The sequence below is a fragment of the Scytonema sp. UIC 10036 genome, assembly GCF_009725235.1.
Map to the genome: position 1 here is coordinate 57672 of NZ_WJFC01000021.1, position 44217 is coordinate 101888.

Genomic DNA, 44217 nt, shown 5'->3' on the forward strand with positions numbered 1-44217 from the left:
CCCCGTCCGCCAACTTGTGAGGTGTCTTGGGGAAATGCACCGCCAAATTCTGATTTTCCCTTTGTAGGCGTTGTCAGTAGTTTGACACAGAAATTCACCCTGTTTCGACGTGATGGCAAGCCTGTACGAGCAGAGTTGAATGTGGTGTTTCTAGAATTGCTAGATGCAGAAGCAGATCAACGTCAAACCGATCCTGAAATGACTACTCGTGTCGTGCAATTGGGAGATACACTTGCTAGCATTGCGGCTGAAGTCTACCAAGATCCAACCAACTGGCGCAAGATTGCCGAAGCAAATGGTTTAGACAATCCCCGCGATCTCACAATTGGCACTTCATTGAGTATCCCATCATTACGCTAGGAGGATGGGTTATGGTTTTACCCGATTTGAGTCAGCCTATTGTACCAAGTTTTGACATTTTCATTAACGGTCAACCGTTATCAAATCTGTCCTTCGATGCTTTTACCCATATTGTTCGGATCGTTGTGGATGATGACACAGAATTACCAAGTATGTTCGCGTTGGAATTGACTAGCGCTGAAGACTCAGACAATCTTTGGCTAGATGATGACGAATTATTTGCTATTGGTGCTGAAGTCAAAATTCAATTTGGTTATAGTCACAATCTTGAAACAGTCATTAACGGTGAAATTACAGGTTTAGAACCACGGTTTTCCATCTCTGACCCACTCAGCTTAATTGTACGCGGTTACGATCGCCGTCATCGGTTGCAAAGAGGACGCAAAACCCGCTCGTTTATCGAACAAAAAGATAGTGAGATTGCAGCTATCATTGCTCAACAAGCAAATTTATCACCTACTGTCAGGGATAGTGATGTCACGCACCCCTATATCCTGCAAGCCAATCAAACCGATTGGGAGTTTTTACAACAACGAGCAAGGCAAAATCAGTATGAAGTCGTCGTCGAGGGTAAAACTTTGTTATTCCAACCTGTGGGAAACGGTAACAGCCCTAATCTCAGCCTGAGTTTCAATAATGGTTTATTGGAGTTTTCGCCTTACCTGTCCTCAGTCAGTCAAGTCAAAGAAGTAGACGTGCGAGGTTGGGATTATCAGCAAAAATCTCCTTTTTTAGCAAAAAGTAGCGAAGCGATCGACATGGGTGGAAGGTACAAAGGTACTCAAATCAGTCAAGAATTTGGGGATGCGATCGCACAGATTAGCACCGAGCCTATTATGAGCCAAGCAGAAGCTGACCGATTAGCTTTTGCTTGCATCAACCGCACAGTTTTAAATTTGATTGTAGGTGAGGGTGTGTGCTTGGGTTGTACCGATATACGTGCTGGTCGGACGATTGAAATTCAAGATATTGGCGATCGCTTTAGTGGAAGATACTACGTGACCTCTGCTAGCCATCGCTCTAGCTACGAAGGTTATTATACCCATTTCACCGTGCGGAGGAATGCTACATGAATTTTTTAGATATTTTAATCGATGAATCAGCACAATTGGCAATGACCAATCGGATTTATGGTGTAGCAATTGGTATTGTAACCAATAATCAAGACCCTGACAAATTAGGGCGGGTTAAAGTTACCTTTCCCTGGCTGAACGATCGCGAAGAAAGTTATTGGGCAAGAGTCGCAACACCAATGGCGGGAGGCGATCGAGGGATTTATTTTTTACCAGAAGTCCATGACGAAGTTTTAGTCATGTTTGAACATGGCGATCTCCGCTTTCCCTACATAATAGGGGCGCTGTGGAACGGTCAAGATACACCACCGACTCATAATGATGATGGTAATAATAACATTCGTCTCATAAAATCCCGTAGCGGTCATCTCATTCGTTTGAATGACCAAGATGGTAGAGAAAAAATTGAAATTATTGATAAAAGCGGCAATAACAGCCTTATCTTTGATACACAAAACAATACCATCACCATTAATTCAGCCCACAACTTGAACCTCTCAGCCCCCAATGGCACGCTCAAGATGGAAGCACAATCCATTGAACTAGATTCCTCAACCACCCTAAAAATCAGTGCTAAAGCTCAAGCTGATATAGAAACAAACGGCGTGATGAATCTCAAAGGACAAATTATCAACTTGAATTAATAGGTTGTCATTGGTCATTTGTCATTGGTCATTGGTCATTTGTCATTTGTCCTCCCAATCCCCAATCTAAAATCCAAAATCTAAAATCCAAAATCCTCCATGCCACAACCAGCAGCTAAACAAGGCGATCGCATTACAGCAATTGATAATCACCTTGTCATCGTACCAGGAATACCACCCCAACTCTTACCCCATCCCTTTGTCGGTATCATCAATGGCAATCTCAGCAGCAATGTCAACATCATGGGACTACCAGCAGCCACCATTGGCAGTACAGCAGATAACACTCCCCCTCACATTCCCACTCCCCCTGGAACCAGCTTCCAAGCACCACCAGCAAATCGCGGCACAATTCGTTTAGGTAGTCCCACAGTACGAATCAACGGCAAGATGGCAGCCCGTCATGGTGATGTAGCGGAAACCTGCAACGATCCTATAGACTTACCCATCGGACAAGTCATTGCTGTCAGCACAGTATTTATGGGGTGAATTTAAAAACTTCTAGATTTACCCCCCCTTAATCCCCCTTATAAAGGGGGAAACCGGAAATTTGTTCCCTCCCCTTTGCAAGGGGAGGGTTAGGGTGGGGTAAAACTAAGACTAAAACTTTAATCTATAAACTTAACAGAAAACAGAGATGGCAAAAACATTTTTAGGAGTAGGCGTAAGCTTCCCCGTAAAAGCAAATGATAACGGTGTCATAGAAACCGCCGCCTATGAAGCCAGTGTACGTCAATCCATTTGGCTCATTCTCGGTACTGCCAAAGGAGAAAGAGTCATGCGTCCTAACTTTGGTAGTGGTATTTACGATCTGGTATTTGAGATGCAAACAGCAGAAACTGCTGGACAAATTTCCCAAATGGTGCGTGAGGATTTGCTGTTCTGGGAACCGCGTATTGATGTTTTAGATGTCCAAGTTGTCCCTCAGTCAACTTTAGATGGAGAGGAATTATTAATCAACATCGATTATCAAGTCCGGTCAACCAATAACGTGTTTAACCTAGTCTATCCGTTTTATTTAGAAAGGAGTGCAGGGTAGTCATGGCAATTTCTCCACCACCAATCGACGATCGCACAGCCCCAGAAATTGCCGCACAATTGCGATCGCTCTTAGCATTCTACTATCCAAAAGCTTTCCGCAATCCCAACACTGGGGAACCCCAAGTTTTGACGGGTGTGAATGCAGCGTTAGTGCAAGTGATGGCGCGGTTTGCAGAAATTATTATTCAACGCCTCAATCGAGTTCCTGAGAGAAATTTCTTGGCATTTCTGGATTTATTAGGAGCCGCTCAGTTACCGCCGCAACCTGCACGAGTGCCACTGACATTTACTTTAACAACAGGTACAACTGGGGATGCTATTGTGCCTTCGGGAACTCAAGTAGCTGCCTCTACCTTAAATGGAAGCAGTGAAATTACGATATTTGAAACAGAAAAGGAACTAATTGTTACATCAGCACAACTCGTGTCTGTGTTGGTGCGCGATCCTGTAGGCGATCGCTATGCCGATCAAACAGCTGCTTTACTATCAGGGAATAGTACTAGCATTGCTGCATTTCAAGGCGATCTCCCCATTGACCATGTATTCTATATCGGACACAGCCAACTTTTAAGCTTTCCCGAAATTCAAAACTTGCAAATCCAGTTCAATGCCGTACAACCTCTGGGTGACGATGCAATGGTGCAATGGCAAGTTTGGAATGGAACTGAATGGATAGGGATTGCACCAACTAATCCCCAAGCCATCAGCCAATCTGGCCATGGACAACTGAATTTCACCACAGTTCAAGCCGTCCCTATATCCTTAGTGAATGGCATCACAAACCGTTGGTTGCGCTGTCGTCTGCTCGCCCCCATAACTCCAACAAGCCAACAACTACTATCTTTGCAAAATCTTAGTTTGCAAGCGACGCTGAACCGAACTGGTTTAATGCCAGAGATGGCTTTCACAAACCAATTACCTATAGATTTAACTAAAGAATTATACCCATTTGGCGAAAAACCCAAATTCGGTGACACCTTTTACCTGGCTCATCGTGAAGTGTTTGGCTTAGTAGGGGCTAGTATTATGCTCAATATCAGTATAATTAATGCTATAACAGCTTCAGTAAATCTAACACTAATATGGGAATGCTGGAACGGTCAGATTTGGTTGCGGCTAGGCACAACAAACAAAAACGGTGCGATCGCGCCTTTGACTAACAATTTTTCAGATACCACCAATGCACTAACAAAAACTGGAACGGTAACATTTACTCTACCCACAGAGGTGAAACTGACGACTGTCAACGGTGTTGAGAATGCTTGGTTTAGGGTGCGAATTATCGATGGCGATTACGGCACTGAAGCTAGCTATGAAAAAAAGGATGATAAATATGAATTCCAACCAGCAAGTTTTACCCCTCCAATTGTTCGATCGATACGGGTGGATTATCAGTTGATGCGATCGGCTGCTCCTGAAGTCATTATTACAGAGAATGATTTTGTTTATTCTGAAAATCTAGCAGTTTCAGCAACACAAGCTTTTACTCCTTTTCAAGCGACTAAAGATACACAACCAACGCTCTATTTAGGGTTTACTTTGCCACCCGGTCGTCTGGCATTTCCCAATCGCCCTATCAACCTTTATATTAAAGTTCCAGAGTTGAGCAATGGTCGTCTATCCCGTGAAGCTTTGCGTCTGGCGTGGGATTATTTTAACGGTGAGGCTTGGCAAACATTGGCAATCCGAGATGAAACTGCTGGGTTTAGCAGATCGGGTTTGGTGGAAGTTTTAATACCAGCAAATTTTACTCCATCTATAGAGTTTGGTAGAGAAAGATACTGGTTAAGAGTTCGGTTGCTAAGTAATACAGCATTGACAGCGCTTCATTTACAAAGATTGTTATTGAATACAACAATGGCAGTTCAGGCTCAAACTTTACACAACGAAATTCTCGGTTCTAGTGATGGTACTGAGTCTCAAATCTTCCGCACGACTCACGCTCCAATTTTAGATGGTCAACACTTGGATGTGCAGGAGTTCAATGGCTGGATTCGTTGGCAAGAAGTGATTGACTTTTATGGTTCTGCACCTCGCGATCGTCATTATATCCTCAACCATCTCACTGGAGAAATTCATTTTGGGGACGGACAACAGGGAATGATTCCTCCACCTGGTAGGGGTAATATTCGCCTTACCCGCTATCAAACTGGAGGGGGAGCAGCAGGTAACCGCAACCCAGGGGCGATCTCTCAACTCAAAACCACTGTCCCCTTTATTAAAGCAGTCACGAATTATGAAGCAGCAACAGGAGGAACTGACGCTGAAAGTTTAGCAAGTCTACGCGATCGCATTCCCCGCCAACTCCGTCACCGCTATCGGGCTGTGACAGTAGAAGACTATGAAGATTTGGCAATGCAAGCTTCACCAGAAGTTGCACGAGCAAAATGCGTTCCTCTACACAATCTGGTAGTAAATCCAGTCATAACTTCGGAAACACCAACAACACCGGGCGTATTGAGTGTAATTGTTGTGCCTAATAGTGATGCACCCAATCCTTCACCCAGTTTAGAATTGCTCGATCGCGTGCAGTCTTATCTTGACCGCCGTCGCTTGCCAAATGCCGATTTAGTGGTTGTGGGACCGGAGTATGTCCGCGTTGATGTGACAACGGAAGTTGCTTTAGTCTCTCTTGATTCAGCTAGCAGTGTGGAAGTAGCTGTTCGCCAAACTCTTGACCGTTTTCTCCATCCTCTTACAGGTGGACTAAATGGTAAAGGCTGGGACTTTGGACGAGAACCTTATAAATCCGATCTCTATGCTTTACTCGAAGCCGTTCCTGGTGTCGATCGCATTCATAGTCTAAGTATTTCCCCAACTCCAGAGAGTAGTCAATTTCTAGTTTATTCCGGCAATCACACGATTAATTTAACGATTTAGCTGTAGTTTCCTGAGATACAGAATATTAATTTAACCGCAGATGAACGCAGATGGACGCTGATAAATTTTTACTTCAGTAGGGTAGAGTACGCTATGTAAGACATTACAAAATGTTTATATGCCGGAAATCCTTACCAATGACAAATGACCAATGACGCTCTTCACTAGTTAATTTTAATTGTGCTAACTTTAACCTTATGCCTCTTTCCCTTCCCAACCTAGACGATCGCACTTATAACGATTTAGTTGCCGAAGCTTTAAATCTGATCCCCACTTATGCACCAGAATGGACAAACCATAATCCTGCCGATCCGGGGATTACACTCATTGAAATGTTTGCCCACATCACAGAAATGTTGCTGTATCGGCAAAACCGAATTACACAACAAAATATACAGATGTTTTTGCGACTTCTGAATGGTTCGGAGTGGCAACCAGGAACAGATTTGCAGGATGATATCCGTCAAAGTGTGTTGCAATTACGTCAGCATCAACGGGCTATTACCTGTGATGATTTTGAGGAACTAGCGCGTGCTGCCCATCCGGATGTCGCTCGTACACATTGTGTCCCCCGGCGGGACTTGACGCTGTTGGATTCCTCAGAACGCTATGCAGATAGACCAGAGCATATCAGTATTGTTGTTGTCCCTAAAGCTGTTAACAATACGATTCCTCAGCCCGAACCTAGTTTACTGACAACTGTGAGCAATTATCTCGAACCGCGACGACTCTTAACAACTCGCGTGCATATTGTTGCTCCTCGGTATCTTTCAATACGAGTTCGGCTGAGGTTACAGCTCAAGCGTGATGCCCAACCCTTACGAGTAGAAACACAGGTGATCGCAGCTTTACAACAATTCTTCCATCCACTCGAAGGAGGAGAGGAACGACAAGGTTGGAAATTTGGACGCAGTATTTATGTTTCCGAAATTTATAGCTTGTTAGATCGCGTTCCTGGGGTGAATTACGTTGAAAAAATTGATAACCAAGATGAGATAGTTATAGATACTACTACAGAACAACGAGCAGTCCGTAATTCTAGGGGGGAGTTAGTCGCGATCGCTCTCCAACCGGATGAATTAGTTGCTATCCAAGTCAATTCTGGCGATTTACAAATTTCGTCTCCCATTCAACCTTTCGAGCGAGTCACCCGTTCGTAAATTTATTCACTATGGCTAACCGCTTATTAGATTATTTACCTGCAATTTATCAAGCCGATTCCGATATCGATTTATACCTTAGAGCCTTTGAAAAAGTTCTATTAGGGCGACCAGATGATGTTGGTTTTGAAGTTCAAGGGTTAGAAGAAGAAATTGCTGCTATTCCCCGCTATTTGAATTCGATTGACCTCAATCCCATTGATTCTCGCAAACCTCAAGAAACTCCTCAAGAATTTCTCGCCTGGTTAGCAAGTTGGGTAGCTTTAAGCTTACGAGCCGATTTAGATGAACGCAGTCAGCGTAGATTTATTGCTCGCAGCGTGGAACGTTACCAATTTCGCGGTACTAAAGCCAACCTGCAACAACTCTTAGAACTGTTTCTATCTGCCACACCTAGTGTGAATGAAGAAACCGGGCGAGTTCACCATTTTCAAGTCATTATCAGCTTTCCGGCTATTAACAACCCAGAAATACTTGGACGACAGCTTGATATTGCGAGCAATGTTATCGAATTGGAAAAACCTGCTCATACAAGTTATGACCTTGATGTTCGCTTCCCCACTATGCGAATTGGCGATCCCGCCCATCCCAATCGCCGTAACTCCAAACTAGGTATTGGTACAGTACTTGGAACTATTCCCTCGGAAGAACCCCCGGAAAAAGAACAGTGATATCAATTTTGGATTTTGGATTTTGGATTTACCAATGAATAATAGGAGTTCCTTACTATGGATAATGAAATTAAACGCCCCAACTACTTTCGCGCTCAATTCCTAGTCGAAAAAGATTTTCAAGACGAACAAGCTTATCATAGCACTTTGCGACAGCAACATCTGCTCGCTTTACACGGATCGGGCGTCGTTGGTGATGGATTGCGTATCACTAGAACCACAGGAAGCGATCGCAGTCTTACTATAGATCCTGGTGTTGCTGTTGACAACAAAGGACGAGAAATTATACTGACTACCGCACGGACAGTTCAACTCCCTGAGGGTGATGGTCCCTTTATTGTGTCAATTCGTTATGATGAATTTCGAGCAGATAGCGATCGCTACCAAGGTCCTGGTGCTGATGCCCTCAATACCCACACTCGCATTACCGAAACACCATCTTTCGTTTTTGGTACGCCTGGAGAAGATGATGTGCCTTTGGCGCGAATTAGTCTGAACCAAAATCCACCAATCGATGATTCGGTTCGACGTTACGTCAGTTCTTGGATCGCTCCTGGTGCTAATTTGCCAGAAGTGACAATTAATAATATCCTGACTGTCGCTGGTGGTGCTAATGTTAGTGAAAATCTCTCAGTCTCCGGAAATTTAGAGGTACACGGTAACTCAACGCTTGGCAATGCAGATAGCGCTCGCATTACAATACATGGAATACTCCGCTCGGATCATGCTTCTGGTGCGTTGGAAGTTGATGATGCCGTTCACACTACAGGATCGTTAACCGTTGATAGCAATGTTGGGATAGGAACAACCCAACCCCTTCAAACCTTGGATATTAACGGGCGGATTCATGTTGGCGATGGTGTCATTCAGCAAGGTGGTGCAGCGATTACCAGTACACGCGATCTTGGATTGTATTCTCAAATACCATCGACTTGGATGCGCTTTGTCACCACCAATGCTCCGATCCGCTTCTACACAGATGGTAATATAGGTACTACACCTCGTTGCACTATTGAGCCGAATGGTAATGTGGGGATTGGTACAACAACGCCGAGCAATCCCTTGCATGTTCAAGGTAATGAATCTGGTGGAGCATCTGAGAATGCAACTGTTCTATTTGAAAATACTATATCGAACTCAAACGCATCTACAACTGTTTTGGCTTTGAAAGCATCAGGCACTAATCTTAATCTTAATCACGCTTTCATAAGGTTTTTTGACTCCTTGCGTCAAATTGGTGGAATTCATGGCAATGGGAATAACATTCAATTCTCAGGAAATAGTGCTGATTATGCTGAGTGCTTACCTCGTTTCCGAGCAGATGAAGCGATTGAGCCTGGTGATATTGTAGGTGTGTTTGGTGGCAAAATCACCAAAACGGTTACAGGTGCTCATCACGTCATGGCAATTACTGATAAACCAATTGTCTTAGGTAATATGCCAGAGCATCAAGATCGGCATTTATATGAACCAGTCTCATTTCTAGGTCAAGTGTCGGTTAAGGTTTGTGGTGCGGTTCAATTGGGAGATTTTATTATTCCATCTGGTTTGAATGATGGTACAGGAATTGCTGTCTCACCTGAGAAAATTACATCTGCTGAATATGGACTGGTTGTGGGTCGAGCTTGGGAAGCTTCTGATGAACAGGGAGTGAAGCGAATCAATACAGTTGTGGGTTTACCATCTAGTTATCCACAATTATCAGAATTGCTTGCCATCATGCAGGCGCAACAAGCCGAAATTGCCACTCTCAAAGCCGAGTTGAGCAGTATAAAGATGCTTTTAGCCCAATCTGTTTGAATGCGATAAGCCGGGTACGGCTTGCGTCAAGGGCGATCGCTGAGTCTTTATATAGAAAATCAAGGTATTTTTCGCAACTCAGGGTAATAGAGGACAAGAGCGAAGTATGATGCTTAATAAAAAATAGTAAGCTATCTTTTAATAAGAGCGATCGCTAATAAAGGTTCTTTTACTTTTGGAAAAAAATATGGAACGTGGTCTTCAGGGAGATTATATACCTAACACGACCTCGCGTGCTGCTTGAGTGGGTAAATAATTTGTAGTTTATAAAATAAAAGAACTTACACCTTTATATTTTGTGTAAGTTCTTTGACTTTAGAAAAAGTATATTGGAAGAATAAATTTAATTACCACCACGATTGAGCGAATAATTAACAGGATTTTCTACAGTAGATTGGTTGGATATTAATCTACGAGGAGCACAAGCCTGTGTAAATAACAAAATGCCAATTGGTAAAGCAATTGTCAATATTCTATTCCAGTGCATCTTGCTCATAGAATTTATTAAACTCTTCATCAGTTCAACTCCTTGACTACAGGTGTTCTGTTATCTTTATAGAATTTGCTAATAAAAAAGTCGATACAGAAAAGTTAAGGATTTCAAAACAGAAGTCAACTTAACTTCTTCTGGAGCGTTCTTAACTAGAGTGACACATTCAATTCTTGGCACGATAATAATTTTCTCTCCAGCAATTGAAAGGAAATTCGTTTACCCGTACACCAGCCGTAATATCCATAAGTTTCAGAGCCACCAATAATTTTTTCAAAGCCTACAAAATATAGCGTTGGCTCAACAATAGATTGACACTTACCATCTGTTTTTGGTAGTAATCTATCGTTTACATTAAGATACAATTCAGGTTGTTTCAAAATTTTATTGATGCCGGGACGAAAGCCAGTCCCTAAAATAATTGCATCATAATCTTGTGATACACCGTTAGCAAAAGTTACACTTGTTTTTGAGAGTTGCTGAATACTACTAGAGATGACTTGAATATTTCCTTTTTTAATTTGGTTGACAGTACCTCTATCTACCCAAGCTACACGACCTTGATTAACTTCTACATCCATTGGTCCTTTATCTTCTGGATAAATAGAGTACGCACTCAAATCTAAAGCAAAACGCTGAATAAATTGATCGGTCTCTTTGATTTCTGCTTGCAATTCTTCTGGAGAGAAATTTATCGCTCTCTCCATAGCTTCTATTCTAGTAGAGATTGTATTTTGATGAAACAACCTTTTAAGGTATGACTTACTTCGCCATAACCAATATTGTAGCGATCGCAATCTTGGATAAAGAGGAAATACCCAACGTTTACCGCGAATTAATATATGTACATCAGCAGCACCATGCTCATATAAATCTAATGCTATTTCTGCTGCTGAATTTCCCGAACCAACGACTAAAACTTTCTGATTTTGATAAGGAATGCCATTTTTATAAGCACTACTATGAAGAATCTGACCTGAAAAATCTTCTTGTCCCAGAAAATTTGGAATTATAGGTTCATGAGTTAGCCCGGTGCAGATAACAAGAACCTTGCATTGTAAAATATCTTTACTTGTTTGTATTTGCCAGTTATAATCTGTTTGATTCTGATTATAAATCTTGGTAACGCTTTGTACCTCCTCAGCAAAACGAATATGTGGATTCACTTGAAAATGATGTGCATATTCTGTTAAATACTGCACCATCTCATCTTTGGTCTTAAAAGTGGAATATTTTTCCTTTCCCTCAAAAAAAGGTAGAGAAAAGTAAGGATTTTGGCTCACTAGTCGCTCGTAGGCATTTTTCCAGATAGTTGCTACAGTGTCGCCTTTCTCTATGACGACAAAATTATCAATCCCAAATGTCTTTAAACTAGCAGCTACAGTGATACCGCAAAAACCAGCCCCAATAATGATAACGTCTAGTTTAGTATTCATATGAACTTTGCTTGCAAACTTAACTGTTACTTTTATAAACTTGTTCGGTTTCAATAGTCGATATAGATTAGTTAGGGAATTTGAGCTATTGCCAATCCACAGAAATCCCGTTGCTACCTCATAATTTTATGAGTTAAGTTTGTAAGTTAAGCCACTCTAATAGCCGATTACTTAACTTTTCTGTATGGACAAGGAAATTGTTAGCCTCTATATATAAACAGCAAGTCTATCTATAGCGAAAGAGTTGACATGAACTTAATAACTTTGCTGTTACGCTCTTCTTGGAAAATTCTGGCTCTTGCTGCTTTCGTTGGGTTATTAAGTGGGGTTAACACAACAGGATTGCTTGTAATAATTAATACTCGATTAAATCAATTATCACTGACAACAACATTAATTTGGAGTTTTGTTGGTCTTTGTTTTCTAAAATTTCTGACTAATATTATTTCTAAATATTTGTTAATAAATTTAGCAGAAAAAGCCATTATGAGCTTACGCCTTACATTGAGCGAAAGAATTTTAGCTGCTCCACTATATCATCTAGAAGTTTTAGGAAAACATCGTATCTTAGCTACATTAACAGATGATGTTTTAGCAATTTCTAACACAGTTTACATTATTCCTACGTTGTGTATCGATCTAACTATTGTAGTTAGTTGTCTTTTTTATTTATTGTGGTTGTCACCAATCATATTTTTTTTGGTAGTCATATCTTTATTATTAGGAATATTTAGCTATCAACAGATAGCAAACAAAGCAACATCATTTTTTCTCTTAGCTCGCCAGCAAGAAGATAAATTGTTTAACCATTTTCAGAGTATTACTGAAGGAACAAAAGAACTTAAGCTTCACTATCAGCGAAGACAAACTTTTTTGAAGAAAGAACTTCAAGAAACTGTACAAGTTTATCGGCGTAAAAATGTAGTTGGGATGACTATATTTGCAACTGCTGCTAGTTGGGGCAATAGTTTATTCTTTGTAGTTGTTGGACTAGTAATTTTTGCTCTGCCTACTCTCCAAATTATCCCCACTCATATTTTATCTGGATATGCACTGACTATTCTCTACTTGCTTTCACCTTTAGATTACATTATGAGTGCTATTCCTACTTTCAGCAAGGCAACAGTTGCTTTAAAGAAGGTTGATTCTCTAAAACTATCATTGTCCGAGCGCTGTGATAGTAGTTATTTTATGGCTTGGGATAAAGCTGATAATTTTTGTGACCGTCTAGAGTTTGTGGGGATCGCTCATACTTATCATCAAGATTCAGAAGATACAGCTTTTACTCTTGGTCCAATCGATTTAACTGTTTTAGGTGGTGAAATTGTTTTTATAATTGGTGGTAATGGTAGTGGGAAGTCTACTCTTATTAAACTAATTACTGGTTTATATATTCCTGAAAGTGGAAAAATTTATCTCAATAACAAACTAGTTACAACAGAAAATCAAGAGTGGTTTCGCCAACATTTTTCAGTTGTATTTTCTGATTTTTATCTGTTCGATAATTTTTTATATTTGGATAAAACTATTGCTGACAATCAAATTCATGACTATTTAGTTAAATTACAACTAGATAAAAAAGTGAAAATCAAAGATGGCGTACTTTCTACTACCTCATTGTCTCAAGGACAACGAAAACGTTTAGCCTTGTTGACAGCTTATTTAGAAGACCGTCCTATATATGTATTTGATGAATGGGCATCCGATCAAGATCCCGTGTTTAAAAAGATTTTTTATACGCAGATACTGCGTGAATTGAAAAATAAAGGCAAAACTATAATAGTCGTTACTCATGATGACCAATATTTCTATTTATCAGACCGCTTAGTTAAGTTAGATTATGGTAAGGAAAAATGCAAGATAATTCATTAAACAACGGAGTTGAGCAAATATTACAGCCCTCGCAAACGAAGAATAATACGTCAATTCATTCTAGCGATCGCATTGACTGAGCTATAAGTAGAAGGTAATGGCTAAATCTGTGAACTCCGCATAACCACAGTTCCGGTGGGACGAGAGACATTCTTATCTGTCTCCAAGGTCACAATTAACCCAGAAAATTGTGGGTGATAAAATTCTCTGTACATTTGAGGAGTAAATGGTAGCTCATAGGAAGTGTTTCCCCAAGAACGGGTCTTAACTTCACCACAGGGTAACTTTTCGTTGGCAACAACTGTCCACAGTAGATAGACATATCCAGAAGGTGGGGCGGGAAGATTCTGGAAAACCATGACTGCTTTTTGTTGTTCGGGATTTATAATCATACTACCTGAAGCAGCATCTGCTGAGTTGACGCCTTTTAGAGTAAACAGTCGCGTTTCATAATTTTGGAGCATGGTCTTCACGACTTGAGCTTGGGCAAAATCCTGGCGCAAACGCTTGTTGTCTGCTGTGACAAAACTCAGAGTTTGACGTAACCGATAATTATCAATCCCCAAAATGACAACAAATAGTGCAGCAATGCTAAGTGTAATTTTCCTCCATGGGCGTGGTGTTCGCGTCGCAACTCTTGAGGAGTTTTGAGCCGCAGTAGCTTGCGCGGTCGAACTTTCAACTTGTGCAAGAATTTTTGGCAGTAAATGCGTTGGAGCTTCTACCTCGGTAAAACCATCTAGTACTTGTCGCAGAACTTCCTGCAAATCTTCAACTTCAGCAATTAGTTCTGGATGTTGAGCGAGTAACAGCCGAAACTCTTCAGCTTCTTCAGGGGTAAGATCGTCAACGACAAACCCTGCTGCAAGGTTTTTGATATGTTCGGGATCGAAAGATTTATTCATACGCTAATAAATCAGAATCTAGTAAGATGCGTTTTAGTTTTAGTAATCCTTGGCGGGTGCAGGTTTTGACTGTGCCTAGAGGAATCTCAAGTTGTTTGGCAATTTCTGACTGACTTAATCCTTGGTTATAAGCGAGTTCAATCACCTGGCGCTGTTTTTCTGGGAGTTGTAAAAGAGCATTGTGAATTCGTTGAGATCGTTCTGCAAAGGTTGCCTGCTCAACAGGCGTTGGAGAAGATGCTGCTTCGCTTGTCATGGTTTTTTCCCATTGTTCAACAAGTTTAAGTTGTCTGCTACGAGCGCGGAGTTTATCAATTGCTCGCGAGCGTGCGATAGTCACAAGATAGCGAACGAAAAACCGACAATCTGGGTTGCTAGATGCTTTTCTCCACAGTGTGAGAAAAACTTCTTGCGTCAAGTCTTCTGCTTCTTGCGAGTCAGCCAAAATCTTGAGTGCTAATCCATACACTAAAAGGCTATGACGATTGAACAAAACGCTTAATGCAGAAGAATCGCCATTTTTAAGCGCCACAAACAAAGCTTCATCTGTCTCCTCTTGAAGCTCTCTCGAATTTGACTGGGGAAGTTTAGGTTCCATGCTATGTCAAAAACATATCTAAGTAGATATTGAAGCAAATTAATGATACGTTTTGTTCTATCACCTCTCTCCAAAACTAAAACAAGCAACTCTGCTTAAGCTATCTATTTTATGACGACTGGTGTCGTGCGATCGGATTGGATACTCTCACAAAATAATTTACCAACAAGTCGGATTTCATTAAATCCAATTTCAAAATTCAGTCGTCTTATAAGCAGATGCCCACAAAATCACAATTTAATTTCCCAATTTTGGGGAAACCACCGCACAATATTGTATGTATTGTGGCAGCATCCATCCTGCAATTGAAACTCTAGAACAGGAAAAATTGTATGCACAAACACATGAATTTCTTGCTCAAAATTTGTTTGAGTAGCCTTGTCTTCACATTATCAATGGTAGCAACAACCTCAGCTATATCGGCACGCTAAAAATTAAATCCCGTTGGGATGCCTTTAAGAAAGCTGGTTTATTTGTCCTGGGAGCAGTCACGATTTTAAGTTTGTTTGGCTTGGTTTCATCCTTTGCCGGAGCCGTCATGGTAGAGTATCGTGGCTACATCAATATTGTAGTAGGACTAATTATGGCTGTGATGGGTCTGTGGTTAATGGGGGTAATAAAACTGCCTTTACCGCAGATGAATGTGAATCTTCCCCTGGCTGGACCATATGGAGTCGGGTTGACTTTTGCTCTGGTCAGTTCTCCCTGTGCCAGTCCGGTACTGTTTGCCGTGCTAGCAGCCGCCGCAGCAACAGGTTCTCAGGTCTTAGGTACGTTAACAATGGTCAGTTATGCTCTAGGTTATACCATTTTGATTTTTCTCGCGAGTTTATTTACGGGGCTTGCGAAACAAAGCAATCAGTTGTTGAAACATTCCGAGGGAATTATCCGTTTTGGTAGTCTAGCGCTCATTCTGACTGGGGCATACTACTTGTTCACTGGGACTCAATGGTTCTTGGGAGGTTAAATTAATTATGGTCGAGAATCTGGTTATTATTGGCTCTGGACCAGCAGGCTATACCGCCGCTATCTATGCGGGACGTGCTCAACTCAAGCCTCTGGTATTTGAAGGATTTAGTGTTGGAGGGATACCTGGAGGTCAATTGATGACCACCACTCAAGTAGAGAACTATCCCGGTTTCTCAGAAGGAATTTAAGGTCCACTATTAATGCAGCAGATGCGGCAGCAAGCACGGTACTGCGGTGCTACGTTAATTACCGATGATGTAATTGCTGTGGATTTTAGTCAATACCCTTTTGCGATCGCCAGAGGCGATCTGCTAGAAGTAAAGGCTCGCGCTGTTATCATCTGTACAGGAGCAACTGCGAAAAGATTACATTTACCTGGTTAGGAGAAGTTTTGGAATAATGGTATCTCCGCTTGTGCTATTTGCGATGGCGCAAACCCTTTATTTAAAAATGCAGACATTGCCGTAGTTGGAGGCGGCGATTCTGCTGTTGAGGAAGCCTTGTATCTGACGAAATATGCCTGTAAGGTTCATTTACTGGTGCGTAGCGATCGCTTGCGAGCTTCCAAAACCATGCAGGAGCGTGTTTTCAACCACAACCAAATTTACATCCACTGGCATAGCTTACCTGTAAGTGTAGATGGTGATGAAGTTCTACGCAGTGTTCAAATTCAACACACACGAACTAGCGAAGTTTTTAATCTACCAGTAGGCGGCTTGTTCTATGCAATTGGACACACCCCCAACACGCAATTGTTTGTGGAGCAATTAGAATTGGATGAGGCAGGCTATATCAAAACTCAGGGGAAGAGTACAGCCACCAACATTCCTGGTATTTGGGCAGCTGGAGACGTTCAGGATCGCGTTTATCGTCAAGCAATTACTGCAGCTGGTACGGGTTGCATGGCAGCTTTAGAAGCTGAATGGTGGTTATCTCTTCAGCAATCGCCTGTTACCTTCGCTGCCTAAACAGTTTTTTCGTCACAATATTAGGAAATAAATATGCAAGAAAATTTTTCTGTCGATGGAACTTTCTTTACAGGGCGAGCAGCTTTTGAATGGTTAATGCAGGAATCTAATCGGTTAATCATTAATTTATGGAGAATATCTTCAAGATCCGTTAAAAACCGATAGAGTCGATATTGACCTGTTGATAATTCTAGATTATCTGCCGATTCTTCCCAGGCTTCACACCTGCCGTCACCTGTTACTAACCAATCTTGATTTATCATATCTACTTCCGTTATAGTTCCAAATTAGACCTGTTGTTATGACGAATGGCAAAGCCAATCGGATTAGATGCTCCAACCAAATATGGCGGTTCTCGCTTGAATGACGTCAGTTCTGCTACAAAATAGCACAGACAAATTCTAAAATTCTCTTAATGTTTACCTCTATGCTTGGTTTTCAGACTTTTTCTTACGCCAAGCTCACTTGAATGAAGTACAGATTTATCTGCATGCATCCGCTACAGGCTGCGGTTCCTTAATTATTTGATGTATAGTCAAGTATTATAGTTTTCGTAGTTGTCTCTCAGCTATGAAAGCAAATCAACAGATGAAGCAGGTAAGAAATTGCAAGGAATTTTGCTTATGTCTTTTTGACCAAGGCATGATACCGACAGTATTAAAAGTGTCTGTTGTGGTTGGTTCTATACTATTTGTTATCAATCATGGTTCTGCTTTTGTTAAAGGTCAGATGAATCGCGATCGCTGAATTTCTGCTGGTATAACTTACCTAGTGCCTTATATGGTAAACATTCATGGTCAATATGTAAGCCGTTCTAAAAGACGTTGATTTGCCTAAAAAAGTCATCACAAACTTTTTTCAGAACAATTTCAATCCTCTACCCACTAAACTAATGAGAGGTCGTGCTAATCCCATCGCACAATTGCCTCTCATCTTCTTTGATATTAGCGCTATTTCTCAGATAATCTCTCACCCAATCACAACCCTGTACTAATAATTTATCTGGATTAGAATTTAAATCCAAATGCCAAAAAATGACATTTCCCAAAGAGTCGGAAGAAGCTAAAACTCGACCATCTGGACTAAAACTCACGCTTTTAACACCTGCATGATGTCCTCCAAGGGTTTGCAGTATTTTCCCTTCTCTCGTCCATAATTTTATTGTCTTGTCTTCACTGGCTGTGACAAAAATTTTACTGTCGTGACTAAAAATCATGCTATTGATATCGCCTTCATGACAATACAGTGTCACTAGCATTTGACCTTGCAAATTCCAAAGTTTAACAGTTCTATCTTTACTCACAGTGGCAATAGTTTGACGGTCTGGACTTATAGCGATCGCTAAAATCCCATCCTCATGTCCCCGCAAGGTCATAAGTTCTTTGCCTTGTCTGTTCCAAATTTTAGCAGCTCCATCTTGGCTACCTGTGACAATAAACTGACCATCGGGACTAAAATTCACGCTCCTAACACCCGCTTGATGTCCTTGCAAGGTTAATAATTCTCTACCTGCCAAATCCCACAGTTTGACTGTATTATCCCAACTAGCACTAGCAATTTTTTGACCGTCAGGACTAAATACAGCGCTTCTTACATCACCTTGATGTCCTTGCAGTGTCACCAATTCTTTACCATCCAAATTCCACAACTTGACTGTTTTATCTCGGCTGGCGGTAACAACCATTTTCCCATCAGGTCTAAACTGCAAGCTTCTCAGTGTATCGGTATGACCTTGTAGGGAGGTTGTCCGTGAAGTCTCCATACCTTCAAGGTTCCACAACGTTGCGGTGTTCAGTCTTCCTATTGTACCAAGAAATTGACCTTTAGGGCTAAAACTGATACTTACAGACGCTGCTTCTCCAAGATTTTCATTCCAAGCGGCGACTGTTTTTATATTCGATTTTGGATTGAGGATTTTGGATTGGGGATTTGTTTGTAACCCGATACTTGCTCCTTCTAGATTCCACAGTCTGACAGTTCCATCCTCACCACTGCTTGCTAGGGTTTTGCCATCTTTGCTAAAGTGTACTCCCCAAACTGCGTCTTGATGCCCGTGTAAAACTTGTAACTGTTCGCCTCTGCGATTCCAAATTCTTACAGTTGTATCGGAACTTGCAGTCGCAATGGTTTGACCGTCGCGACTGAAAACTGCACTACCGACAAGATTCTCATGACCGTGCATTGTTGCCAGTTCTTCTCCTTCTAAATTCCAGAGTTTCGCAGTTTTATCCCGGCTGGAGGTCATGAGGTGTTTACCATCAGAACTGAAATTGACGTACATCACCCAATCCTGATGTCCTCGCAGTGTAACAATTTCTTTACCATCCAGACTCCACACTTTAGCTGTACCATCGCGACTGGCGGTAGCGATCGTTCCTCCCTTAGGGTTGAAATGAATGGCAACAACCGGGGCATTATGAGTCCGAAAGGATGTCAACTGCTGTCCCTGCAAGTTCCACAGGCGGATTGTGCCGTTCCACTCCATTGAGGCAATCATCTGGCCGTCAGGGCTAAATCCAACACAGGCAATCCAATCTTTGTTAGGTAGAGTCAGCAATTCTTTACCGTCTGCAACACTCCAGATTCTGGCAGTTTTATCTCGACCACCACTGACTAACAACTTACCATTTTTGTTAAAATTGACACTCCATACACCGTCTTGATGACCCCGCAGGGTGTGGAGTAATTTACCATCACGCTGCCATATTTTAATTGTTTTGTCCCAACTAGCACTTGCTAGTTTTTGCCCGTTAGGACTAAACTTAACTCGGGTAACTACATCCCCATGACCGATTAAGCGATCGCGTTCTCTCACCCAATAAAGAGACTGGCGAATGCTTTTTTCTACCTGTGTCTGAAGCAGCATACTGCCATTGTCCCACCCTATCTGCTTTAACTTCACGCCAGCTTTTAACCCGGAAAGTAAAGCATCAAAAGGTTGCTGTGAATCAAAAGCTGCTTCTGAGGAAATAGTTAAGGCTTTAATTTCGCCCAAGACAACTTGTTTTTTTTGTTCGTTGGTTTGCCAAGCCAGCAACCCTGATAATCCTAATAGGCTAACAGCTACCAAAGAAACTACTGAAAGCCCAAGCAGTCCACGGCGAATTGTATTTTTAGCTTGTTGTTCGGCATTGATAAGGATTTGATTAGCTTGTTCTGAGGCAATGAGCGCAGTCTTTACCTCTCGTTTTTCCAGTTCTTCGCTTGCAGCTAAAAACCGATAATCCAGATTGCTCAAACTTTTGCCCTTTGCCCAAATTTGAGCATCTAAAAGCGCTTGTCCCCGCAAGAGATTGGTTTCATCCTGATAATCTGATGTCACCCAAGCATTAATTAAATCTGCATAAGGTCGCAATTTCTTTAATTGCTTTTCTACCCACTCTAGATTAAAAACTTCTTGATAGATACGATTGTAAACTTGTAAATTACCTTGTTTTTTAACAACTAACCCCGACAGTAACAACTCGATTTTTTCAGGCGAATCATCGGCAGGAACGCTTCCGTTTTGTAAGATTTGCAGGTAGAGTCCCAACAATCTGCTCGCTCGTTGTTCGTTGCAAAGCAAGCGATCGCGTATTGTTCTTAAATGAGGTGGTTCATCTTGGGAAGCCCAATTGTCTATTATATGCGATCGCACGATAGCAGACACTTGTTCAGCCACATCTTCTGGTTGCGTCAATATTTCCTGCATCAGTTTTGCTAGGAACGGAGATGCTTCGGAATTGAGCATTACTTGTTCCTCTGTTTTTGTAGAGACATTACACAGAACGCCTTTATATTCTGATGCAACTAGCTGGCATAATTTTTGCGTCAAGAACGGTTGACCGCCAGTCCAAGCAAGTATCTCTGTCAGCACTGCTTGGGGATTCTCAATTTTAGCCGCCAAACCTAGCTCCAACGGTTGAACTTCGTGCAAATTAAACCCATTTAATTCAATTGCGCGTCCAATGTTAAAAGGTGTTCGGCTTTTGTCAGCAATCAAATCTGAAGGCGTTGCTACTCCCAAAAGAGCAAAACTGAGGCGTTTGTGTTCGTGACAGGAGCGTATGAGGGCAAAAAAGTCATCCGTATTAAATGGTAAGCTCAACGTGCTATCAATTTCATCAAAAAAAATCACTATTGGTTGCTCAATGAACTCTGTCAGCACCGATTGCAGCAACTCACCCAAGCGTCCTACGGGAGAGAAATCTTGTCTTTCTGCCAACCAATTTCGTACATTAATCTTATCGGAAAGCCGGAAACTCCTCACCAACCGCATAATAATATCTGCATACCACTGGCTGGCTGTGATGTTGCTGTTACCAATTCCAGACAAATCCACCGTTGTGCAAACAATACCATCCTCTTGCAGCCGTTTAGCCATTTGTACCCGCAAACTAGATTTCCCCATTTGACGAGAGTTAAGAACGTAACAAAACTCTCCTGCCTTTAAAGCCTTGTAAAGTTCTTCATCTGCCTGCCGTACTACGTAACTGGGTGCATGAGCGGGAAGACGGCCCCCTACTTGATACTCATAGGATGAAATCAGTTTTTGCACGGGTATCCTACCTTACAATTCCGAATTGATGCATTGCATCGCAAAGTTGACTACAAGTATTTATATAGGTTATCGCTTTCACTGTCTATGTAGAAAAGTTAAGTATTTCAAAACAGAAGCTAACTTAACTTGTACTGCATCATTCTTAACTAGAGTGAAACGTTAAATTGTTGGTACGATAACAATTTTCTCTCCAGCAATTGAAAGGTAATTCTTTTGCCTGTACACCAGCCGTAATAGCCATAAGTTGCAGAACGACCAACAATTTTCTCAAAGCCTACAAAATACAGTGTTGGCTCGACAATAGATTGACATTTACCATCTGTTTTTGGTAGTAATCTATCGTTTACATTAAGATACAATTCAGGCTGTCTCAATATTTTATTGATACCAGGACGAAAGCCAGTACCTAAAATAATTGCATTATAATCTTGTGATACACCATTGGCAAACATTACGCCTGTTTTTGAGAGTTGCTGAATACTGCTGGAGATGATTTGAATATTGCCTTTTTTGATTTGTTTGACAGTACCTCTATCTACCCAAGCTACGTGGGTCTTGGGTGAGAGGCAAAGATGAATGACAATGCTAACAGGATGAGGGGTAGATAAGGTGCGGCAGCGCGGTAGAATGCGATCGCTGCTTCAACAGTTGCAAGACGATCCTGAAGTCATCTCAATTCATCTAAGTAGTCATTTGCGTTCATTCTGAGAACCACTACAAAAACGTCCTCTGGGCACACCAATTACCTGTCCGCGATCGCAAATTTTGTTTCCGCGTAAGAAGGTTGTTTTGACCCGTCCTGTTAACTCCAATCCTTCAAAGGGGGTATAGCCTTGCTGTGATTCCGACTCGATCGCACGCACCACAAAAGTCTCATTAGGGTCTAGCAGTGCTAGATCCGCATCATAACCAACTGCAATATCACCTTTTGAACGCAACCCAAACCTTTGGGCTGGATTTGAGCTTAATAACTCTGCCATGTGATTGTAAGACATACCGCGCTTGCTACCTTCACTAAAAACACCAGAAAGGAGGTACTCCGTACCACCAAATCCGGATTTAGCAAGCCAAATGTTATTTGGGTCTTTCAGGTTAACTTTTTGCTCGGCTGAACAACAAGCGTGATCGCTGACAATCCAATCAATTTGGTGATTCAGTACAGCCTGCCACAAGTATTCTACATCTGCACGGGAACGGATCGGAGGGTTGACCTTAGCCCATTTGCCTGTCGGTGTATCTATATCTAACAAAAGATGTCCAATAGTGACTTCCCGTCGGAAATTAATGTGAGGAAAGACTGTTTGCATCATCAAAGCAGCTTCCACTGCTTTGCGAGAACTGAGGTGTAATAGATTTATATTCAGACAATTAGTTTCGTGCGCCAAGTAGGAAGCAATGCAGATAGCTAACCCTTCAGAATGGGGCGGACGAGCAGCACTATATGCTTTTAAACCTGTCAGCGTGGTGTCCTGTTGGACAATTTTAGTGTAAGCATTCAGGATATCAGCGACTTCACAATGGAGACTCAGGCTAATGCGATCGCTTGCATCTGGATAACTTTCCCTCAGCTTGCTCAGACCGCGCATGATAAATTCAAAGTGAGCTAAATCGTACCTTTCCTCTTTGTTAATCATGAGGAAAAGATTTTGTTGGTCAGAAAGACCGTGCAAACCATAGCCCCCATAGAACATAAAGATTTTGAACGAGCCAATCCCATACTCCTCAAACAGCATCTGCATCTCATCAATATGTTGAGCGCTAATTGGGGCGATATGATAGCCGTAGTCAACAAAAAAATTCCCCTGTGAAAGCGCCAACACTTCTGGAAAAAAATCTTTATAAGAACCACCCCTATTAAGATAATACTGACCTGTACGAATGTAATTCAGGCTGGTGGTCACTCCCCCCATTGCAGCTGCTTTGGTTTCAGTCACAGCATCTTGGTCAAGAGGTTGATATATCCCCACGTGCATATGAGCATCCACAACCCCAGGAAAACCCAGCAAATTTTGGGCATCAAATACCTCTTTGCTCGCATCTGGGCTAATATGAGAAGCAATCTGGGCAAATTTCCCATCCTTAATTCCCAAATCAAGTAGTTCAACAGCATCCTGATAGGGACGCACAACCCGCACATTTTTGATAATTAGATCTAACACGGGAACCTCAGACATAGTAGACCTCACTAAAATGAGTAAAGAACCCAAAATTTTAATGCTCAAAAAATGATACACTCCCTTCCCACAACAAGATTACCGACCTTCTTCTTTTCTTCCTTCGTGTCCTTTGCGCCTTTGCGGTTCAATAAAATTAGGTAATCTTCAGGCGAGACAGGAGTAATACCCTAGTTTACGTAGGAATTTTAGCATCGTTCGGGGACGCAACCTTCCACCATCATGTAACGTTTTTTAATACAATTATTTTCAGGAGAAACCACAATGGAAAATTTTAATGAATATCATCTAGATCCAAAGCAATTTCCTTTTCTCAACAGCTTTCAAGATAATTGGCAAGCGATCCGAGATGAATTTACACGCTTTAATAAGGATGCATCTGATGAGGAGTTAAAATTCACTTACGATGTCCTAGGGCCAAAAAGTAAAACAATTAAAACTAAAGGAAATTCAAAATACAGCGCATTTGGTATCTTATTTCAAGGTATCTTTATTGACAAATACATTCAATTCCATCAAATACAATACCCCGATTATAATTCCCAAGAGGCATCAGAAAAAGCACTTGCATTAAGAGAGAAATACTTCCCAAACCTAGCTAATATCATAGAAAAAGTAAACTTCAGCAATGACGACATCATCAGAAATGTATATTTTGGTACATTCCATCCCGGTTTAGATATCAAATTGCACGTCAACTATAACCCCCATATGAATCGCGGTTATTTAGGATTGATCGTACCAGAAGGGGATGTGGCGATGAAAATATGCCACGAGCAACTTTACTGGTATGAAGGAAAAGTTATGGTTTTAGACCACAGCTATCCACACTGTCCACATAATTACACCAATTATGATAGAACAGTCTTAGTTATAGACTTTTTTAAACCGGAGCAGTCTAGAGAAGAAGCGATGCGATTTGAAAAAGAACTCGTCACACAACGTATGCAAGATAATCCTTATAGCTTAGGTGTATTTGGTAAAAGCGATAAAGCCAAAGAAGAAGATTTTATCAAGTATGGTTTAGCACATCAGCTAGAGTGGGATAAAGCCTTATAATCCTGAGTGAAAACATGGGTTATAAATGGCTTTGCTATGCGGCTGTCTCGCTTTGGGGAGTATGTCCCTAAAGCATTTGAGCCGTGAAGAGATCTATAAATTATGAAAGTACTAATTGTTGTTGGAGCATCCCAGCTTAGTTAAGCAATTGCACTTCATGCCAAAGTCCAAGTGGGAGGATAGCAAAGGCAAATATTTTTGGTATGTGAAAGATTATAATCGAGCTATTGACATATCATCAAATTTTAAGGTAAAGAAAAACACCATAAAACATAGTTGAGAACTCAACAAATGACCAACCCCCCAGAACCATGAATGTGACCCCACGTAAAATTCAGCAAGATGTACCAACACTAACACTTAAGAGATTAAATAGTCTCTAAAGATACATCAAGCAGAACGAAAATTTTTTCATTGCCGCCGCAATTTAATGTGCTATATACTGTTTTCGGCAAGTCAAAAAGTAATATTTTTTACATAAAAATCACTTAAAGATGAAGTGAAGAGTGTGTGAACTGGAGTCCTCCAGAGTAAAAGGGAGTAATTCGTATTACTGACTGATTATTTCTACAGTTGTTACTATCGTCTTAGGTAAGATTAAACAATGCTAACAGTACTTCGCTCTTACGCTGCATGGCTTGTTCCAGCAGCTTTGACTTTACTAAGTTTTGGATCGGGGAACGAGAAGGCGATCGCACAGACTCTCTTCCCATTTAGTGGTAACTACGACGTAACAATTGCTGTTGAGCCAATTAACGAGAACTTTTCACGGGCAATTGAACGGGCTGTAAGTACTGATGCACCATATGGACTCACCGAATATAACGGTTTAGTTTACACCCTAACTGACTTCTCTACTGGCTTGTTCACCTTTAACACCGATCCAACAGCAATCGGCTTAGAGGGCTTTCCAGAAGGCTTTATTGAATTCAGTGGTAGCGGTGCTAACAAGGTGTCTGGAACCGCTACTGCCACCGCTTTAATTGACTTTGTAAACCTCAGAGGGTCTGGCTCTGGTTCTTTGATTATCACTGGCGGTGAGGGTATATTCAAAGGTGCTACTGGCACACTAGACTTTTTTGAGAACGATACAATCAGTCCAGATCCAAACGATCCCATAAGAGGACAGGCTTTAGTAACTGGCACTATTAAGGTTGTTCCAGAACCGGAAACCGGAGTAGGGACGCTAGTTGGTATTGGCTTAATTGGAGCTGGTTTTATGTTCCGCCGACGTTGCCTTCGCTCTGCTTCGTGAGCCACTCCAACCCCCCTGAAAAAGGCTACGGTGTACATACAAGTCTTTTAAAGTGAATTCTTGAGATTTCGATCCCCCTTAAAAAGGGGGAAATTGGAATCAACTTCCCCTGCCTTCTATCTAGTGCTTTGTTTTACAGTGTTTTCCCCTCTGTCGCCAACCAAGCACGCAAAACCTCTGCCACTGTCCACGCTTGGGCGATACATCCCCGTGGAGTCATCGGAGCATCACCATCAAAAATTTCGCTGAGACTACCAAGACCATGTGCGGTGAGATGATTAGCCATTGGTTGAAGAAATTGACGCGCCTGAGTTGGATTTTTGTAGACGCGCAAGTGTGCGAGGACAAACGGTCCCAACAACCAACCCCAAACACTTCCTTGGTGATAAGCTCTATCACGTTGATACTGATTGCCACCGTATTTACCCTGATATTGGGGATGGTCGAAAGAAAGCGATCGCAACCCGTGTGAAGTTAGTAGTACTTGTCCACAAACATCGACTACCCCTTTTTGTTGGACTAGTGTGAGAGGACTTTCAGCTAAGGAAACGGCAAAAATCTGGTTAGGGCGTACAGATGGATCGTCTCCATCGGGGCTATCTAGCACATCGTAACAGCAGCCCGTCTCCTGATTCCAAAAGCGAGCAAATCTGACTTGAGCGCGGTCAGCGATCGCCTCATATTCTTGGTGTGGTTTACTCAGATAGCGGGCAAACTTTGCCATTGTCCGTAAAGCATTATACCAAAGAGCATTGACTTCAATCGGTTTACCAATGCGAGGTGTGACTACCCAATCTCCTACTTTCGCATCCATCCACGTGAGTTGCACACCCATTTCCCCTGCATAAAGTAAACCATCAGTAGAATCAAGATGAATATTATAACGTGTACCCCGACAGTGCAAGTTGATGATGTCTGCTAGTACGGGAAACAGTTCTATCAGCAAATCATCGTCTTTAGTAATGTTGTAGTAAGCTCGAATGGCTTCAAAATACCAGAGAGTTGCATCAACTGTATTGTATTCTGGTATTTCACCCGCATCAGGGAAACGATTGGGCAACATTCCCCGATCTATATGGCTAGCAAAGGTGCGAAGAATGGAGCGTGCGATCTCTGAGCGATTAGTAGCAAGGGTCAAACCGGGTAGGCTAATCATAGTATCGCGTCCCCAATCACCAAACCAGTGATAACCAGCAATAATAGTTTTGCCATAAGGGTTTTCTGGCACAGAGCGGTCAACGATAAACTGGTTAGCAGCCAAAACTAGATGATTGACCCAGGTAGGAGAATCAGGAGCCTTAAAAGGACGTTGAAATTTCCACAGTTCGATTAACTTTTGCTCAAGAGCCTGACGGTGTTTGAGTGCTGCTTCACCATTTAAGTCTGGTTGCTTGTGAGTGCTTGCAACAAATGCGATCGCTTCCCCAGGATTGAGTGTAACTTCAAAAGTCGCAGCATGGAGGTGGTCTTCTTTGTCGCTCAGTCCTCGATAGCGCTCAATTGCTAGGTCAAAGCCATAGTACCAATTGTGAACGGGCGATACACTAGCTTGGTTACTGAGCAGATAAAGTGGTACAGCACCAGGATAAGCAGTAACACAAATTCCTTGTTCTACCTGCTCAATAGACATCTGCCAACCATTGCTTTGGGTGTTACCGTGATAATCGCGGTAATTGACCATCGCTTTAAGCGTCAATTTCAGCGGTTGGGTAGCACGACGCAGAGTGTATTGAACATAGGTTGTATTAGCTCCCTGCTGCATCCAGATTCGTTTTTCTAATAAGGCATCAGCAATAGCAAAATCCCATACGGGAATTGTACCTTCTAGAGAAAAACGTTCAATGTGTCGATAACCGTGAGAACTGGTCACACCATCTACCCAACGATTCATATTAAGAGAATAAGAGCGAGTACCATACAACACAGTTTCATCTAGTTTTGCCAGCAGTAAAGTGCGACCCAGAGGCGGTTGCAATGCTGCTACTAGTAAGCCGTGATAACGGCGAGTTAACACACCAGCCACCGTTCCAGAAGCGTAACTACCAATACCGTTAGTCACTAACCATTCCCGTGACTCTGCTGCGTCGAGATTACCGCAAATTTCTCGTCCAAATTCAATACACATAAGTTAACACTCTTTCTGACAATCGATATTTGGATTATCAGTTGTAAATCCTATAGTGTGCTGAGAGTAGCATTAAGAGTTGATAAAGAGGCGCAGCTATATGTTTGCAAGTTGGCAACCCAAATCTTTTATCAAGACTACGTATCTGTAGACTTAGATCCACTGAATAGCTGGTAGAAATCCTAACCTCTGTACTTGAAACTAAGTACATATTACCCTAAAAAAGGGTCGGAAATTATGCCGCTTCTTCACTAGGTTGATATTTGCTGTAATTTTTACGTAGTCTCTTAAATTTCCTTCATGTGGCATTAAGAGAAGCAAGAATTAAGAACGAAATCTTAAAAAGCAATTCCATTGATGACTCCTTAAAGTATTCTTTGCACAAAGCTTCAACCTAATGATGAAGTCGAACGGCGGCTTCGCGCCTTGAAATTACCAAAATCTCTTTATCAGCTACATTAAGAGAACGTCTTTGGCGATCAAATCACCTTACCTGGTAAGCTCAAAAAAAGACAAACATCTTGGAGAATTTAGCCAATGAATCGTACTGAAGTTGCCGCAAAACTTCAAGAAGCTGCTAGTGGTGTATTTATGCCAAGTGAATCGGAATCTCCTTTTGAAGGAGTCTACTGGCAAGCTTCTCAAGGATCTGTCACTCCTCAAGAAATTTTAGAGTTGACAGGTCATCCTCAAGATGCATCAGTAGAAATTGTCGATCTAGATTATCTTTTCAGAAATCTTGCTGCCGAACAAGAATGGCATGACGACCAACAAAAAGAGGATGTTAAAAAGTATAAAAAACTTATAGATACCCTAAAAACTTACCTCACGGATATCCAAGTTTATCGCATTGGTAAAAGAAACATTGATGTTTATATTATTGGGAAAACAGAAGAAGGAGATTATCAAGGACTCTCAACAAAAGTTGTAGAAACTTGAAAATTGGGAATTGGGCATCGGGAATTGGGCATCGTAAAAGTTATTCAATACACCATTACCCCTAGCCCAATGCCTCTCAACGACAATTCGTTCAGAAATATTTGATTTTACTGATAATCAACTCTAGACTCAATTATGTTTTCAACTGAGTCAGAAACATTAGAGAACAAATTATAACCCGTTCTGGATTCAATTGTATCTACGCTTACTCTATAGGAACGCCAATCATTGTTTCTAATTCCCTGGTCGTTAGGCATATCAACAGCGCTCACCCGTGTCAGAGTACTAACATCACTCGGACTTCCTGGTCCATCCAACACGACAATAGCTTTCCAAACTCTGTCTGGTACAGTTACCTTTCCGCCAGCAATTGTGCTAGCTCCTCCATTGGAGCCAGTACCGCCGGAGCCATAATTACCAGAGACGATATATAATTCTTTCCCCTGTCCTACCAGTTCTCTACCATAATCTTCCAAATCTGCCCAAGGTCCTTGATTATTATCAGGAGCTTGCGGGACGATATTCGTCATCAAAAATGTGGCAGAATTGTTTGCGCTCGTATTTGTTCTATCAGCAGAGGGTGCCATATGTCCTCTGTCAAATCCACTTCCTGTATAATCCGAACTGGTGACTCGGTAACAATCTGATGGTAATGTCGTATCAGCACGGAAATTGTCTTGACGTGGTGCGCTGCCAAGCCAAGAACTGTTTAACTGCCAACTGACCCAATTAGGAGTGCCTCTAAAGCAATTGTGTGAAGTTGCGTACTGAGGTTTGTCGAGCAATAAGTTAGCGTAACTTGAGCCTGCACCACTGGGATTGCCCATTTTCAGATGCACGCTTGTAGACTGGGCGGGCGCTGGTCTTAGCCAATTGGTTAGAAGTCCAAGCACAATGGGTGTAGCAACAGATGCTATTACCAGAGCCAATAAACGACTTTTCATTAATGGTAGTTATCAGAGTTTACACGCTACAGTATCCCGATGCTTCCTTTTTACAACAAGTCTTCCCCAATACATATTAGCGAAAACTATAATGTGTGAAAATATACAAATCAGTCTTGTTACTTAGGGATTCGTAGCGCTACATCCATTTTGGCTTTGGCAAAAGCGATAAGCCAACTGCCTAAGGTTCGACAGCCGTATCATAATCATCTAAGTGTGGTATCAGAAGCGACAAGTTATGTTGGACTGGTGGGAGAAAAATTTTGCGAGTTGTGAGTTGGGCGATCGGCATTGAATGGGTTTGCCCTAACGGTGAGCCAACGATGAGCCTAAAAGTGAGCCTTTCTGTCAGTAGTCACAATGGTATTTTCAAAATATAAGCTAAGCAACAGAAGTTAAGTTAAAAATATTTAAGCACATGAAAATCAAACAACCTCAACTTCTAAATTTGAGAGCTTCTTACACGATCAAGAGCATAGGGAATATGAGTCAATGCATGGCTTTAGCAATGTTAGGACTTATATGTGCAGTTCCAGTCAAAGCCAATGTAGCCGACTTTGAAGTTCCGCAAAAGCCACCAACTCAAAAACGGTTACTGGCACATTCTACTAAATCTGCCGTAGTTCGTATAGTCAATGGCTGTCAGGGAAAAGCTTACTTGCCACGTAACGGAAAAACTTATAACTTAACCTCTATTGGCTATGGATCGGGTTATTTTGTGACTTCCAACGGTTACATCGTGACAAATGCTCATGTTACCCAATTGAGCCAAAATCAAGCAGAATGCATGCAGTTGTTATTTCAAGACTTTGTTAAACAAGTTTATCAAGACTACGTATCTGTAGACTTGAACACCCTTAAAACAATGGTCAAGCGCTCGCAACTGTTAACCTACACGCCAATTCAACAAGTGCTCTTACAAAATGGAAAAGCTTTACCGTTTGAACAGATTGTTTCTGGTGCTCCCAATGCTATAGGAAAAGATGTAGCAATTATTAAGATTGATGTCAAAAATGTACCTATTCTGAAACTGGCAAACTCGCGAAGTGTACAACTCCTGGATCGCATCACAGTGATTGGATACCCAGCCGCCGCCGACTCTACAACAAGGCTCAGTGATGATTCCTTTCACGTACCATCAATTACAGATGGTGCTGTTTCAGCTATGAAAACAACAAGAGATGGCGAACCTGTGATTCAAACAAGCGCCTCAGTCACTCATGGCAATTCAGGTGGTCCAGCAGTCAACGAACAAGGTGAAGTCATTGGTATTGTTGCGTTTCGTGGAGATACAGTCAACAATCAAGAAGTACAAGGTTTTTCCTTTGTTATCCCAAGCAATACAATTAGGGAATTTATTAAGTTGGCAGGTATCCAAGCCGATAAAGAGGAAATTAGCCAAAAATAATAATAGGAATAGGGAAAAATATGTTGATTTTTGAAGAACACTTTCAAGACAACCGCCATAAATGGGCTACAAAAGATAGTGAGGAATGTTACCTTTGTATAGAAGCAAACCAGTATATGTTTGAACATAAGCGATCGGGTAACTGTTGGTGGCTAACGTGGCAATCTACAGATTTCTTCTACGACAAAAAAGAATTTCACATTCATGTTGTTCTTGAAAAAATTGCTGGAGAATTAAATCACGGATATGGTTTTGTCTGGGGACTTTCAGACACCCGTAACTTCTTTGAATTCGTCATTTCCGATACTGGGTATTACCGAATAGTTAAATATGATGACGGCAATTTCAAAGATATTGTTGCTTGGAAGCGCAGTTTTGGAATTCGCAAACCCAACACTGTAAATGTCCTGGAAATTCGACGACAAGAAGCTACTGTAGAATTTTATATCAATAGTACCCTTCAAGAAAAGCTACCAGCAGATACACTCACTCAAGTCAAAGATGGGAAGTTTGGCTTTGTGATTTATGACAAAATGAAAATTAAGGTACATAGCTTGATTGTGAGTGCCGAAAACGCTGAAACAAATTCTTACAAGTCCAATACTTCTCGCAATGATGCTGCTACTCAAGCATCCTTCTTGAAGCACGAACCACCAGTTGGTGATACTCTTGAAAAAGTATTTGCAGATTTAAATGCATTAATTGGACTAGATCGTCCCAAACAGCAACTTCTCTCATTAGCAAATTTTCTCAAAGTCCAGACAGAACGAAAAAAGCGACGGCTAAAGACAGCAGACACGACACTGCATCTCGTTCTATATGGTTCTCCCGGTACGGGGAAGACAACTGTTGCGCGATTGGTCGGTCGCCTGTACAAACAGCTAGGTTGTCTCCAACACGGACACGTAGTGGAAACGGATCGCGCCGGAATTATTGGGGGTTACATCGGACAAACAGCGCTACGTGTTGCTGATGCAGTCGATAGCGCGTTGGAAGGTGTACTTTTTATTGATGAAGCTTATGCTCTTGTTCCAAAGGGCGGATCGTCTAATGATTTCGGTCACGAAGCAGTACAAGCCTTGCTCAAGCGGATGGAAGATCACCGCAACGAATTAGCTGTCATTGTAGCTGGCTATCCAGAGGAGATGGAGTACTTTATTGCATCAAATCCAGGATTGCAATCTCGCTTTAGTCGATTGTTTTACTTTGAGGACTATACACCAAGCGAACTTGTTTTGATTTTTGGAAAATTCTGTTACGACCATGGGTACACAATGGATATTTCAGCACGCATAGCTCTTCAAAAAATCTTTGAAACAGCTTATGCAAAACGCGACAAAAACTTTGGCAACGGGCGATTTGTACGTACTGTTTTTGAACGAAGTATTGAAAAGCAAGCAAATCGAATTGCTAATTGTATGAAGGAAATGGACGATTCTAAAATTTCATTGATGATAGCAGAGGACTTAGAAAATCTTTGAAACGTCTTATAGCATTTCCCGCTCTGCTGAAGTACAAATTTATCTGCGTTTGTCCGCGTTCATCTGCGGTTAATTCAATATCCTGTACCTCACGAACGAGGGAATTGCTATAATTTATTTAATAGTTGTGCGAACTCGGAATGAGCCTACATTATCGTAGAAGAAAGTAAGCGGTACTGCATTTAAATTGACAATATGGTTTCCATTCCGAGACATACCAAGTTCTTGAGCAGATCTTTGTATAGCGCTATAGTATTTTTTTGAGGTATCTGATGCTAAAGGATGCCCAGAAATAACTGCTTCATTGACAATGAATGCTAACCATCCATCTTCTTGAATTGGAATTTCTGTCTTATGAGAAATAAGAGTCAGATCGTTGAGGGTTAATCCGCTTTCCTTTAAAACTACAAATGGATCGGATAGCTCTGAAAACTTGACGGACTTGGCTGAAGGTATAAAAATCATCATTAAACATCAATTGACATTTCAACCTCGTAGAGACGCGATTAATCGCGTCTCTACACCCGCAAAATTATTATGAAAAATCCTTAACCGAGTAGTATTGGGTCATGAATTAATAATTTTATACCGCAACCTTGGCAGAACTCCTCTGTATCTAAATTCTGTCTTTGAGACTTCAAGCAGGTGGGATTAATACAGTAGCTCATATAATACTGATTTGAATTTTAAGGTGATACACAAGTGCGATCGCTGGTTTTAATAGGCAGAAATTGAGCTTTCTCTATAAGTTTTTGTCCTTGGTCTGTCAGTAGCAATTGAATATACGCTTTACCTGCTTTTTCTTGAATATTGTCTTCATTCGGATAATTCTTATAAATAACAAATAAATCTCGTGTCAAAGGATATTCTTGATTTTTAAAAACTTCTAAATTGACTTGGTTCTTATTCTTTTCCGAACAAGAACCTAGAGGAATAAGAGGCTTCTTATAGGGAGCTATAAACTTCCCAGGAGTTCGACCTATAGGTAAAGGGCGAATCCTACATTGATTGACAACAAGTGATGCTGAGGCATAATAAATACCTCCAGGCGTTTGTGCTAGTTGACGCAATCCTTGTGTAGTTTCTTCAAAAAAAATAGTATCATTACTAAATTTTTGCTCTTTTCCCAAAACATCATCCTGAAACCATTCTTTACTATGATGAGCAAAGCGCTTAATGGCAAGGTTATGACCTCCCACTTCGTTCCAGTTGCTAATTTTACCTCCATATATATCCTTTAATTGCCCTAAAGTCAAACCGGGAATGTTTAAACTGTGATGAACAGCCACTGCAACACCATCAATAGCTACGCGTTCTTGTGCAAGAGAAAACTCTTCAGCCTGTTTATTTTCTGTTTTCAGAAAAGCTCTGGAAGACTCTACTATATTGAGCCGTCCGTTTAATAACATTTGAATACCTGTTGTAGAACCAGGTGGTCCTTGATCGGCTCCAGGCTTCCTGTATTGTAATTGAAATTTTGAGAATGTTTGATTGATAGCTGGATGCACGAGATTGCGAAGAGATGCCCAAGTTGTACTACCACCAACAGTAAAAATTTCTTGAGGAACTGTGACATCTTTAAAGCATAATATTTTCTGATTTCTCATTGATATATATTGGCTCAAAAATGGCACACAAAGAATGATACTACTCGTGGCTAACCCAACAATTAACCACTGATTATAATTTGCTAGCTTTGGGTGATTAATTGTACTTCTAATTTTCTCTAAACTTTGTAAAATAGCTTTTGTATCTTTGGGACGTTGGTTAGGTGCTTCCATCATTAATCGATCTATCAAATCTGCTAAAGGCTTAGAAATTTGAGAAGCTTTTTCTCGCCAAATAAGTTGATGATTGCTATTATTAATAGGTAATTTATTTGGATGAATCCCTGTGAGTAAATGAATAAAAGTTCGTCCTAAAGCATAAAAATCAGATTGTGGTACTGCCCTACCAACGAGTTGCTCTGGTGCTGTATATCCGGATGAAATTACAGTTGTTATAGTTTTTCCTTCAATAACTGTCTGTGTTAGTTTTCTAGCTGTTCCAAAATCAATTAATACTACTTTTGCATTAGATATAGTAGTTACTTCAGTGTCAGAATTTTTAGGTCTATCATAAGGATATTGAGCCAATTTCATCATAATATTTGAGGGTTTAATATCACGATGAAAAAAATCTTGCTGATGTACTTTATCTAATATCACAGTTATTTGTTGCAACCAGTCAATTGCTGTTTCTTCAGATATAACTCCATTGTGCTGTATCCATTCTTCTAAATTTTGCCCTTCAATTTTCTCCATGACCAAACAATGCAGCTTTTGAGAATTGCTTAAATAAACTTTAAAATAACCATCTTTTTCTACTTTGGGAATTCCTGAATATTCTAAGTTAGTTAATATATCTTTTTCTTGCTCAAACCACTTTAATAGCTGGAGGGATTCCTCATCTGGTTTAAGAATCTTGATAACTTTGACCCCTCCTTCTCGTGTGTCTTCAACTTCAAATATTTCTGTGGGAAAAGTAGGAGTAAGCTGTCGAAGTGGTTTAATCAGACGATAGCGGTCGTGAATAAGTAGCTTCGTACCGCAAGTTTGGCAGTACTCTCCTACATCCAAATTCTGTTCTCGCTTTGAGCAGTTAGGGTTAATGCAGTAGCTCATACAATCATGCTACCTGAAGTGCTAACTTTTATTTTAAGCGATCGCTGTAGAGAATTGTTGCTTTTGTGTCAAACACATGGCAATCCCTTTTTCGTAATAAGCTGCTTCATTAATGAAAACTGGATAAACGGTTGATTGACCTTTGTAAGGAATGGCTTGACCATCAAAGGTTAAAAACATGGGTTCGCCAGGATTGAGAGGTTGATAATCTCGAAATTGAAGCTGTGGGTGAATCATTGCTTGTAATTCTCCTTGCTCATTTTTTGGATAATCAACTATTTTTATACACTGATAAAGCGTCAGATTGGAAGGAACCGATAAAGGATTTCCTTGCTTGTAATTTTCCAAATAATCTAAAACTGCATAAGTCAGTTCTTCAGTTTGCTGAAATAATTTTGCATCCAACACACCTTGAGCAATTGAACCGACTTCAATTGTACAACCTAATTGACATATGGATCTGAGAAAAGGGCTTTCTTCTCCGGATTCTTGCCACCGATAAATTTTGATAAGTGAATTGATAGAACATAGGTAAGCAGCTAACCGAAGATTAAACGGACTATTGTTAATAGGGATAATGGTTAACCCCATATTGGCAGTTGTACTGTGTAAGTCGATAACCACATCAACTTTGGAGTTACCTTTTGGCCCTAAAATTTGATTAATAGCTTGGGCTTGTCTGTCTTCATAAGTCTGAGGTGTTGCATTGCTGAGATTTTCACTTGTAAAACAACGGTTCAAGTCGCGCTCAATGTAACGCCTTTGGGCTAAGAATGCTTGAGGATTTGCTAGTAGAGTTAGGCTTTCAAAACTAGACCGTTTAATGAAGTGAGGGTAGCGTTCAAATTTTTTAACCAAATACGCACCCGTTAATTCATTCCCATGCGTTCCACCTACAATTGCAACCCGTTCGATCTGATTCATAATTTATGGGGAATCAATTTTGCTTTTAATATTAAAAAACCTTTTACTATATGTCCAATACTTCTTTTACCTAGAAACTATATTTCCAAGATATAGTTTACCGACTGTAATATGGAACTTCGACACCTGCGTTATTTTATTGTTGTCGCTGAAGAGCTAAACTTTAGCCGTGCGGCTGAACGGCTGCACATAGCACAACCTCCTTTAAGCAAATAGATTCAAGACTTGGAAGATGAGTTGGGTGTACAACTGTTTGTCGATCGCAGAAGGCGTCCCCTTCAATTAACCTTAGCCGGACAAACGTTTCTGGAACAAGCCCGACTCGCTGTAGCCCAGACAGAACAAGCTGTCAGATTAACAAGACTTGTGCATCAAGGTGAGTTAGGTCGCCTGACGGTAGGGTTTACAAGCTCTATTGCCAATAGCGTTTTACCCGATATAGTGCAGGTGTTTCGCCAACGCTTTCCAGAAGTGAAACTTGTCTGGCGCGAACTTTCAACTCACTCACAAATTCAAGAATTGCACGATCGCCAAATTGATGTAGGCTTTTTTCATGTACCTCGTAAAATTGCGGAGTATGAAGACTTGAGTTTTATCACAATTTTAGAAGAACCGCTCATTGCTGTCCTTCCTGAAACTCACCCACTGGCAACTCAAGCTAAAATTTCATTAAAAGCACTTGCTCAAGAGGAATTTGTTCTACCCAGCCGTCAATTTGTTCCTGGGTTATCTGAGGGAATTTATCACCTTTGCGATCGGGCTAATTTTGTGCCAAATGTGACTCAAGAAGCGACACTCATGACAACAATTTTGGGACTTGTAGCAGGTGGAGTTGGAGTTGCGTTGCTTCCTGCTAACGCTCAAAATCTTCAACGCAAAGGAGTTGTTTATAAATCAATCAAAGGAAAAACCTTAACAGTTCAAATGGCTGCTTTTTGGCGGCATAATAACTCATCAGCAATTCTACGCGAATTCCTTAAGGTTACAAAAACTGTTACTGGCTACTCTCATTAAACTGAGCTAACAAGTTAAGGATATTGTTTTCTGAATATCCTTTGTCTTGATTTTCTCTAATGGTAGATTGCAGAGTTCTGAGACGTTCAATCGCTGTATTTTTATCTGTCAGCAAACCGAGCAATTTATTTTTAATCATTGGCAAGATCGGACGGTAAGGAAACTCTGTCTTTTGCTCAGATAAATGATACTCTGTCACTAAAGCATGGCTTTTCAATAGTTTTATTTGCCCTTGAGAAATTTCACTGCATATCTGATTGACAAATTCACTTATAGTAAACTTCATGACCATAGGCTGAAGCGTAAACATGACTTCATTGTCTTCTGCTGTTTTCTCAATAAGCGATCGCCATCCCAATGAGGTCAGTACTTCTAGCAACACTGATGATGTTATTTGTGATTTTACATACAACTGTAACTGTAATATTGATATGGGCTGTTGTTGGAGAGCCAACCAGTACATAATCTCTTTTTCTAAGCTAGACAAACGTTTAAACTGTTGAGATAAAAGTATGCTGATATCACCAAGTATAATTGTCTTCTCTTCAAGAAAGGTGGTGACACTTCCATTAAATGACTCATGAATAATAGTAGAAACAATTTGTAAAGCTAGGGGATGACCCCTGTAGATTCTAATCAAATCTTCCCAGGCATTGCCATCGCGCAGTAACTCTTTATCTTTCAAAATTTCTTCAGCTTCTGATAACTGTAAACCTGTCAGCTTGTAAGAGCGCACAGGTGAATTTTTTCGTTCTTTGAAGGCAATTTCTCTAGGTTTTTCTCGACTCAGAAGCAGCAAACAACTTTTCGTAGAAGTTTCTGTCCATCGTTTAAGAAGTTCCCCATAACCTTCATATCCAGGAAGATAGGAAACCGTGCGATCCCCGTTTTGTAAAACAGCATCAAAATCATCTAACACTATAAGACAGCGATGATTTCGCAAACAACCCATGAGTTGTGATATGTTTTGACTCAAGCCTTGAGCAGCATCTGCTTCCCATTCTGGAGATAAAAAGCGTAACATAGTTGCCAAAATATCTTCCAACGGAGGGGATGAGCGCAAAGACCTCCAAAAGAGGTAGTCTACTTGATTCCGAATATTATTAACTAGTTCTGCAGCTAGGTAAGTTTTGCCAATTCCCCCAATTCCACACAGCGCTACCAAGCGGCAATTTTCTTTTACGATCCACTGTTCTAAAAGCGATAGCTCTTCTTTGCGACCGTAAAAATCATAAGCTTCAGGTGCGTCACCCAAATCTTGTCTTGACATTTGGTGTGTTTGATGATATAAAAGAGAATTTTTGTCAACAATCTCCTCCCAATTAACTCCGACAGCATTACAAATAGCAATAAAATACTCTGGTTTTATGGGTCGCTTTCTTTCCCAAAATCGCCTCAAGGTTGCTCTCGAAGCATATGCTGTTTGCCACCATATGGGCGTTTGGGTTTTAGTCCAACCCTTTTGTTTTCTGGCTTTGTCAACAATCTCCAAACCTTCTTGAGATGCTCTAAAACCCATACTTGGCTTTTACGAGTGTTCATCTTTAATTGTGTCGCAATTTCTAAAATATTTGCCAGTTCTAACACAATCTGCTCTATACTTCTCTTTTACTGCAATCCATGGATGATTTAAGACTAAATGCAAATCCGGCAGTTAACAGCGTCAACACACCAGTCACCCAGAAAGAAATGCTGTAGTTGATACTAACGAGCAAACCTGCTGTAGCAGGACCAAATGCATTAGAAATACTTAGGTAGGAAGCATTAATTCCTTGAATTTCACCTTGTTCGCGATCGCTACTATTTAGAGATAAGATAGTGCTAATAAGTGGAATAGGAAACGAATTGGTGATACCTAACAAGCACGCCAAAATGAAGAAAGCAGACATCGTTGGAAAAATAGGGATCAGTAGAAAAATTATGGCCCGTCCAGCGATCGCAACGGTCAAAATATCAGCAAGATTAAACCGTTTGGTCAGTGGTTCGACAGCAAAAATTTGTGTGATAACACCAACTGCACCAATTAGGGTGAATACGAATGCTAAAGTTTGAACATCTTGATTGAGAATCTTCAAGAAAAACGGTTGAAACGCAAAGGTAAAAATAGTAAAGGTGAAGCCACTAAAAAACGTGAGTAGAAAGGCTTGACCAAGTTTTGGTCGTAGTGAGGAGCGCAAGATTTTGCCAAACCCAAACATTTGCCAACTGAGTTTGACTTCCTCTGACTTTTGTAAAGTTTCCGGAAGCAAAAACCAAGTGATACCAACAGCGAAAAGAGCTATGTTGGCTGCAGCAAAAAAGCTCATTCCTACTGAAGAAATACCAGGAACAGTCGGTAGCTGTTGAGCAAAGTAGCTGATAACAGGACCAGTAACAAATCCTAGGCGAAATGCAGCATCAAACAATCCAAATGCTTTGGGGCGATTAACTGGTGTAGTTGTGTCTGTGATGACTGCTTTAGCAATAGAATTGTTCCCTCCCGTAAGACCATCAAAAATGCGAGCAGCAAATAGCAACCAGGCAAAAGGCGCAAAGCTTGCAATCAAATTCGCCCCTACAGTTCCCAACAAGCTAATAATGAGAAGGGGCTTTCGTCCCATAAAATCGGAGAAGCGACCCAAAATAGGAGTAGCTAAGAATTGAGCAATGGCATAACTTGTTGTGAGTAAACTGGCTTGAAAATCGTTAAGACCAAACTGTTTAGCGTAGGAATAAAGAGTTGGAAGAATAATTGTGAAACTAACAGAGTTAATAAAGGCAATGAGAGCAATAATCCAAAATTTTAGAGGTAGGTCAAACTTGGCTTTTAAGGCTTTGATTGGATGCATTCCCTAATTCTTTAACTGGGTTCATGCTTTATACTACCTCGTTGCATGACCTAAAACTTAACTTTTTTTTACAAACACGCTCTCACTTTTTTTCGGGAGCATCCCGTTTTGGCAATTTGCCCTCAGAATAGAATTCTGGAGCTATATAAATGCTCGTCCACCTACGTGGACTTCATATTAAGTCCTTGCCTTGCGGACGAGCGTTCCTATAGCCGCGATTACGAACATCGCGGGCGTGTTTTTTCCAAATTGGGATGATCCCTTTTTTTCATCCAGTCGGTAAGGTTAAAATCTGTTTTGACAAGCGAGATTTTTGCCACAGATTAAAGCCAAAAATACAGACAATCAACCATAGTAAACCAGCTGCATAACCAGCTGCAACATCAGTAGGCCAATGTACACCTAAATAAAGTCTACTAAAACCGATCGCCGCAATTAAGAGAATGGTCAAGGTAAAAATTTGCTTTCTTTGGTGAGGAAATTCTTTTGCCAACGTATAGGCAATAAAGCCGTAAACCACCATTGACATCATTGCATGTCCGCTAGGAAAGCTGTGGTGACCCACATTTATAATCCAATCCCACAGCGATGGACGTGCTCTACCAAACTGTTCTTTCAACAAATAATTTAACGCCATCGCACCTAGTGTGGCTACACCAAAAGTTATGACTTCCGAACGACGATTGTAGTAGATTGGACTAGTTGCAAATGCCAAGCAAATCCATGGCAAACCCGCCGATCCACCAAGAGAAGTTATACCAACCATAATGCGATCGAGAAGTGGCGTATGCAATCTTTGAATGGCCAGCAAAATGCTTTCGTCAAGACCAAATTTGTGCAGCAATACAGTGCAAGCAATGAGAGTACCAACAGCCGTTCCCGATAGCAGAATAAGTTGTCTTCCCGCTTTGTCTATTGGTTGCTGCAAGGGTGTTTCTGCTAATATGGCTTTGCTTACAACGGCTGGGATTTTTTCCGCCTCTGACTTGAGTAATGATTTTTCAATCTGTTGTCTATAATCAAAGACAATATTTTGGATCAGTGATGCGATCGCATTTGGGCTGCGATCGGAAGGGAAAAGAACGAGAACATTTCCTGTATAGTGATTGGCGCTCACTTGCTGAATGCCTTTCTCATCTGACAATCTGAGTTCAAGGTATCTTTTAAAAGCTTCCGAACGGTGAAGCCCATCGACTTTATATCTTGCTCTTCCTTTGACAGCAGTATGAAGTGCTCGAACTAAAGGATTTTGCTTGGGGAGTTGATTGACATGAGGAATTCCCATTTTTCTACTTCACAAAGGCTATAAATCACCCTCTCCAACAGCTTGCAGTTTTAAAGGCTGCAAACCTACATCATCTGGCTTGCTACGCTTTTGCCATCGTTTGTTGGGCAGGATAAACATGGTAGCAGATTTTAGCCTTTTAATTATATTTCTTGTGGTAGACAGTACGCGCTCCCAAGTATCTTTTCTAAATCGTTGGTACTTAATAGCATTGTGTGCTTGGTTAAGATTACGCGTCGTGTCGATAAGGTGAATGACAGCATCAAAAACAGTTCCCACAACTGATTTTGCTGTGACTCCTGTTGGTACTACTATGTCGGGAGCGGTTTGTATCAGATGAATGAGATGCGATCGCATTTGCTCGTCTGTTATTGTCCCTATTGGATAATCGATAACAATGGAAGCTGCAGCAGGGTTAACACGTACTTTCGTAAGTTTAGAGTCATATTCCATAACCTGCTTCAGTTTTTCGGCATAGGTAGAATCCTTAGCTAGCCGAGGAATGCGAAAACGAATGCGTCCGGGAATTGCATGAGCAACGCTATAGGATATCCTTTGAGCTGGCGTAGTTTTATTAGCTATACTTGAGGCTGTCTTGTTAGCTGAGCGAGACCGAGCCGGAATTATATTTTTGTTAGAATTATCTTTGTTTCTAGAAGTCATAATCTCGTATTTTAATTTTCAAACATACAATAACTAATGTTGAGACTTTTTGATAAGAAAAGTTAAGCAAAAAGAACAAATAACCATCATAGTTTCTTATCTTACAACTTTGATAGCATTGCTATATCTAACTTTTGGAACAGAAAAATATGGTAGGGGATGACTCAACAAGATTGGCTCTGAAAACAGAGCATTGGGCTTTCATCGTTCCTTATTTCCTTCTTCTGACGAAACCATCAATAAAATCGTGGAACAGCTTGAGAGCATGAATCCAATCTCATACCCGTTAAGTAGAAACCATCTCTCAACCTTACTCGGATATTGGCAATTGGTCTATACCTCTCGCGGAACAGTCGTGACACGCACCGTAGCATCAATTCCAGATTTTTGGGGACTCATTAAAATCAAGCAGGTTTGGCAACAACTGGAGACAGGCGGTAACGAAAGCATTTCTGCCTCCAATGGTGCTCTTTTTGATTTATCCTTCCTTGGGGAATGGCAGATACAGGCTAACGGGTTGTGGCAGTGGAGTAGCGAGCACGAGAAAGTTGCTAAGGTAAAGTTTAGTACATTTGCTATGCAAGCAACCAAGCCCTTTGGTATATCTACTTGGAGTTTTCCCGAATTAAAAATTCCGGTGTTGGAATTCTTACAAAATGAAGCCCTATGGATAACTTCCTTTCTAGATGAGGAAATGAGGGTAGGGCGAGGGGCTACAGGTAACCTATTTGTATTTCGTCGGCACTCTGTTTCTAGAGAAACGCTACAATCTGAACTAGTTTTTGATTAAGATTCCTGTGGCTCAACTAGTAATAAATAATATGAAAGCGATCGTTTGCCACCTATTACAACGTAAAATGAGTAAAAATACAGGCAAAGCAGAGTATGGTAGCCGATCGCGAAACCATAGAATCATTTCGAGCCTTAGCACTGCAAGTGACGTGTCATGCTATTAACCAGGTAATCGATCCCCAGGAAGTACGCTCGTTGATGCAAGACACTATCAACCGTCTGGCAAAACAAATTGCTGCAAGTATTGCGTTTATTGGTGGTGACTGTCGTTTAATTGTTCTACCAGAATATTTCCTCACAGGTTTTCCTATGGGAGAATCACTAGATGTTTGGGCAGAAAAAGCGTGTCTCGAAATGGCTGGTGCAGAATATGAAGCGCTAGGTAAGATTGCACAGCAGTATAAAATTTTTCTCGCAGGTAACGCTTACGAGGTTGATCCAAACTTTCCAGAGCTTTACTTTCAAACTTGCTTTGTCATCGATCCTTCTGGAACGGTTGTCTTGCGCTATCGGCGACTCAATTCCATGTTTGCTCCAACTCCTCATGATGTTTGGGATAAGTATCTCGACTGCTACGGACTAGAGGGTGTTTTTCCAGTCGCCAAAACAGCAATTGGTAATTTGGCTGCCCTTGCTTCAGAAGAAATTTTATATCCGGAAGTGGCGCGATGTTTGACAATGCGGGGGGCAGAAATTTTTCTACATTCAACTTCAGAAGTTTATAGCAAAGAACGCGCACCCAAAGAAGCAGCCAAAATTTGCCGTGCGGTGGAAAATATGGCATATGTAGTGTCCGCAAATAGTGCAGGTATAGCTAACTCTGCTATTCCCAGTGCTTCTACTGATGGTGGCTCAAAAATTGTTGATTATAGGGGATTAATCTTAGCTGAAACTGCTTCCGGCGAGAGTATGGCAGCATTTGCAGAAATTGATTTGGCTGCTTTACGCCGCTATCGCCGCCGACCAGGGTTAAATAATTTACTTTCCCGACAGCGTATGGAACTCTACGCACAAAGTTACTCTCAATCCCACTTCTACCCAGCAAATACCATGCTGGATAAAGAAGTAGACCGCAAACATTTTATCCAGACTCAGCAAGAAACTATAGAAAGGTTAGCGAAATTGGGAGTTATATAGGAATATGCTAATGGCTAATAGCTAATTGCTAATAGTGAATTGCCATTAGCCATTAGCCATTAGCCATTAGCCATTAGCCATTAGCCATTAGCCATTAGCCATTAGCCATTAGCCATTAG

General features: G+C 41.1%; 38 protein-coding genes and 2 pseudogenes (1 of these 40 cut by a window edge). 22 read left to right on the forward strand and 18 right to left on the reverse strand.

The window, feature by feature from the left end; genetic code table 11:
* From F7734_RS12515 to F7734_RS12555, 9 genes are all read left to right on the forward strand, one after another.
* On the forward strand, nt 1-360 hold the 3' portion of the coding sequence (locus F7734_RS12515) for a LysM peptidoglycan-binding domain-containing protein (RefSeq protein ID WP_155744993.1). The gene continues 309 nt to the left of window position 1, outside the view; the window shows 360 of its 669 coding nt (coding positions 310-669); its start codon lies beyond the left edge, outside the window; its stop codon occupies nt 358-360.
* Between the two features lie 11 nt (nt 361-371).
* Entirely contained in the window at nt 372-1433 is a 1062-nt protein-coding gene (locus F7734_RS12520; RefSeq protein ID WP_155744995.1) for a contractile injection system protein, VgrG/Pvc8 family, read from the forward strand.
* Complete coding sequence (locus tag F7734_RS12525) at nt 1430-2077, forward strand: phage baseplate assembly protein V (protein ID WP_155744997.1); 648 nt, start codon at nt 1430-1432, stop codon at nt 2075-2077. Before F7734_RS12520 ends, F7734_RS12525 begins: the two co-directional genes overlap by 4 nt.
* Nucleotides 2078-2176: 99 nt before the next feature.
* Nucleotides 2177-2566, forward strand: coding sequence for a PAAR domain-containing protein (locus F7734_RS12530; RefSeq protein ID WP_155744999.1), 390 nt, complete (start codon nt 2177-2179; stop codon nt 2564-2566).
* A 148-nt stretch (nt 2567-2714) separates the two neighbouring features.
* The gene (locus tag F7734_RS12535; protein ID WP_155745000.1) at nt 2715-3116 is read left to right on the forward strand and encodes a GPW/gp25 family protein; all 402 of its coding nucleotides are present in this window, start codon (nt 2715-2717) and stop codon (nt 3114-3116) included.
* Between the two features lie 2 nt (nt 3117-3118).
* Nucleotides 3119-5998 carry a putative baseplate assembly protein gene (locus F7734_RS12540; protein WP_155745001.1) on the forward strand — a complete coding sequence of 960 codons (2880 nt, stop codon included), beginning with the start codon at nt 3119-3121 and terminating at the stop codon, nt 5996-5998.
* 197 nt (nt 5999-6195) lie between these two features.
* Nucleotides 6196-7158, forward strand: a complete 963-nt coding sequence (locus F7734_RS12545) for a baseplate J/gp47 family protein (RefSeq protein ID WP_155745003.1) — start codon at nt 6196-6198, stop codon at nt 7156-7158.
* An 11-nt stretch (nt 7159-7169) separates the two neighbouring features.
* Nucleotides 7170-7829 carry a phage tail protein gene (locus F7734_RS12550; RefSeq protein ID WP_155745005.1) on the forward strand — a complete coding sequence of 220 codons (660 nt, stop codon included), beginning with the start codon at nt 7170-7172 and terminating at the stop codon, nt 7827-7829.
* 57 nt (nt 7830-7886) lie between these two features.
* Complete coding sequence (locus tag F7734_RS12555; RefSeq protein ID WP_155745007.1) at nt 7887-9629, forward strand: hypothetical protein; 1743 nt, start codon at nt 7887-7889, stop codon at nt 9627-9629.
* Nucleotides 9630-9972: 343 nt separating this feature from the next.
* Here F7734_RS12555 and F7734_RS60680 read toward each other — a convergent pair whose 3' ends face one another.
* Together F7734_RS60680 and F7734_RS12560 are read right to left on the reverse strand one after the other, a co-directional pair.
* Nucleotides 9973-10146, reverse strand: a complete 174-nt coding sequence (locus tag F7734_RS60680) for a hypothetical protein (protein ID WP_166481872.1) — start codon at nt 10144-10146, stop codon at nt 9973-9975.
* A gap of 125 nt (nt 10147-10271) precedes the next feature.
* Nucleotides 10272-11555, reverse strand: coding sequence for an NAD(P)/FAD-dependent oxidoreductase (locus F7734_RS12560; RefSeq protein ID WP_155745008.1), 1284 nt, complete (start codon nt 11553-11555; stop codon nt 10272-10274).
* Nucleotides 11556-11804: 249 nt separating this feature from the next.
* On the opposite strand from F7734_RS12560, the gene F7734_RS12565 reads away from it, so the two are divergent.
* Entirely contained in the window at nt 11805-13427 is a 1623-nt protein-coding gene (locus F7734_RS12565) for a cyclic peptide export ABC transporter (RefSeq protein ID WP_155745010.1), read from the forward strand.
* Nucleotides 13428-13528: 101 nt separating this feature from the next.
* On the opposite strand, the gene F7734_RS12570 is transcribed toward F7734_RS12565, so the two are convergent.
* The gene (locus F7734_RS12570) at nt 13529-14332 is read right to left on the reverse strand and encodes an anti-sigma factor (RefSeq protein WP_155745012.1); all 804 of its coding nucleotides are present in this window, start codon (nt 14330-14332) and stop codon (nt 13529-13531) included.
* A complete protein-coding gene (locus tag F7734_RS12575) occupies nt 14325-14930 on the reverse strand; it encodes a sigma-70 family RNA polymerase sigma factor (RefSeq protein ID WP_155745014.1) in 606 nt (201 codons plus the stop codon). The genes F7734_RS12570 and F7734_RS12575 overlap by 8 nt, the downstream gene beginning before the upstream one ends.
* A 433-nt stretch (nt 14931-15363) precedes the next feature.
* On the opposite strand from F7734_RS12575, the gene F7734_RS12580 reads away from it, so the two are divergent.
* Together F7734_RS12580 and trxB are read left to right on the forward strand one after the other, a co-directional pair.
* The gene (locus tag F7734_RS12580) at nt 15364-15897 is read left to right on the forward strand and encodes a cytochrome c biogenesis protein CcdA (protein ID WP_347566186.1); all 534 of its coding nucleotides are present in this window, start codon (nt 15364-15366) and stop codon (nt 15895-15897) included.
* A gap of 7 nt (nt 15898-15904) precedes the next feature.
* Nucleotides 15905-16834: pseudogene (gene trxB, locus F7734_RS12585) on the forward strand (thioredoxin-disulfide reductase); the annotation flags it as partial.
* 53 nt (nt 16835-16887) lie between these two features.
* Here trxB and F7734_RS63390 read toward each other — a convergent pair.
* Nucleotides 16888-17130 (reverse strand): hypothetical protein, encoded by a 243-nt coding sequence (locus F7734_RS63390; protein WP_243146847.1) that lies wholly within the window; start codon nt 17128-17130, stop codon nt 16888-16890.
* Between the two features lie 379 nt (nt 17131-17509).
* Here F7734_RS63390 and nrtS point away from each other — a divergent pair.
* Nucleotides 17510-17695 (forward strand): annotated as a pseudogene (gene nrtS, locus F7734_RS12595) (nitrate/nitrite transporter NrtS).
* 61 nt (nt 17696-17756) lie between these two features.
* Here the strand turns inward: nrtS and F7734_RS12600 are convergent.
* The 3 genes from F7734_RS12600 to F7734_RS12610 all read right to left on the reverse strand — a co-directional run bounded on the left by F7734_RS12600 (nt 17757) and on the right by F7734_RS12610 (nt 23581).
* Nucleotides 17757-21404 (reverse strand): AAA-like domain-containing protein, encoded by a 3648-nt coding sequence (locus F7734_RS12600; protein WP_166481873.1) that lies wholly within the window; start codon nt 21402-21404, stop codon nt 17757-17759.
* 149 nt (nt 21405-21553) lie between these two features.
* A complete protein-coding gene (locus F7734_RS12605) occupies nt 21554-21859 on the reverse strand; it encodes a hypothetical protein (RefSeq protein ID WP_243146848.1) in 306 nt (101 codons plus the stop codon).
* A 237-nt stretch (nt 21860-22096) separates the two neighbouring features.
* The gene (locus F7734_RS12610) at nt 22097-23581 is read right to left on the reverse strand and encodes an amidohydrolase family protein (RefSeq protein WP_155745015.1); all 1485 of its coding nucleotides are present in this window, start codon (nt 23579-23581) and stop codon (nt 22097-22099) included.
* A gap of 264 nt (nt 23582-23845) precedes the next feature.
* Between F7734_RS12610 and F7734_RS12615 the strand changes: the two genes are divergently transcribed.
* Both F7734_RS12615 and F7734_RS12620 read left to right on the forward strand, forming a co-directional pair.
* A complete protein-coding gene (locus tag F7734_RS12615; protein WP_155745017.1) occupies nt 23846-24640 on the forward strand; it encodes an aspartyl/asparaginyl beta-hydroxylase domain-containing protein in 795 nt (264 codons plus the stop codon).
* Nucleotides 24641-25244: 604 nt separating this feature from the next.
* The gene (locus F7734_RS12620; protein ID WP_155745019.1) at nt 25245-25895 is read left to right on the forward strand and encodes a PEP-CTERM sorting domain-containing protein; all 651 of its coding nucleotides are present in this window, start codon (nt 25245-25247) and stop codon (nt 25893-25895) included.
* A 133-nt stretch (nt 25896-26028) separates the two neighbouring features.
* Here the strand turns inward: F7734_RS12620 and F7734_RS12625 are convergent, their stop codons facing one another.
* Nucleotides 26029-28020: an amylo-alpha-1,6-glucosidase gene (locus F7734_RS12625; protein WP_155745020.1), complete on the reverse strand. Its 1992-nt coding sequence runs from the start codon at nt 28018-28020 to the stop codon at nt 26029-26031.
* Between the two features lie 537 nt (nt 28021-28557).
* On the opposite strand from F7734_RS12625, the gene F7734_RS12630 reads away from it, so the two are divergent.
* The gene (locus F7734_RS12630; RefSeq protein ID WP_155745022.1) at nt 28558-28959 is read left to right on the forward strand and encodes a nuclease A inhibitor family protein; all 402 of its coding nucleotides are present in this window, start codon (nt 28558-28560) and stop codon (nt 28957-28959) included.
* Nucleotides 28960-29066: 107 nt separating this feature from the next.
* Here F7734_RS12630 and F7734_RS12635 read toward each other — a convergent pair whose 3' ends face one another.
* Nucleotides 29067-29903: a DNA/RNA non-specific endonuclease gene (locus tag F7734_RS12635; RefSeq protein ID WP_155745024.1), complete on the reverse strand. Its 837-nt coding sequence runs from the start codon at nt 29901-29903 to the stop codon at nt 29067-29069.
* A gap of 484 nt (nt 29904-30387) precedes the next feature.
* On the opposite strand from F7734_RS12635, the gene F7734_RS12640 reads away from it, so the two are divergent.
* Together F7734_RS12640 and F7734_RS12645 are read left to right on the forward strand one after the other, a co-directional pair.
* Nucleotides 30388-31311 carry a S1C family serine protease gene (locus F7734_RS12640; RefSeq protein ID WP_166481874.1) on the forward strand — a complete coding sequence of 308 codons (924 nt, stop codon included), beginning with the start codon at nt 30388-30390 and terminating at the stop codon, nt 31309-31311.
* A 20-nt stretch (nt 31312-31331) separates the two neighbouring features.
* Nucleotides 31332-32792: an AAA family ATPase gene (locus tag F7734_RS12645; RefSeq protein ID WP_155745028.1), complete on the forward strand. Its 1461-nt coding sequence runs from the start codon at nt 31332-31334 to the stop codon at nt 32790-32792.
* 114 nt (nt 32793-32906) lie between these two features.
* On the opposite strand, the gene F7734_RS12650 is transcribed toward F7734_RS12645, so the two are convergent.
* The 4 genes from F7734_RS12650 to F7734_RS12660 all read right to left on the reverse strand — a co-directional run bounded on the left by F7734_RS12650 (nt 32907) and on the right by F7734_RS12660 (nt 36379).
* A complete protein-coding gene (locus F7734_RS12650; RefSeq protein WP_155745030.1) occupies nt 32907-33260 on the reverse strand; it encodes a hypothetical protein in 354 nt (117 codons plus the stop codon).
* Nucleotides 33261-33340: 80 nt separating this feature from the next.
* Nucleotides 33341-33460: a 4-Cys prefix domain-containing protein gene (locus tag F7734_RS66090; RefSeq protein WP_347566180.1), complete on the reverse strand. Its 120-nt coding sequence runs from the start codon at nt 33458-33460 to the stop codon at nt 33341-33343.
* A gap of 18 nt (nt 33461-33478) precedes the next feature.
* Nucleotides 33479-35455: a serine/threonine-protein kinase gene (locus F7734_RS12655; protein WP_155745032.1), complete on the reverse strand. Its 1977-nt coding sequence runs from the start codon at nt 35453-35455 to the stop codon at nt 33479-33481.
* 33 nt (nt 35456-35488) lie between these two features.
* Entirely contained in the window at nt 35489-36379 is an 891-nt protein-coding gene (locus tag F7734_RS12660) for an aspartoacylase (protein WP_155745034.1), read from the reverse strand.
* Between the two features lie 111 nt (nt 36380-36490).
* On the opposite strand from F7734_RS12660, the gene F7734_RS66095 reads away from it, so the two are divergent.
* Together F7734_RS66095 and F7734_RS12665 are read left to right on the forward strand one after the other, a co-directional pair.
* On the forward strand, nt 36491-36595 hold the full coding sequence (locus F7734_RS66095; RefSeq protein ID WP_347566181.1) for a LysR family transcriptional regulator: 105 nt from the start codon (nt 36491-36493) through the stop codon (nt 36593-36595).
* A 9-nt stretch (nt 36596-36604) separates the two neighbouring features.
* On the forward strand, nt 36605-37393 hold the full coding sequence (locus tag F7734_RS12665; protein WP_347566182.1) for a LysR substrate-binding domain-containing protein: 789 nt from the start codon (nt 36605-36607) through the stop codon (nt 37391-37393).
* Here F7734_RS12665 and F7734_RS12670 read toward each other — a convergent pair.
* The 4 genes from F7734_RS12670 to F7734_RS12685 all read right to left on the reverse strand — a co-directional run bounded on the left by F7734_RS12670 (nt 37374) and on the right by F7734_RS12685 (nt 42169).
* The gene (locus F7734_RS12670) at nt 37374-38912 is read right to left on the reverse strand and encodes an NB-ARC domain-containing protein (RefSeq protein WP_155745036.1); all 1539 of its coding nucleotides are present in this window, start codon (nt 38910-38912) and stop codon (nt 37374-37376) included. The two genes, F7734_RS12665 and F7734_RS12670, sit on opposite strands and share 20 nt — an antisense overlap.
* 76 nt (nt 38913-38988) lie before the next feature.
* Entirely contained in the window at nt 38989-40221 is a 1233-nt protein-coding gene (locus F7734_RS12675; protein WP_155745038.1) for an MFS transporter, read from the reverse strand.
* Between the two features lie 268 nt (nt 40222-40489).
* A complete protein-coding gene (locus tag F7734_RS12680; protein WP_155745039.1) occupies nt 40490-41506 on the reverse strand; it encodes a phosphatase PAP2 family protein in 1017 nt (338 codons plus the stop codon).
* Nucleotides 41507-41524: 18 nt separating this feature from the next.
* Entirely contained in the window at nt 41525-42169 is a 645-nt protein-coding gene (locus tag F7734_RS12685) for an HMA2 domain-containing protein (protein ID WP_155745040.1), read from the reverse strand.
* A 265-nt stretch (nt 42170-42434) separates the two neighbouring features.
* Between F7734_RS12685 and F7734_RS12690 the strand changes: the two genes are divergently transcribed.
* Entirely contained in the window at nt 42435-42959 is a 525-nt protein-coding gene (locus F7734_RS12690; RefSeq protein ID WP_155745042.1) for a PAP/fibrillin family protein, read from the forward strand.
* 95 nt (nt 42960-43054) lie between these two features.
* Nucleotides 43055-44098: a nitrilase-related carbon-nitrogen hydrolase gene (locus F7734_RS12695; protein ID WP_155745044.1), complete on the forward strand. Its 1044-nt coding sequence runs from the start codon at nt 43055-43057 to the stop codon at nt 44096-44098.
* The last annotated feature ends 119 nt before the right edge of the window (nt 44099-44217 follow it).

Excerpts from the sequence above, each read along its gene's own strand:
- F7734_RS12520 (WP_155744995.1), top strand. The coding sequence starts at position 372 with ATGGTTTTACCCGATTTGAGTCAGCCTATTGTACCAAGTTTTGACATT.
- F7734_RS12525 (WP_155744997.1), top strand. The coding sequence starts at position 1,430 with ATGAATTTTTTAGATATTTTAATCGATGAATCAGCACAATTGGCAATG.
- F7734_RS12530 (WP_155744999.1), top strand. The coding sequence starts at position 2,177 with ATGCCACAACCAGCAGCTAAACAAGGCGATCGCATTACAGCAATTGAT.
- F7734_RS12535 (WP_155745000.1), top strand. The coding sequence starts at position 2,715 with ATGGCAAAAACATTTTTAGGAGTAGGCGTAAGCTTCCCCGTAAAAGCA.
- F7734_RS12540 (WP_155745001.1), top strand. The coding sequence starts at position 3,119 with ATGGCAATTTCTCCACCACCAATCGACGATCGCACAGCCCCAGAAATT.
- F7734_RS12545 (WP_155745003.1), top strand. The coding sequence starts at position 6,196 with ATGCCTCTTTCCCTTCCCAACCTAGACGATCGCACTTATAACGATTTA.
- F7734_RS12550 (WP_155745005.1), top strand. The coding sequence starts at position 7,170 with ATGGCTAACCGCTTATTAGATTATTTACCTGCAATTTATCAAGCCGAT.
- F7734_RS12555 (WP_155745007.1), top strand. The coding sequence starts at position 7,887 with ATGGATAATGAAATTAAACGCCCCAACTACTTTCGCGCTCAATTCCTA.
- F7734_RS60680 (WP_166481872.1), bottom strand. The coding sequence starts at position 10,146 with ATGAAGAGTTTAATAAATTCTATGAGCAAGATGCACTGGAATAGAATA.
- F7734_RS12560 (WP_155745008.1), bottom strand. The coding sequence starts at position 11,555 with ATGAATACTAAACTAGACGTTATCATTATTGGGGCTGGTTTTTGCGGT.
- F7734_RS12565 (WP_155745010.1), top strand. The coding sequence starts at position 11,805 with ATGAACTTAATAACTTTGCTGTTACGCTCTTCTTGGAAAATTCTGGCT.
- F7734_RS12570 (WP_155745012.1), bottom strand. The coding sequence starts at position 14,332 with ATGAATAAATCTTTCGATCCCGAACATATCAAAAACCTTGCAGCAGGG.
- F7734_RS12575 (WP_155745014.1), bottom strand. The coding sequence starts at position 14,930 with ATGGAACCTAAACTTCCCCAGTCAAATTCGAGAGAGCTTCAAGAGGAG.
- F7734_RS63390 (WP_243146847.1), bottom strand. The coding sequence starts at position 17,130 with ATGATAAATCAAGATTGGTTAGTAACAGGTGACGGCAGGTGTGAAGCC.
- F7734_RS12605 (WP_243146848.1), bottom strand. The coding sequence starts at position 21,859 with ATGTTTGCCAATGGTGTATCACAAGATTATAATGCAATTATTTTAGGT.
- F7734_RS12610 (WP_155745015.1), bottom strand. The coding sequence starts at position 23,581 with ATGTCTGAGGTTCCCGTGTTAGATCTAATTATCAAAAATGTGCGGGTT.
- F7734_RS12615 (WP_155745017.1), top strand. The coding sequence starts at position 23,846 with ATGGAAAATTTTAATGAATATCATCTAGATCCAAAGCAATTTCCTTTT.
- F7734_RS12620 (WP_155745019.1), top strand. The coding sequence starts at position 25,245 with ATGCTAACAGTACTTCGCTCTTACGCTGCATGGCTTGTTCCAGCAGCT.
- F7734_RS12625 (WP_155745020.1), bottom strand. The coding sequence starts at position 28,020 with ATGTGTATTGAATTTGGACGAGAAATTTGCGGTAATCTCGACGCAGCA.
- F7734_RS12630 (WP_155745022.1), top strand. The coding sequence starts at position 28,558 with ATGAATCGTACTGAAGTTGCCGCAAAACTTCAAGAAGCTGCTAGTGGT.
- F7734_RS12635 (WP_155745024.1), bottom strand. The coding sequence starts at position 29,903 with ATGAAAAGTCGTTTATTGGCTCTGGTAATAGCATCTGTTGCTACACCC.
- F7734_RS12640 (WP_166481874.1), top strand. The coding sequence starts at position 30,388 with ATGAGTCAATGCATGGCTTTAGCAATGTTAGGACTTATATGTGCAGTT.
- F7734_RS12645 (WP_155745028.1), top strand. The coding sequence starts at position 31,332 with ATGTTGATTTTTGAAGAACACTTTCAAGACAACCGCCATAAATGGGCT.
- F7734_RS12650 (WP_155745030.1), bottom strand. The coding sequence starts at position 33,260 with ATGATGATTTTTATACCTTCAGCCAAGTCCGTCAAGTTTTCAGAGCTA.
- F7734_RS66090 (WP_347566180.1), bottom strand. The coding sequence starts at position 33,460 with ATGAGCTACTGTATTAATCCCACCTGCTTGAAGTCTCAAAGACAGAAT.
- F7734_RS12655 (WP_155745032.1), bottom strand. The coding sequence starts at position 35,455 with ATGAGCTACTGCATTAACCCTAACTGCTCAAAGCGAGAACAGAATTTG.
- F7734_RS12660 (WP_155745034.1), bottom strand. The coding sequence starts at position 36,379 with ATGAATCAGATCGAACGGGTTGCAATTGTAGGTGGAACGCATGGGAAT.
- F7734_RS66095 (WP_347566181.1), top strand. The coding sequence starts at position 36,491 with ATGGAACTTCGACACCTGCGTTATTTTATTGTTGTCGCTGAAGAGCTA.
- F7734_RS12670 (WP_155745036.1), bottom strand. The coding sequence starts at position 38,912 with ATGGGTTTTAGAGCATCTCAAGAAGGTTTGGAGATTGTTGACAAAGCC.
- F7734_RS12675 (WP_155745038.1), bottom strand. The coding sequence starts at position 40,221 with ATGCATCCAATCAAAGCCTTAAAAGCCAAGTTTGACCTACCTCTAAAA.
- F7734_RS12680 (WP_155745039.1), bottom strand. The coding sequence starts at position 41,506 with ATGGGAATTCCTCATGTCAATCAACTCCCCAAGCAAAATCCTTTAGTT.
- F7734_RS12685 (WP_155745040.1), bottom strand. The coding sequence starts at position 42,169 with ATGACTTCTAGAAACAAAGATAATTCTAACAAAAATATAATTCCGGCT.
- F7734_RS12690 (WP_155745042.1), top strand. The coding sequence starts at position 42,435 with ATGAATCCAATCTCATACCCGTTAAGTAGAAACCATCTCTCAACCTTA.
- F7734_RS12695 (WP_155745044.1), top strand. The coding sequence starts at position 43,055 with ATGGTAGCCGATCGCGAAACCATAGAATCATTTCGAGCCTTAGCACTG.